General features: G+C 70.9%; 46 protein-coding genes and 1 pseudogene (1 of these 47 cut by a window edge). 23 read left to right on the plus strand and 24 right to left on the minus strand.

The annotated features are described in order from the left end of the window. Nucleotides 1–123 precede the first annotated feature (123 nt). The 4 genes from MFF13_RS06450 (at nt 124) to MFF13_RS06465 (ending at nt 4,441) form a co-directional block, all read left to right on the plus strand. On the plus strand, nt 124–2,022 hold the full coding sequence (locus tag MFF13_RS06450; protein ID WP_147829431.1) for an MHYT domain-containing protein: 1,899 nt from the start codon (nt 124–126) through the stop codon (nt 2,020–2,022). Between the two features lie 14 nt (nt 2,023–2,036). Further along, nucleotides 2,037–2,471, plus strand: a complete 435-nt coding sequence (locus tag MFF13_RS06455; RefSeq protein WP_147754180.1) for a response regulator — start codon at nt 2,037–2,039, stop codon at nt 2,469–2,471. Further along, nucleotides 2,468–3,532 (plus strand): sensor histidine kinase, encoded by a 1,065-nt coding sequence (locus MFF13_RS06460; protein WP_238271511.1) that lies wholly within the window; start codon nt 2,468–2,470, stop codon nt 3,530–3,532. The genes MFF13_RS06455 and MFF13_RS06460 overlap by 4 nt, the downstream gene beginning before the upstream one ends. A gap of 108 nt (nt 3,533–3,640) precedes the next feature. Then, nucleotides 3,641–4,441, plus strand: coding sequence for a fumarylacetoacetate hydrolase family protein (locus tag MFF13_RS06465; RefSeq protein WP_147829405.1), 801 nt, complete (start codon nt 3,641–3,643; stop codon nt 4,439–4,441). Nucleotides 4,442–4,523: 82 nt separating this feature from the next. Here the strand turns inward: MFF13_RS06465 and MFF13_RS06470 are convergent, their stop codons facing one another. The 6 genes from MFF13_RS06470 to MFF13_RS06495 all read right to left on the minus strand — a co-directional run bounded on the left by MFF13_RS06470 (nt 4,524) and on the right by MFF13_RS06495 (nt 9,467). Then, nucleotides 4,524–5,261, minus strand: coding sequence for a spermidine synthase (locus MFF13_RS06470; RefSeq protein ID WP_147829407.1), 738 nt, complete (start codon nt 5,259–5,261; stop codon nt 4,524–4,526). 108 nt (nt 5,262–5,369) lie between these two features. Continuing rightward, complete coding sequence (locus MFF13_RS06475; protein ID WP_238271513.1) at nt 5,370–7,244, minus strand: aq_1923 C-terminal domain; 1,875 nt, start codon at nt 7,242–7,244, stop codon at nt 5,370–5,372. 134 nt (nt 7,245–7,378) lie between these two features. After that, nucleotides 7,379–7,768: a phage holin family protein gene (locus MFF13_RS06480; RefSeq protein ID WP_187273657.1), complete on the minus strand. Its 390-nt coding sequence runs from the start codon at nt 7,766–7,768 to the stop codon at nt 7,379–7,381. A 124-nt stretch (nt 7,769–7,892) separates the two neighbouring features. Continuing rightward, complete coding sequence (locus MFF13_RS06485) at nt 7,893–8,129, minus strand: hypothetical protein (RefSeq protein WP_147829412.1); 237 nt, start codon at nt 8,127–8,129, stop codon at nt 7,893–7,895. 171 nt (nt 8,130–8,300) lie between these two features. Continuing rightward, nucleotides 8,301–9,149 carry a trypsin-like serine protease gene (locus tag MFF13_RS06490; protein ID WP_238271521.1) on the minus strand — a complete coding sequence of 283 codons (849 nt, stop codon included), beginning with the start codon at nt 9,147–9,149 and terminating at the stop codon, nt 8,301–8,303. Between the two features lie 66 nt (nt 9,150–9,215). Next, a complete protein-coding gene (locus MFF13_RS06495; RefSeq protein ID WP_147754770.1) occupies nt 9,216–9,467 on the minus strand; it encodes a hypothetical protein in 252 nt (83 codons plus the stop codon). A 174-nt stretch (nt 9,468–9,641) separates the two neighbouring features. Between MFF13_RS06495 and MFF13_RS06500 the strand changes: the two genes are divergently transcribed. The 5 genes from MFF13_RS06500 to MFF13_RS06520 all read left to right on the plus strand — a co-directional run bounded on the left by MFF13_RS06500 (nt 9,642) and on the right by MFF13_RS06520 (nt 12,656). After that, nucleotides 9,642–10,373 (plus strand): autoinducer binding domain-containing protein, encoded by a 732-nt coding sequence (locus MFF13_RS06500; protein WP_147754771.1) that lies wholly within the window; start codon nt 9,642–9,644, stop codon nt 10,371–10,373. 199 nt (nt 10,374–10,572) lie between these two features. Further along, the gene (locus MFF13_RS06505) at nt 10,573–11,205 is read left to right on the plus strand and encodes an acyl-homoserine-lactone synthase (protein ID WP_147754772.1); all 633 of its coding nucleotides are present in this window, start codon (nt 10,573–10,575) and stop codon (nt 11,203–11,205) included. 64 nt (nt 11,206–11,269) lie between these two features. Further along, the gene (locus tag MFF13_RS06510) at nt 11,270–11,464 is read left to right on the plus strand and encodes a hypothetical protein (protein WP_147816088.1); all 195 of its coding nucleotides are present in this window, start codon (nt 11,270–11,272) and stop codon (nt 11,462–11,464) included. Between the two features lie 297 nt (nt 11,465–11,761). Further along, nucleotides 11,762–11,974: a hypothetical protein gene (locus MFF13_RS06515; RefSeq protein WP_147754784.1), complete on the plus strand. Its 213-nt coding sequence runs from the start codon at nt 11,762–11,764 to the stop codon at nt 11,972–11,974. Nucleotides 11,975–12,134: 160 nt separating this feature from the next. Next, nucleotides 12,135–12,656 carry a DUF6894 family protein gene (locus MFF13_RS06520; protein WP_147754785.1) on the plus strand — a complete coding sequence of 174 codons (522 nt, stop codon included), beginning with the start codon at nt 12,135–12,137 and terminating at the stop codon, nt 12,654–12,656. A 13-nt stretch (nt 12,657–12,669) separates the two neighbouring features. On the opposite strand, the gene MFF13_RS06525 is transcribed toward MFF13_RS06520, so the two are convergent. From MFF13_RS06525 to MFF13_RS06535, 3 genes are read right to left on the minus strand one after another with little or no spacing between them, the layout of a single operon-like run. After that, nucleotides 12,670–13,569 (minus strand): transglutaminase family protein, encoded by a 900-nt coding sequence (locus MFF13_RS06525; RefSeq protein WP_147829416.1) that lies wholly within the window; start codon nt 13,567–13,569, stop codon nt 12,670–12,672. Further along, the gene (locus MFF13_RS06530) at nt 13,566–16,124 is read right to left on the minus strand and encodes a circularly permuted type 2 ATP-grasp protein (protein ID WP_147751514.1); all 2,559 of its coding nucleotides are present in this window, start codon (nt 16,122–16,124) and stop codon (nt 13,566–13,568) included. The genes MFF13_RS06525 and MFF13_RS06530 overlap by 4 nt, the downstream gene beginning before the upstream one ends. Further along, nucleotides 16,121–19,444, minus strand: a complete 3,324-nt coding sequence (locus MFF13_RS06535; RefSeq protein ID WP_238271524.1) for a transglutaminase family protein — start codon at nt 19,442–19,444, stop codon at nt 16,121–16,123. The genes MFF13_RS06530 and MFF13_RS06535 overlap by 4 nt, the downstream gene beginning before the upstream one ends. Before the next feature lie 315 nt (nt 19,445–19,759). Here MFF13_RS06535 and MFF13_RS06540 point away from each other — a divergent pair, with 315 nt between their 5' ends. Beyond that, a complete protein-coding gene (locus MFF13_RS06540) occupies nt 19,760–20,947 on the plus strand; it encodes a zinc-binding metallopeptidase family protein (protein ID WP_238271526.1) in 1,188 nt (395 codons plus the stop codon). Between the two features lie 46 nt (nt 20,948–20,993). Here MFF13_RS06540 and MFF13_RS06545 read toward each other — a convergent pair whose 3' ends face one another. Together MFF13_RS06545 and MFF13_RS06550 are read right to left on the minus strand one after the other, a co-directional pair. Beyond that, entirely contained in the window at nt 20,994–22,712 is a 1,719-nt protein-coding gene (locus MFF13_RS06545) for a lysine--tRNA ligase (RefSeq protein WP_147829419.1), read from the minus strand. 315 nt (nt 22,713–23,027) lie between these two features. Then, nucleotides 23,028–23,924, minus strand: a complete 897-nt coding sequence (locus MFF13_RS06550; RefSeq protein ID WP_373322490.1) for a transporter substrate-binding domain-containing protein — start codon at nt 23,922–23,924, stop codon at nt 23,028–23,030. A 120-nt stretch (nt 23,925–24,044) separates the two neighbouring features. On the opposite strand from MFF13_RS06550, the gene MFF13_RS06555 reads away from it, so the two are divergent. Beyond that, nucleotides 24,045–25,913, plus strand: a complete 1,869-nt coding sequence (locus tag MFF13_RS06555) for a glycosyltransferase (RefSeq protein ID WP_238271535.1) — start codon at nt 24,045–24,047, stop codon at nt 25,911–25,913. Nucleotides 25,914–25,937: 24 nt separating this feature from the next. Here the strand turns inward: MFF13_RS06555 and MFF13_RS06560 are convergent, their stop codons facing one another. The 9 genes from MFF13_RS06560 to MFF13_RS06600 all read right to left on the minus strand — a co-directional run bounded on the left by MFF13_RS06560 (nt 25,938) and on the right by MFF13_RS06600 (nt 38,033). Then, nucleotides 25,938–26,519: an SCO family protein gene (locus MFF13_RS06560; RefSeq protein ID WP_147763371.1), complete on the minus strand. Its 582-nt coding sequence runs from the start codon at nt 26,517–26,519 to the stop codon at nt 25,938–25,940. A 180-nt stretch (nt 26,520–26,699) separates the two neighbouring features. Beyond that, on the minus strand, nt 26,700–28,178 hold the full coding sequence (gene cysG, locus MFF13_RS06565) for a siroheme synthase CysG (protein WP_147763370.1): 1,479 nt from the start codon (nt 28,176–28,178) through the stop codon (nt 26,700–26,702). Nucleotides 28,179–28,222: 44 nt separating this feature from the next. Next, nucleotides 28,223–30,910 carry a nitrate reductase gene (locus tag MFF13_RS06570; protein ID WP_147763369.1) on the minus strand — a complete coding sequence of 896 codons (2,688 nt, stop codon included), beginning with the start codon at nt 30,908–30,910 and terminating at the stop codon, nt 28,223–28,225. Between the two features lie 134 nt (nt 30,911–31,044). Beyond that, nucleotides 31,045–32,649 carry a sulfite reductase subunit alpha gene (locus MFF13_RS06575; RefSeq protein WP_147763368.1) on the minus strand — a complete coding sequence of 535 codons (1,605 nt, stop codon included), beginning with the start codon at nt 32,647–32,649 and terminating at the stop codon, nt 31,045–31,047. Further along, nucleotides 32,646–34,430, minus strand: a complete 1,785-nt coding sequence (locus MFF13_RS06580) for a NirA family protein (protein ID WP_147763367.1) — start codon at nt 34,428–34,430, stop codon at nt 32,646–32,648. Before MFF13_RS06580 ends, MFF13_RS06575 begins: the two co-directional genes overlap by 4 nt. A 33-nt stretch (nt 34,431–34,463) precedes the next feature. Beyond that, nucleotides 34,464–35,738 carry an NAD(P)/FAD-dependent oxidoreductase gene (locus tag MFF13_RS06585; protein WP_147763366.1) on the minus strand — a complete coding sequence of 425 codons (1,275 nt, stop codon included), beginning with the start codon at nt 35,736–35,738 and terminating at the stop codon, nt 34,464–34,466. A 373-nt stretch (nt 35,739–36,111) separates the two neighbouring features. Beyond that, nucleotides 36,112–36,324 (minus strand): hypothetical protein, encoded by a 213-nt coding sequence (locus MFF13_RS06590; RefSeq protein WP_147815088.1) that lies wholly within the window; start codon nt 36,322–36,324, stop codon nt 36,112–36,114. Nucleotides 36,325–36,394: 70 nt separating this feature from the next. Continuing rightward, nucleotides 36,395–37,411 (minus strand): CmpA/NrtA family ABC transporter substrate-binding protein, encoded by a 1,017-nt coding sequence (locus MFF13_RS06595; RefSeq protein ID WP_147763365.1) that lies wholly within the window; start codon nt 37,409–37,411, stop codon nt 36,395–36,397. Between the two features lie 34 nt (nt 37,412–37,445). Beyond that, nucleotides 37,446–38,033: an ANTAR domain-containing response regulator gene (locus MFF13_RS06600; protein WP_147751501.1), complete on the minus strand. Its 588-nt coding sequence runs from the start codon at nt 38,031–38,033 to the stop codon at nt 37,446–37,448. 300 nt (nt 38,034–38,333) lie between these two features. On the opposite strand from MFF13_RS06600, the gene MFF13_RS06605 reads away from it, so the two are divergent. From MFF13_RS06605 to pgl, 6 genes are all read left to right on the plus strand, one after another. After that, nucleotides 38,334–38,900, plus strand: coding sequence for a hypothetical protein (locus MFF13_RS06605; protein WP_147763364.1), 567 nt, complete (start codon nt 38,334–38,336; stop codon nt 38,898–38,900). A gap of 177 nt (nt 38,901–39,077) precedes the next feature. Beyond that, nucleotides 39,078–40,955 carry a glycoside hydrolase family 15 protein gene (locus MFF13_RS06610; RefSeq protein ID WP_147829423.1) on the plus strand — a complete coding sequence of 626 codons (1,878 nt, stop codon included), beginning with the start codon at nt 39,078–39,080 and terminating at the stop codon, nt 40,953–40,955. A 22-nt stretch (nt 40,956–40,977) separates the two neighbouring features. Then, entirely contained in the window at nt 40,978–43,071 is a 2,094-nt protein-coding gene (gene tkt, locus MFF13_RS06615; protein WP_147763362.1) for a transketolase, read from the plus strand. Between the two features lie 174 nt (nt 43,072–43,245). Next, nucleotides 43,246–46,095 carry a bifunctional transaldolase/phosoglucose isomerase gene (locus MFF13_RS06620; protein ID WP_147829425.1) on the plus strand — a complete coding sequence of 950 codons (2,850 nt, stop codon included), beginning with the start codon at nt 43,246–43,248 and terminating at the stop codon, nt 46,093–46,095. A gap of 102 nt (nt 46,096–46,197) precedes the next feature. Continuing rightward, entirely contained in the window at nt 46,198–47,178 is a 981-nt protein-coding gene (gene gnd, locus MFF13_RS06625) for a phosphogluconate dehydrogenase (NAD(+)-dependent, decarboxylating) (protein ID WP_147763360.1), read from the plus strand. Beyond that, nucleotides 47,178–47,906, plus strand: coding sequence for a 6-phosphogluconolactonase (gene pgl, locus MFF13_RS06630; RefSeq protein WP_147763386.1), 729 nt, complete (start codon nt 47,178–47,180; stop codon nt 47,904–47,906). Before gnd ends, pgl begins: the two co-directional genes overlap by 1 nt. Nucleotides 47,907–48,068: 162 nt before the next feature. Here pgl and MFF13_RS06635 read toward each other — a convergent pair whose 3' ends face one another. Continuing rightward, complete coding sequence (locus MFF13_RS06635; RefSeq protein ID WP_147751495.1) at nt 48,069–48,284, minus strand: hypothetical protein; 216 nt, start codon at nt 48,282–48,284, stop codon at nt 48,069–48,071. Between the two features lie 398 nt (nt 48,285–48,682). Here MFF13_RS06635 and MFF13_RS06640 point away from each other — a divergent pair, with 398 nt between their 5' ends. The 6 genes from MFF13_RS06640 to MFF13_RS06665 all read left to right on the plus strand — a co-directional run bounded on the left by MFF13_RS06640 (nt 48,683) and on the right by MFF13_RS06665 (nt 55,294). Further along, nucleotides 48,683–49,564, plus strand: a complete 882-nt coding sequence (locus tag MFF13_RS06640) for a putative selenate ABC transporter substrate-binding protein (RefSeq protein ID WP_147763359.1) — start codon at nt 48,683–48,685, stop codon at nt 49,562–49,564. Between the two features lie 8 nt (nt 49,565–49,572). Further along, nucleotides 49,573–50,241 (plus strand): ATP-binding cassette domain-containing protein, encoded by a 669-nt coding sequence (locus tag MFF13_RS06645; RefSeq protein ID WP_147751493.1) that lies wholly within the window; start codon nt 49,573–49,575, stop codon nt 50,239–50,241. Next, on the plus strand, nt 50,238–51,782 hold the full coding sequence (locus MFF13_RS06650; protein WP_238271536.1) for a PhnE/PtxC family ABC transporter permease: 1,545 nt from the start codon (nt 50,238–50,240) through the stop codon (nt 51,780–51,782). Before MFF13_RS06645 ends, MFF13_RS06650 begins: the two co-directional genes overlap by 4 nt. Nucleotides 51,783–51,798: 16 nt before the next feature. Further along, the gene (locus MFF13_RS06655; protein WP_147765329.1) at nt 51,799–52,767 is read left to right on the plus strand and encodes a D-2-hydroxyacid dehydrogenase family protein; all 969 of its coding nucleotides are present in this window, start codon (nt 51,799–51,801) and stop codon (nt 52,765–52,767) included. Between the two features lie 188 nt (nt 52,768–52,955). After that, a complete protein-coding gene (locus MFF13_RS06660; RefSeq protein WP_238271538.1) occupies nt 52,956–53,165 on the plus strand; it encodes a hypothetical protein in 210 nt (69 codons plus the stop codon). A gap of 515 nt (nt 53,166–53,680) precedes the next feature. Next, nucleotides 53,681–55,294, plus strand: a complete 1,614-nt coding sequence (locus tag MFF13_RS06665; protein WP_238271548.1) for an anti-phage dCTP deaminase — start codon at nt 53,681–53,683, stop codon at nt 55,292–55,294. Here MFF13_RS06665 and MFF13_RS06670 read toward each other — a convergent pair. The 3 genes and pseudogenes from MFF13_RS06670 to MFF13_RS06680 all read right to left on the minus strand — a co-directional run. Further along, nucleotides 55,248–55,553: pseudogene (locus tag MFF13_RS06670) on the minus strand (transposase); the annotation flags it as partial. The gene MFF13_RS06665 and the pseudogene MFF13_RS06670 overlap by 47 nt on opposite strands. 265 nt (nt 55,554–55,818) lie before the next feature. Then, nucleotides 55,819–57,057 (minus strand): ABC transporter substrate-binding protein, encoded by a 1,239-nt coding sequence (locus MFF13_RS06675; protein ID WP_238271550.1) that lies wholly within the window; start codon nt 57,055–57,057, stop codon nt 55,819–55,821. A 137-nt stretch (nt 57,058–57,194) separates the two neighbouring features. Beyond that, nucleotides 57,195–57,457, minus strand: partial view of an Nramp family divalent metal transporter gene (locus tag MFF13_RS06680; protein WP_147765211.1) — the 3' portion only. 1,081 nt of this gene lie beyond the right edge of the window; only the last 263 of its 1,344 coding nucleotides appear in the window; its start codon lies beyond the right edge, outside the window — the gene reads right to left on this strand; the stop codon is at nt 57,195–57,197.

The raw sequence follows: 57,457 nt of genomic DNA on the forward strand, positions 1-57,457 counted from the left end.
AACACCAGACTTCTGCAGCAGTCTGCTAAGGTCGCGCCGACCGCGAGCGCCCTCGCCGGCCCGAGCCGTGCGGCGACGGCCGCGGCCGGCCTCGCGCGAGTGTCCCCGTCCACCGGTCGCGCCATGGTCCACACCGGCTACAACCCAGCCCTCGTCGCCCTCTCCCTCGCGATCGCCGTGTTCGCCTCCTACACCGCGCTCGACCTCGCCGGGCGCATGCGCGGTTCCGCGCGCGGGCCGCGCTGGGCCTGGGTCGCCGGGGCCGCGCTGGCGATGGGCGGAGGCATCTGGTCGATGCACTTCGTCGGCATGCTCGCCTTCGAGATGGGGATGCCGGCCGCCTACGACCTCGGCCTCACGCTGGCCTCCCTGCTGATCGCGGTGGGCGCCACCGGTGCGGCCTTCGTGCTGATCAGCCGGCCGGGCGCGGGGTTGCGCGACATCCTCGTCGGCGGCCCGCTGATGGGCGTGGGCGTCGCCGGGATGCACTACACCGGCATGGCGGCGATGCGGGTGCCCGGCAACCTCGCCTACAGCCTGCCCGTCGTCGCGCTGTCGGTGGCGATCGCCGTCACCGCCGCCACGACCGCGCTCTGGCTGACCTTCCGGCAGCACGGCGTCGGGCAGAAGCTGGCGGCCGCGTTCGTGATGGGCCTCGCGGTCGCCGGCATGCACTATACCGGGATGGCGGCGGCGACCTTCACGGCGGAGGCGGCCGGCGCCCACGCGGCCCATGCCGGCGAGGTCCATGCCGGCGGCGGCGGCGCCGGGCAGCAGAACCTCGCGCTGGCCGTCGGCGGCGCGACCTTCCTGATCCTGTTCCTCGCCATGCTGGCCTCCTCCATCGACCAGCAGCGGGTCCAGCGCGAGCTGCAGGCCAGCGAAGCGCGGTTCCGCGCGGCGGTGCAGGCGGTGCGCGGCGTGCTCTGGACCAACGACGCCGAGGGCCGGATGGTGGGCGAGCAGCCCGGCTGGGCGGCGCTGACGGGGCAGACGCCCGAGGCCTATGCCGGGTTCGGATGGGCGAGCGCCGTGCATCCCGACGACGTGGCGCCGAGCGTGGCGGCCTGGAACGCGACGGTGGCGGCGCGCCGGCCCTTCGTGCACGAGCACCGGGTCCGCGCGCAGGACGGCGCCTGGCGCCATTTCGCGATCCGCGCCGTGCCGGTGCTCGACGACCGGGGCGGGATCACCGAGTGGGTCGGGGTGCACACCGACATCACCGAGCAGCGCGAGGCCGAAGGCGAGCTGCTGGAATCCAACGAAGAGCTGCAGCGCTACGCCTACATCGTCAGCCACGACCTGCGCTCGCCGCTCGTCAACGTCATGGGCTTCACCTCCGAGCTGGAGGAGGCCCGTCCCGAGATCCGCCGCGCCCTGGGGGACCACCCGGACGCCGAGCGGATCGACCGGGACCTCGGCGAGGCGCTCGGCTTCATCCGGGCCGCCGTCACCCGGATGGAGGGCCTGATCGCCGCCATCTTGAAGCTGTCGCGCGAAGGGCGACGGCGCTTCGCCCCCGAACCCCTCGCGCTGACGAGCGTCCTGCAGTCGCTCGCCGACGCGCAGCGCCACCAGATCGAGACCGCCGGGGCGACGGTCTCCGTCGCCGCCGACCTGCCCACCATCGTCGCGGACCGGCTGGCGGTCGAGCAGGTGGTCGGCAACCTGATCGACAACGCCGTGAAGTACCTCGACGCAGGCCGGCCCGGCCGGATCGCCATCACCGCCCGGCCGGCGGGCGGCGACCGCGTGCGCATCGCCGTCACGGATAACGGGCGCGGCATCGCCCCGCGCGACCACGCCCGCGTGTTCGAGCTGTTCCGCCGCTCCGGGGTCCAGGACCGGCCGGGCGAGGGGATCGGCCTGGCGCACGTCAAGGCGCTGGTGCGGTCGCTCGGCGGGCGCATCGACCTGACCTCGACGTTGGGCGAGGGCACCACCTTCGAGGTGACGCTGCCGCGCGAGGCGGCTACAGGTCGTGAGGCACACGGCGCCCCGACGACCCTGGCCGCGGAATGACCCTGGAGGCCGCCATGAACGCCGTCAGCATCGTGATGATCGAGGACGACGACGGGCACGCCCGGCTGATCGAGCGCAACATCCGCCGCGCGGGCGTGAACAACGAGATCATCCCCTTCCGCGACGGCACCTCGGCCCTGGACTTCCTCCTCGGGCCGGACGGCTCGGGCGAGGTCAGCGCGCGGCGCCACCTGCTGATCCTGCTCGACCTCAACCTGCCCGACATGACCGGGATCGACATCCTCGAGAAGGTGAAGGCCAACCCGCACACCAAGCGCTCGCCGGTCGTCGTCCTGACCACCACGGACGACAGCCGCGAGGTCCAGCGCTGCTACGATCTCGGCGCCAACGTCTACATCACCAAGCCGGTGAACTACGAAGGCTTCGCCAACGCCATCCGGCAGCTCGGGCTGTTCTTCTCGGTGATCCAGGTGCCCGAGAACCCATGACCGGCCCTCCCCCCGCCGCGGCCGGACTGGCCGGCACGGCCCGCATCCTCTACATCGACGACGACCCCGGTCTCGCGCGCCTGGTCCAGCGCGCGCTCGGCGCGCGCGGCTACGTGGTCGAGCTCGCCGCCGACGGCGATGCGGGGCTGGAGCGGCTGGCGCAGGGCGGCATCGACGTCGTCGCCCTCGACCACCACATGCCGGGGCAGACCGGCCTCGACGTGCTCCCGGCGATCCGCGCGCTGCCCGACGCGCCGCCGGTGGTCTACGTCACCGGCTCCGAGGACAGCCGGGTCGCCGTCGCCGCGCTGAAGGCCGGGGCGGTCGACTACGTCTGGAAGGACGTGCAGGGGCAGTTCCGCGAACTGCTCGGCGGCGCCATCGACACCGCGCTGCGCCAGGAGGCGCTGCGCCGGGACAAGGAACGCGCCGAGGCGGAGGTGCGCGCGGCGCGCGACCACGCCGTGATGCTGCTGCGCGAGGTCAACCACCGGGTCGCCAACTCGCTCGCCCTGGTGGCGGCGCTGACGCACATGCAGACCAGCGCCGTCTCGGACCCGGCCGCCAAGGCGGCGCTCGAGGAGATGCAGGCGCGGATCTCGGCCATCGCCGGCATCCACCGCCGGCTCTACACCTCCGACGACGTCGAGGCGGTCGAGCTCGACGCCTACCTCGCCAGCCTCGTCGAGGAGCTGCAGGCGGCGATGCGGGCCTCGGGGCGCGACCACGCCATCCGGCTGAGCGCCGACCCGGTGCGGCTCGCCACCGACAAGGCGGTCTCCGTCGGCGTGGTCGTGACCGAGCTCGTCACCAACGCCTACAAGTACGCCTACCCCGTGGACGCGGCCGGCGAGATCCGGGTCGAGCTCCGGCGCCGGGCCGAGGACACCCTCGAGCTCGCCGTCGAGGACGACGGGATCGGCTGGACCGGCGAAGGCCGGCCGCGCGGCACCGGCCTTGGCTCGCGCATCGTCCGGGCGATGGCGACGAACCTGCGCTCGGGCCTGTGCTACGTCCCCGACCGCGTCGGCACGCGGGCCGTGCTGTCGTTCCGGGCCTGACGGGCCCTCGCGGGTCTCGGCGCGCCGGCCCGACGACCGCGACCGTCGCCCCGCCGCGCCCGATATGCGACGATGCCGCCTCGCCGCGCTCCCATCGGACCCGCCCTCATGAGCCGCATCACCACCCGCCTCGATCGCCGCACGGCCCTCGGAGCCGCCGGGGCCGCCCTCGTCGGCCTTGCCGCCGACCCCGCGGCGGCGGAGCCGGACCGAGGCGCCACGCTGTTTCCCCTGGCGCAGACGACGATCCCCGTCACGGGGCTGGCGCAGGCCTTCCCGGTGCGGCGCATCTACTGCATCGGGCGCAACTACGCGGCGCATGCCCGCGAGATGGGATCGGACCCGGCCCGCGAGCCGCCGTTCTTCTTCCAGAAGCCGGCGGACGCGATCCAGGTGGTGGAGCCCGGCACGGTGGCCGACCACCCCTATCCGTCGCTGACGAAGAACTACCACCACGAACTCGAACTCGTCGCGGTGCTGAAGTCCGGCGGACGCGACATCCCGAAGGACCGCGCCCTCGACCACGTCTACGGTTACGCGACCGGCCTCGACATGACCCGACGCGACCTTCAGCGCGGCATGGGCGACCAGAAGAAGCCCTGGGAGGTCGGCAAGAGCTTCGACCGGTCCGCGCCGATCACGCCGATCCTGCCGGCGTCGACCCTCGGCCATCCCGCGCGCGGCCGGATCCGGCTCGCGGTGAACGGCACCGTGCGGCAGGATGCGGACCTGTCCGACATGATCTGGTCGGTCGCCGAACAGATCGCCAACCTCTCCGAGGCGTTCGAACTCAAGGCGGGCGACGTGATCTATTCCGGCACGCCGGAGAACGTCGGGCCGGTCGTGCGCGGCGACGTCCTGCTCGGCACCATCGACGGCCTGCCGCCGCTGTCGATCCGCATCGTCTAGGGCATCGCCTCGGAAAAGGAGCAACGCCCCAAAAAGTGGTTGCCTGATTTCGGAAAAGACGACTCGCGACGGCTGTCCTGAATCAGGGACCTGGGACGGTGCTCTCGACGTCCGATGCGGGACGGGCGGGCGGCGAGACCGGCGGCCCCGTCCGGGTGGCGATCCACAGGACGTTCCGCGGGCCGTCTCCGCTGGCGCGCGACCGCACCCGCACCTCCTCGACGGAGAAGCCCGAGCGGGCGAGCCGCGCCTTGAACTTGCGGTCCGGGCGGCCGGACCAGACGCCGAGGACGCCGCCCGGCCGCAGGGCGTAATGCGCGCGCTTCAGGCCCCAGGCGTCGTACAGGCGGTTGTTCTCGCCCCGGACCATGCCCTCCGGGCCGTTGTCGACGTCGAGCAGGATGGCGTCGAACATGGCCGGGCCGGATTGGATCAACCGGTTCACGTCCGCCTCGTGCAGGGCGAGGCGGGGGTCGTCGAGGCTGCCGGCGAACAGGTGCGCCAGGGGGCCGCGCGCCCACGCCACCACCGCGGGCACGAGCTCGGCGACGACGATCTCCGCATCCGGCCCGAAGGCGTCGAGCGCCGCCCGCAGGGTGAAGCCCATGCCGAGGCCGCCGATCAGCACGCGCGCCTTCGGCCGGTCCCGCAGCCGCGCCGCGACGAGGGTCGCGAGCGCGCGCTCGGACTCGCAGTGCCGGTCGCGCATCAGGTCCTGGTTGCCGACGGTGATCGCGAAGGCGTCGCCCTGCCGCATCAGGCGCAAGGTGGTCTTCTCGCCGGGGACGAGACCGGTGTCGACGTGGACCCAAGGCGTCACGGATATCCTCCCGCCGCCCGGCGGCGTGGTTGCAGCGCGCTCCCTGTACCAGCGGTTCGGAGGCGCCGCGAGAGGCGCCGCGAAGGGCGCCGTCGGTGCTCGCGACGCCTACTCGGTCGTCGCCGTCACCGCGATGCGGCCGAGCAGCGTCGCCGGGTCCTCGGCCGCCGCCACCTCGGCCGCGCTGAGGCCGGCCGGCTGCAGCGGCTTCACGCCGAGCCGGAGCTGGCCGGGCCGCGTGATGAAGCGGGCCACCGCCTGGCCCAGCTCGGTGGCGCCCGGCATGGAACCCAGCATTTGCGGGATGCCGAGGCGGGCGTAGGCGGCGTACTCGATGCGGACGTCCTCCGCCGCGACGCCCCTCTGCCGGGCCTGCATCGCCAGGACGCGGTCGAGCAGGCCGCGATCCTGGATGTCGAGGTCGAGGGATTGTGCGGTGGCGCCGAGCGCCGCCCGCGTCGCCGCCTCCGGATCGCGGCCGAACAGGTCCCGCGACACGTTCCCGACGACGGCGCGCAGCTTCGCCGTGCCCATTCCGCCGCCCTCGACGGCGATCTCGTGCACGGCGAGCTGCCGGCTCGCCTCGCTCCAGGCGAGGTCGGCCCTCACGCTGGTGGCGACGGCGGTGTAGCCGAGGGCGGCGAGCTGGCCGGACGAATCCTGCCCGGACACGAAGGCCGCCGGCACGGACAGGTCACGCATCGCGAAGCGAAGCCGCGTCGGCACGCCCTCGACGAGGTCGGAGGTCACGAGTTCGAGGCCGTCGAGGGCGAAGGCTGCCGCGCCGGCGCCTTCACCGCCTGTCGTGCCGTCCTTGGAGCCATCCTTGGAGCCGTCCTTGGCTCCAGACTTCGCGACCTCGATGCGGCCGAGCCGGATCGCGCCGACCTGGGGCACGAAGCGCCGGGCCTCCGCCGGGCCGACCCGGGAACCGGTCGCGGCCGCCGCCGCCATCCCGTCGATCAGGCTGCGCAGCGAGACGTCCTCGACCGCGACGGAGGCGACGCGCGCCGTGAGGTCCGGGCCGGCGGTCTCGAATCCGTCGAGCCGCACACTTCCCGGCGCACCGGCCGCGGCGGCGAGCCCGATCCGCGCGATCCGTCCGGTCGTCCCGTGCGGGTCCGCGTAGTCGAGGCCGACCGCCTCCAGGCTGCCGACCTGGAACGCGCCGAGGAGGTCGGCCGCGGCCGCCAGCCCGCGGGCGCTCGCGCCGGCGTCGGCCTCCTTGTCGAGGCTTGCCGCGATCCGGTCGAAGGTCGCGCCGAGGCCGGCGGCGGTGCGGCGGCTGCGGGCGTCGCGCCCGACGACCCGTGCGATCCGGACGACGTCGCCGTCCGGGCTCGTCAGCGCGATGCCGTCGAGCGCCGCGCCGACGAACGCCGCCTTCAGGGCGCTGGCGTCGTCCGCCGGGTGCGGCAGGAACGGGGCGAGCAGGTGGTCGGCGTCGACCCCGGCCGTCTCGAACCGCGCGAACGCGGCGCGGGCGGGCGTTGCGCCCTCCCCGAGGGCGACCGATCCCGGCCCGACCACGACCGCACCGATCCGGCCGTCGCCGACATCCGACAGGCGAAGGTCCTTCAGGCTGGCGACGGCCGAGCCGAGCGTGATCGCGAGGTCCGGCACCACGATTTCGCGGGCCTTCATCGCCGCGAGGCGCTCGCGCAGGTCGCCGGGCGCGGCGGGGTCGAGGAGCCGGGCGACGTCCTCGCGCGTCAGGGACGTGCCGCGCACCTCGATGCGGGGCGCGGTGAGCGTCATCGCGCCGGAGACGTAGCGGACGCCCTCGGCGACGAGGCCGTCGGCACCGAGGGCGGAGATGGCGGGCGCGTCGCCGCGGGAGAAGAACTCCGACGCCCTCGGCTTGGCGGGCCGCTCCTCGGCGTCGCGCGCGAAGAAGTCGGAACTCCGCGGCTTCGGCGCCTGCGCCGACGCGACGGCGATGCAGCCGAGGATCAGGACGGCTGATGGCAGGATCGGTTTCATGGCGGAGGGGCGTCCGGGCGTCGCGGTGCATCCACGAAGCGCAGCGCGCCGGATTTGTCGAGGCCGGCGGCCGCCGCATCCCCCGACGACGCGCCGAATCCCGGCGGCCCGAGGGGCTTGCCCGCCGCGTCCCGTCAGGAACCGGTCGCGAGCGCCGCCTGCCCGCGGGCTTTTAGGGGCACGATCCGGGTGGCGCGGGCGATCCGGCGCAGGCCGAGGGCCGCCAGCAGCCCCGCGGCGGCCAGGAACGGGCTCGCGACGACGAGCGCCGCCACCACCTCGGAGCCGATCAGCACCGCGAGCGCCTTCACCATCGCATCGAGGAAGACGAAGAACGCCGCGACGAGCAGCACGACGATCGTTCCCAGAAGCGCGAGCAGGCCGATCAGTGCGCGGATGTTGCCGTCGATCTCGGTCCGCGCGAGGTCGAGCGTGCGCCCGACGAGGCGGCTCGACTCGCGCAGCATCCCGAGGGTCAGCGCCAAGGTGCTCGCGGGTGTGCTCTCGGAGGTGCGATCCTGCATCGAGGGGAGCCGTCGTCCAGTCAGAGGGGCCGGCAAGGGAGCCAGGCAAACGCGCACCACCGCGGCGCGGCTACCAACCCCGGATGCGACCGGGCGTTCCCGGTGCGACCGCCTGCGTCCGGCTTCAGCGCGGCGAGACGGCTTCGAACCCGTCCCGGAGGCGCAGGCCCGCGACCCGTCCCGCATCCCAGATCGCGGCGAAGACCGCGTGGACCGCGCCGGCGACGAGGACGAAGGCGGCGACCGCGCAGAGGGGAAGGCCGAGGAGAAGCCCGATCACAAGCCGGGCGGCGACGCGCTCGGCGAGGCGGCGTTCGAGCCGCGTACCAGGGGCGAGGTCGAGCAGGCGTTCGTAGAGCATGGGGCACCCGCGCGATCGAGGACGGCGGAATTCGGCAGGGCCGCCAGACCCGAGGTGGCGGCACGACGGCGACGCAGGAACGCGCGGGCGACGCAAGACGACGTAATGCCGGGTCAACGACGCTGCCGGGCCGCCGTTGCATGGGCGGCCCGAAAAACCGCGACGGCCGCGTCAGCGCATCCCGGGGCTGGTGAAGACCTGCGCCGCCGGGGCGATCACGACGAGGTTCCCGCACGGCGCCTGGCGCGAGAGCACCGCGCTGGCCACGCCCCAGACGAACAGGCCGCGCCGGTCCTGCCCGACCACGGGCCCGCCGGAATCGCCGAAGCAGACGCGGCCGCCGTTCACGCGGGCGACCGTCAGCCCGGTGCTCGACGCCGCGACGGGCGTCAGGCCGACCGTGCGCAGCCGGCCGACCGTGCGGCCGGACACGCCGGTCCCGGCGACGCGCAGGCTGCGGGGCACCCGGCTCGGATCGGTGGCGAGCGGGACCGGCACGCGGTCGCGCACCGGCTCGGCGAGGCGCAGGACGGCGAGGTCGAGCGACAGGGTGTTCAGGTCGACGTCGACCACGTTCGAGGTCATCTGCCCGGGGTCGGGGCTGTAGCGCGCGGTCACGCGGGCGGTGCGGACCGGCTTCACCGGCTCACTGCCGCGGAAGAACACGACGAGCGAGCCGAGCGGATCGCCGTTGACGCAATGGGCCGCCGTGAGGATCAGGTCCGGGGCGATCAGGACGCCGGTGCAGCGCGAGAGGTGCAGGCCGTCCCCGGGGTCGGTCACGGTGCCGAGCCCGACGGTGGCCTGCGCGAGCGCGTCGCCCGCCCGCCCCGCGGCGCCGCCCTCGATCGCCGCCGCCGGCGCGGCCCCGAGCGCGAGCGCGAGCAGGGGCAAGGCGAGGTAGGCGATGGCGAGGTGGGGGGTGGCGAAGCCGGGAACGGAGAGGCGCGCATGCGGGCGAGCGGCCGCTCGGGACGGGATCGAAATTCTGAGCACGCAGGCCTCGAAGATGTGGGACACGTCGTCCAGACATCGTCCGCGCCCGTCCGGGGGCAAGCGGGCGCGAGGACGCGGGGCGTCGCGCCCTCAGGAATCGCGGCGGGTGTCGTCCTTCGCCTCGAGGTCCTTCAGCATGGCGATCACCGAGCGGCGGAGCTCCGCGTCGCCGATGGATTGGAACAGCCGCAGCAATTCGGCAGGGTCCGGATCGGAGGCCTGGACGCCGGTGCGCGGGCCGAGGAAGAACGCCGTGTCGACGCGAAGCAGTTCCGCGATCTTGCCCAGCAGGATCTGCGCCCGTTCGGATCGATCCGATCCGTCGTTCCGGCCGTCCTCCACGGTGGGCTCCTTACGCCACGGTCTCGTTATGCAACCTAGAATAAACTTACAAGACTCTATAAACAGGGCAGGATGGTGTCTGTCCAGCCGCCGGACGCGATATCCGTCGCGTCCGCGACCGGCGGGCGACGGCCGGCTCCGTCGTACGGCTCCTGCGAAAGGGCTGCGCAACGCATGATCACGAAGGCCCTCGACGTCACCTACGGCCTGTTCCAGGCCTTCGACCGGGCCGGCTCGGTCGACGCGTTGGACCGCACGCTGCTCGACGCGGTGTCCAAGCTCGGCGTCGAGAGCACGTTCGCCGGCATCATCCCGATCCCCGGCACCAGCCGTCGCGACCAGGCGGCCCACGTCCTGCTCGACAGCACGCCGCCCGGGTGGACCGAGCGCTACTTCAAGGCCGGCCACCTCTTCCGCGATCCGACCATCCGCCGCCTGACCGCCGACCTGACCCCGTTCCGCTGGTCCGACATCGAGCCGGCCTACCGCGCCGACGCCGCCGCCCGGCGGGTGATGGACGAGGCCGGCGACTTCCGCCTGCGCCAGGGCTTCACCGTGCCGCTGATCACCCTCGACGGGCGCGTCGCAGGGTTCAGCTTCGGTGCCGAGCGGTTCGACCCGTCGCCGGAGCTGCGCGGCATGCTGCAGCTCGTGGCGAGCTACGCCTTCGGCCGGTCGATCGCGCTCGGCGAAGGACCGCCGCGGCCGGAGGTCCGGCTGACCCCGCGCGAGCGCGAGGCCCTGCAATGGGCCGCCGACGGCAAGACCGAGTGGGAGATCGGCGAGCTGATGTCGATCTCCGAGCACGGCGCCGAGAAGCACCTGCGCTCGATCCGGACCAAGCTCGGCACCGCAAGCCGGACGCACGCGGTCGCGGAAGGGTTTCGTCGCGGGTTGCTGAAGTAGGCGCAGCAAGCCCTCGTATCGGATACCGGTTCGTCGAAAACGGCTGCCGGCGAGGTGGCGGCGCGGCCGACCGCAAACGCGGACGGATTGATCAAATCCAGTCAAGCTGCGCCAATTTTAAGTGCAGAATAGTACGCGAACGCGTACTTTCGGAGAAATACTTAGGAACGATACTGACGGCCAATCAATGGAGGCCGTCTTGATCCATATCGTCACCCCTGAGAACGTCGATCGTTACCGCGATGCCATGGAGCAGGCCTATCGCCTGCGGCACCAAGTCTTCGTCGAAGAGAAGGGCTGGCACGACCTCGCCAAGCCCGACGGACGCGAGATCGACCAGTTCGACGACGGCCACGCCGTCCACATGCTGGCGATGCAGGAGGACCGCGTCGTCGGCTACCAGCGCATGCTGCCGACCACCCGCCCCTACCTGCTCACCGAGGTGCTGCCGGAGCTCTGCGAGGTCGAGGCGCCGCGCAGCGCCCGGGTCTGGGAGTGGACCCGCTACGCCGTGCAGCGGGACGTGCGCGACCGCGGCCGCATCCTGAGCCCGGTCGGCAGCGCGCTGCTCGCCGGCATCGTCGAGTGGGGCCTGGAGAGCGGCATCGAGTCGATCGTCATCGAGATGAACCCGCTCTGGCTGCTGCGCCTCGTGCAGCTGCATTTCCGGGTGACGCCCCTCGGCCTGCCCTGCCGGATCGCCGGCGAGGACACCCTCGCCGTGGTCGCGGCCTTCGACGTGCGCACGCTCCGGCGCCTGCGCGAGACCCGGGGCGACGCCGCCTCCGTGCTCACCGCCCGGCCCGCCCTGCCCCAGCGCCTGGCCAGCTGAGACCCGTCCGCTCCGGCGGCGCCGCCGCCGGACCCCCGACAGACGCCAACACGCGAACGCACCGATGACCCGCCAGACCCTTCCCGCCCCCACCGAGCCCGACAACCCGATGGAGCGCCTCGCCGAGATCTGCATCGAGGCGCACGGCCTGATCGAGGAAGCCGGCACGCCGGAGATGAAGGCGACCCTCGAGGCCCTCCTCGTCCGGGTCGGCTTCGGCCTCGCCGAGCGCCTCGCGACGCAGCACCCCACGGCCTGACAAGGCCTTTCGCTTGATCGAAGCGGAGGCCGTGTCAGGCAAGCCCGCGCGGCGCTTGAGCGAAGCCCGAATCCGCCATCCCGAAGGGATCGACCGGATTTGGTCTGATCCCGCGCGCCCGGCCGGTGCCGCGTCCGCCGCCGGTCCGAAGGGGCCGGCGGCGCGTCCCGTCCGGCCGCCGGATTCGTTCCTGACGGACTTGTCCACCGCTCTTCCGGCGACCTCGGAGGATGGGAAACCGACTGGTAACGGACGCCGCGCCACGGTGTCCCCCGACCAGCACCGGAACCCGGACCGATGATGACCAAGGACCAGCTCGCGACCGAGCTGAAGCGCATCGCGACGACGCAGATCAGCGACATCACGCGCGCCGTGAAGGAAGGCCAGAAGTCCATCGCCCTCAACGAGGTGCGGGACATGGCCCACCGCCTCGAACGCCTGGCCGACGCCTTCCATCCGCGGCTCATCCCGGCGGCAGACGCCGCCGACCCCGGCGCCCAGGCCGCCTGACACCAGCCCTCGATGAGCCCGCCTCATCGAGGGCTGGCCCCCGCGATTGCGGGGCGGCGGCAATCCGCCGGACCTCATGGGTCCCGACCCATGGGACTTGCCATCGACCGTCGTCGGAGGTCCGCCGGCCCACGCAACCTGAGGAACGGGGCGTTCGATCATGATCCACGCATACTTCAACATCCGCCTCGACGACGCCTTCCTGCCGGAACGCACCGGGCAGCTCGTCCAGGACGCCGAGGAGGCGCGCGCGGTGGCGCGCACCATCATCCGCCGCCTCGTCGTCCAGCACGGCGGCGAGCCGCGCCTGCTGAACGCCGTGATGGCGGTCACCGACGCGGACGGCGCCAGCATCCTCGACCTGTCGTTCTTCGAGGCGCTCTACGTCCCCGTCGCGGCGCCGGAGCGCGCGGGCGCCGGGCGTCCGCGCTCGGGCCTGCGCGGCCAAATGGCTGATGGTGTGGCGGGTCGGATGGCGGGTCGAGTGGCGGCCACGTTCGGCGGCCGGGCGGCCGCGGCGTTCGCGGGCCTGGCTGCACGGATGCGCATGCTGCCCGCGCATCCGCGTCTCGCCGACGCGCTGCCGAGGCTGCGCGCGCATCTCGCGGCGGCGTCCGACCTGCTGTCGTTCCGGCGCGACCCGCGCCAGCGCTTCACGCTCCAGATCGAACCGGGCCGCTGACGGCGGGCGGCGCTCAGCCGACGAGGGCCAGCGCCTCCGCCTCGTCCTGAGGGATCACGTCGACCTCGACCTTGAGCTTCTGCTTGCCCGAGCCGCTGACGATGCCGTCGATCGGGGCGACGTCGCCGTAGTCGCGCCCGCGGGCCACGACGATGTGGTCGTCGCGCACGCCGATGCCGTTGGTCGGATCGAGGCCGAGCCAGCCGTCGCCGCACCAGACCGCGACCCAGGCGTGGCTCGCGTCGGCGCCGCGCAGGCGCGGCCGGCCGGCCGGCGGGATCGTCCGGAGATACCCGCTGACATAGGCCGCCGGCAGCCCCATCCCGCGCAGGCCCGCGATCATCACGTGGGCGAAGTCCTGGCAGACCCCGGCGCGCAGGGCGAAGGCCTCCGAGAGCGGCGTGTGCACGTCCGTGGCCTTCGCGTCGAAGCGGAAGTCGGCGCGGATGCGCGTCATCAGGTCGAAGGCGGCGCCGTAGGCGCTGCGCCCGGGCGAGAAGCTCTTTCGCGCATAGTCGGTCACGTCGGGCAGCAGCGGCACCCGGGCGCTGGGGAACAGGAAGTGGACCGGCGCGTCCGCCCCGAGGTCGCGGGACGCGATCGCGGCCGCCCGCGCCGCCTCCCAGCCGCGGCCGGATTCGGGGGCGGGCGGCGGCGCGCGCTCGACCCGCACCTTCGACAGCGCCTCGACCCGGAACCGGGTGTGCGGCGCGTCCAGGGTGATGCCCACGGTCTCGATGCCGAACGTGTCGCGCCGGATCACCGCGGTGGCCGGGCTCGGGTCGATCGTCACCACGCTCTCGATCACCGACTGGCCCTCGCCCTCGGCGGGCTTCAGGCGCAGCGAGCAGCGCGCGAAGCTCACGGGCTTCGCGTAGGTGTAGGTGGTGACGTGGCGCAGCGTGTAGATCACGCCAGCCCCGCCAGCTTCTCGGGCCGCAGGGCGTGGGGGCCGTTGGGGAAGTAGCGGCCGGCGATGGTGTCGGCGAGCCGCTCCAGGTCGTCCTCGATCCGCGTCAGCCCGACGACGTCGAAGTCGGCGGCCTCGCCGCTGCGGAGCGCCGCCACGATCCGTGCGGCCAGGCGGCAATGCGGCTCGGGGATGCCGTCGGCCGAAAGCGCCGGCAGCTCGGCCAGGTGCCGGCCGATCGCCTCCGCCTGGAAGGCGACCGAGCGCGGGTTGTAGGGGTCGAGGAGCACCATGTCGCGCACGGGGTCGAGGGCCACGCCCTGCATGTAGCGCGCGCCGTAGGTGACCTGCGAATCGGTGAGCGACAGCAGCACGCCGAGGCAGTCGGCCCCGGCCTCGTCGTGGGCGAAGGCCAGGGTGAAGGCGCTGGTGTTGATCGCCCGCTCGATCCGCCGCCCGAGGTCGACGAAGTGCCATCCGGCGGCGCGGTTCATGTTCTCGTGCGTCAGCCCGGAGAGCGCCGCGATGTGGCTCAGCGCCCGCTCGGCCCGCCCGAGCAGCTGCGATTCGGTGAACGCGCGGGCGGCGTCGAGGGAGAGCAGGTCGATCAGGTCGGCGAGCACCCGCCACGCCTCGCCCGAGAGCCGGGCGCGCAGGGTCGCCGCGTTGGTGCGCGCCGAGATCACGTGGGCGCGGGCCGAGCCGTGCACCTCGCGCCCGACCAGGGCCTCCTGCGCCAGCGCCGCGGTCGGCATGTCAGCGGACCGGGTCGCGCCCCATTCCTCCAGCAGCGCGCGGATGCGCAAGGCGGTGGGGGCCTCGGTGTCGCCCGAGATGTCGGTGACGACGGCGTCGCCCACGCTGCGCAGATGCGCCAGCGTCAGGCGGATCACCGCCTCCGCGCGCTCGACGTAGCGGCCGAACCAGAACAGGCTGTCGGCCGCCCGCGAGGGCAGGTGACCGGAGATGCGCCGCACCCGCGGCGTGGCCTGCTGCCCGAGATGCCGGACGTCGACCGGGTTCTCGGAGAGGATCCAGACGTCGGCCGAGCGGATGCCGAGGCGCATCTCGATCGGGTCGACGTTCTCGCGCTCGGAGACCCGGCAGAAGCCGCCCGGCATCACCCGCCAGCCGTCGGGGGTGCGGGCCGCGAAGACGCGGAGCGCGAAGGGGCGGGGGACGAGGTGCAGGCCCCGGTCGGTCCGCTCCCAGGCCGGCATGGTCGAGAGCGGGCCGAGGTCCTGGCCCACGAAGTCGAACGGCCGGTCCCGGAAGGCCGCGAGCACCCGCTCGCGTTCGGCCGCGAGCGCCTGCGGCCCGAGGATCGCGTCGCGCCCCGCCCCGCGCTGCGGCGTGGCGGCCGGGCGCAGCGTCATCGCGTCGAGGTTGTCCCGGACGTGGGCGAGCCCGGCGGGATCGCCGCACCACCAGGCCGGCGGGCTCTTCAGCTTCAGGCCCTCGCCGAGGAGGCGCTGGGCGATGCCGTCGAGATAGGGGCTGAGGGCCGCCGACTCGACCACGCCGGAGCCCGGCATGTTGGCCATCACCAGGCTGCCGTTGCGCAAGGCCTCGATCACCCCGGGGATGCCGAGCCGCGAGGCCGGGTTGAGCTCCAGCGGATCGAGGAAGTCGCCGTCGATCCGGCGCCAGACCGCGTCGGCCCGCTTCAGGCCGGAGACGGTGCGCACGTGCAGGCACCCGTCCTGCATGACGAGGTCGTCGCCTTCCACGAGCATCAGGCCGAGATAGCGCGCGAGCGCGGCCTGCTCGACGTAGGTGCTGCTGTAGGGGCCCGACGTCAGCAGGCAGATGCGCGGGTCCGAGCGCGCGGCGCCGGACGCCAGGCCCTCGCGGAACGCCTGGAAGAAGGCGGGGAAGCGCTCGACCTGCAGGCTTTCGAGCACGTCCGGGAAGGTGCGGCCGAGCACCATCCGGTTCTCCAGGGCGTAGCCGAGGCCGGAGGGCGCCTGCGTCCGGTCGGCCAGCACCCGCCACGCCCCGTCCGGCCCGCGGCCGATGTCGGCGGCGTAGAGCTTGAGCCAGCGCCCGCCGGGGGGCGAGACCCCCTGCAGCGGGCGCAGGAACTCGGGGCTGCCGGCGACCACGGCCGCGGGCAGCAGGCCGTCGGCGACGAGGCGGCCCGGCCCGTAGACGTCGGCGAGGACCGCCTCCATCAGCTCGGCCCGCTGGATCAGCCCGGCGCTCAAGCTCCGCCACTCGGCCGCCTCGATCACCAGCGGCAGCGAGCCCAGCGGCCAGGCATGCTCGCGCTGGTCGCCGTAGATGCGGAACGAGATGCCGGTGTCGCGGATGTGGCGCTCGGCCGAGACGAAGCGGGCCATGATCTCGGGCTCGGAGAGCCGCGCGAGCCGTTCCAGCAGCCGGGGCCACGCGCCGCGCGGGCGACCGTCGGCGTCGCGGTACTCGTCCGGGCGTCCGGGCTCGGGCCGATAGCCGTCGGTCCAGCGGGCGAGCCGGTCGGGCTCGTCCGCCGCGTCCGGCCCGGTCGCCGCCTGATACCCCGCCGTGACCTGTGCCGCCCCCAGCGTCGAGCTCATGTCGGTTTCGGCGTTCTCAGGTCGAGGGTGTGGGGGAATTCGGGGTTGGTCTCGGGCGCCGGCATCGCGACCTTGCCCGGCGTGTGGCCGTGGGCCTGGAAGCGGGCCAGCCGCCGCCCCTCCGCCTCGTAGGTGTTGACCGGATGGGTCTCGTAGTTGCGCCCGCCCGGATGGGCGACGTGATAGCGGCAGCCGCCGAGCGAGCGCCCGCTCCAGCTGTCGAGGATGTCGAAGGTCAGCGGCGAGTGGGCGGGGATCGTCGGGTGCAGCGACGAGGCCGGCTGCCAGGCCTTGAACCGCAGGGCCGCCACCGCTTCGCCGTTCGTGCCGGTGCCGGTCATCGGCAGGCGCCGGCCGTTGCAGGCGATGACGTGGCGGCCGGGCACGAAGCCCTCGACCTTGACCTGCAGGCGCTCCACCGAGCTGTCGACGAAGCGGACGGTGCCGGCACTGGTCCCCTCCTCGCCCATCACGTGCCACGGTTCCAGCGCCTGACGGAGCTCGAGCTTCACGCCGCCATGCTCGACCCGGCCGAAGACGGGGAAGCGGAACGCGGCCTGCGCCTCGAAGGCCGTGGGGTCGAAGTCGTAGCCCGCGGCCCGCAGATCCTCCAGCACGTCGAGGAAGTCGGCCCAGAGGAAATGCGGGAGCATGAAGCGATCGTGCAGGCCCGTGCCCCAGCGGACACAGCCGCCGACCTGCGGCTCGCGCCACAGCCACGCCACCAGCGCCCGCAGCAGCAATTGCTGCGCGAGGCTCATGCGCGGGTCCGGCGGCATCTCGAAGGCGCGGAACTCGAGCAGGCCGAGCCGCCCGGTCGGCCCGTCGGGCGAGTACAGCTTGTCGATGCAGATCTCGGAGCGGTGGGTGTTGCCGGTGACGTCCACGAGGATGTTGCGGAACACCCGGTCGACGAGCCAGCGCGGGATGTTGGGCTCGTCCGGGCCCGGCACCTGCGCCAGCGCGATCTCCAGCTCGTAGAGGCCGTCGTGGCGGGCCTCGTCCATGCGCGGGGCCTGGCTCGTCGGGCCGATGTAGAGGCCCGAGAACAGGTACGAGAGCGCCGGGTGGCGCTGCCAGTACAGCACCAGGCTCTTCAGGAGGTCGGGCCGGCGCAGGAACGGCGAGTCGTCGGGCGTCGCGCCGCCCATCACCACGTGGTTGCCGCCGCCCGTCCCGGTGTGGCGCCCGTCCACCATGAACTTTTCCGCGCCGAGCCGCGTCTGCCGCGCGTCGGCGTAGAGGTCGGTGGTGATCGCCACCGCCTCGCGCCAGGAGGTCGCCGGGTGGACGTTGATCTCGATCACGCCCGGGTCGGGGGTGACCTTGATGACGTTGAGGCGCGGGTCGAAGGGCGGCTCGTAGCCCTCGACGTGGATCGCCAGCCCGAGCTTGTCCGCCGCCGCCTCGAGCACGCCGATCAGCTCGAGGTACTCGTCGGCGCGCTGGGTCGGGGGCATGAACACCCGCAGCGTCCCGTCGCGGGGCTCGACGGCGAGCGCGGTGCGCACCGCGACGCCGGTGATGCCGCCGCCGTTGACGGTCGCCTTCCCTGCCTCCTTGCCCGGCCCCTCGCCCGGATGTCCCTCGCCCGGATGTCCCTCGCCCGGATGTCCCTCGGGCAGGGGATCGCGCGGCTCCAGCGGGTCCTGCGGCTGGTAATAGGGGTAGTGCTCCGGCGGCACGTGCGGGAGCGAGCCGAGCGGCAGGCGGAAGCCGAGCGGCGAGTCGCCGGGCACCAGGAAGGCCTGGCCTCGCCGGAAGGCCCAGGCCTCCGAGATCCAGACCCGGTCGGAATCGCCGTCCTTGCCGGTGGGCAGGCTCGCGAGCGGCAGGACGAAGCCGGCCGGATTGCCGAGCCCCCGCTCGTAGACGCGGCTGATGCGCGAATCGAACTCCACCGAGCCGCTCTTGGCCTCCTGCGTCGTCACGTTGACGGGAAGCTCGGCGGTCTTCTCCTCCCAGTGCGCCGGGTCCTCGTAGGCCGGCATCACGTAGTCGCCCAGGCCGAAATGCCCGGCGACCGCGTCGATCAGCTTGCGCGCGGCGTCGGCGTCGGCCGACTTCGGGGCGTCCTCCCGCGCGATCAGGTCGGCGTCGCGCCAGATCGGGCGGCCGTCGCGGCGCCAGTAGAGCGCGAAGGCCCAGCGCGGCAGGCTCTCGCCCGGATACCACTTGCCCTGGCCGTAATGCAGCATGCCGCCCGGCGCGAAGCGGTCGCGCAGGCGCCGGATCAGCTGGTCGGCCAGCCCCCGCTTCGACGGGCCGACGGCGGCGATGTTCCACTCGGGCGCCTCGAAGTCGTCGATCGAGACGAAGGTCGGCTCGCCGCCCATGGTCAGGCGCACGTCCTGGGCGACGAGGTCGGCGTCGACCCGGTCGCCGAGCACGTCCATGGCGGCCCAGACCGCGTCCGAGAACGGCTTGGTGATCCGCGGGCTCTCCTCGACCCGGGTCACGGTCATCTCGAAGCCGAACTCGACCTTGGCCGGCTCGGCCAGCCCCGAGATCGGCGCAGCCGAATGGTAGTGCGGGGTGGCGGCGAGCGGGATGTGCCCTTCCCCGCAGAGCAGGCCGGAGGTGGCGTCGAGGCCGATCCAGCCCGCTCCCGGCAGGTAGACCTCGGCCCAGGCGTGCAGGTCGGTGAAGTCGGTCTTGGTGCCCTCGGGGCCGTCGACCGCGGTGGTGTCGGGCACGAGCTGGATCAGGTAGCCCGAGACGAAGCGGGCGGCGAAGCCGATGCGGCGCAGCACCTGGACGAGGAGCCAGCCGGAATCGCGGCACGAGCCGCTCTTCAGGGTCAGGGTCTCGGCCGGCGTCTGGACGCCCGGCTCCATGCGGACGCCGTAGGCGACCTCGCGGCTGATCTGCGCGTTCAGCGCCACGAGGAACAGCACGGTGTTCGGCTCGGCCGGCAGGCGCGTCAGGAAGTCGTCGATCTCGGGCCCCTGCGCGTCGTCGAGGACGCGGTAGGGCGCGAGCTCGGCGACGAGGTCCGGGGCGTAGGCGAAGGGGCGGGTCTGCGCGTAGTCCTCGACGAAGAAGTCGAACGGGTTGATCACCGACATGTCGGCGGTGAGGTCGACCTCGATCTTCAGCTCGCTGGTCTTCTCCGGGAAGACCAGCCGGGCGAGCCAGTTCCCGTTCGGGTCCTGCTGCCAGTTCACGAAGTGGTTCTCCGGGGTCACCTTGAGGGTGTAGGAGGGGATCTTCGTGCGGGCATGCGGCGCCGGCCGCAGGCGGATCACCTGGGGACCGAGCGCGATCGGCCGGTCGTAGGTGTAGTGGGTGACGTGGTGCAGGGCGGCTTTGATCGACACGGGCACTCTCGTCTGGGCGAAGCAGGTGGCGGCCGGACCGAATCCGGCGGTGCCCTCGTCTTCGCCTTATGCGGCAAAGGGGGGGAGGCAAGCAATTTCCATGCGGCCTCCGGCTCCCTGCGGCGCGCCGCGTGAATTCCGCTCCGCCCGCCTCTTCGCACGCCCCTTCGCCTGCCCCTTCGCCCGCCCGGGGAACTTTGCCGGGCAAGCCCGTTTGATGCGGCGAGGGCGGGCCGCCTGCCTGCGCTCGCCGACATCTGCCGACGACGCCTTCGACGACAGGGTGCTTGCCCGCCTCGGGCGCCGGGACCCGCCATGAAGATCTTCCAGTGCCAAGCCTGCGACCAGCCGCTCACGTTCGAGAGCACGGCCTGCGACAGCTGCCAGCGGCGCCTCGGCTACGTCTGCGAGGTGCACGAGATCTCGGCGCTGGAGCCGTCCGGGCAATCGGCCCATCCCGGCTCGGGCGCGGCGCAGACCTTCCACGCCTACGCGCGCCCCGGGCCGCGCTACCGGTTCTGCGCCAACGCCCGGCACGCGGCCTGCAACTGGCTCGTCCCGGACGACGCGCTCGAGACGTTCTGCGTCACCTGTCGCCACAACCGCGTGGTGCCCGACCTGACGCTCGCCTGGAACCTGACCCGCTGGCGCCAGGTGGAGGCGGCCAAGCACCGGCTGTTCTACTCGCTGCTGCGCCTCGACCTGCCGCTGGCGACGCGGGCCGCCTACACCGACGGGCTCGCCTTCGACTTCCTCGTCGACCCGTCCGAGAGCTTCCTGATCGGGCCGCCGGTGCTGACGGGCCACCTCAACGGCCTGATCAGCATGAACATCGCCGAGGCCGACGACGTCGAGCGCGAGCGGCGCCGGATCCGCTTCGGCGAGCATTACCGCACCCTGCTCGGGCACTTCCGTCACGAGATCGGGCATTACTTCTGGTACCTGCTCGTCCAGAACAGCCCGCACCTGTGGACGTTCCGCAACTTGTTCGGCGACGAGAGCCTGAACTACGTCGGCGCCCTGCAGACCCACTACGCCCACGGCGCCCCGAGCGATTGGGAGGAATCCTACGTCTCGGCCTACGCCACCAGCCACCCGTGGGAGGACTTCGCCGAGACCTGGGCGCACTACCTGCACATCGTCGACACGGTGGAGACCGCATCCACCTTCGCGCTGCAGCTGCGGCCGCAGCTGCGCCGGGGGCCGAGCGAGCCGGTGGTGATCGACTTCGACCCCTATCGCACCCCCGACCTCGACAAGCTGATCGCGGCGTGGCTGCCCCTCACCTACGCGGTGAACTCGCTCTCGCGCAGCATGGGCCAGCCGGACCTCTACCCGTTCCGCCTGACGCCCGCGGTGATCGCCAAGCTCGCCTTCGTCCACGAGCGCATCTACGCGGTGCGCGGCGACATGGGTCCCCAGGCCGGCGCCGAGGCGGGCGCCGACATCCTGCGCGCGGTGATCGCGGGGTTGCGCCAGAAGGTGGCGGTGCCGAACGCGTGAGCGCTGCGGGCACCCTGCGTCCGGCCGCGGCGAAGGGCCGTCTTCCTCAGGCGGATTTCGCCGCCCGGTCCGCCTTGAACGCCGCGTGCTCGGCGAGCAGGTCGCCCGACAGCGCCTTGGCGATCAGCGCGCGGGTCTCGGCCACGCCGTAGAGCGCCACGAACGAGCCGAAGCGCGGGCCGCGGGCCTCGCCGAACAGCACGTTGTAGATCGTGGTGAACCACGCCTGCGACACGCCGGGCCGCCCGTCCGGGCTCTTGCCCTTGCCCGACAGGTCCGGGAAATGCCGCCGGCCGACCTCGTAGACCACCGCCTGGAGGCCTTCCGGATCGGTCGAGCCGTCGTGCTCGGCGAGCGACGCGGAGAGGTCCTCGAGGGCTGCGCGCTCCTCCGGGCTCGGCGCGCGGTAGCTCTTGGCCGGGCGCACGAAATCGCGAAAGTACGCCAGCGCGTGGCCGACGAGCCGGTCGAGGCCGGGATGGGTGTCGGGTCCGACGTCGGCGGCATAGCGGCGGATGAAGCCCCAGAGCACCCCCGGCTCCTCGGCGTTGGCCACCGCCACGAGGTTGAGCAGCATCGCGAAGCTCACGCCGCCCTTGGCCCCGCCTTCCGCGCCCTCCCCGATCCGCTCCGGCGCGGGCGGGTTTCCGGCATGGATGTGCCAGACCGGGTTGCCCAGGCGCAGCTTGGCGTCCTGCCCGGCGTAGCGCTCGGAGAAGTTCAGGACCTCGTCGACGTGCCGCGGGATCACGTCGAAGAACAGCCGCTTGGCCTCGCGCGGCTTGTTGTACATGAACAGGCTCAGGCTCTCGGGCGTGCCGTAGGCGAGCCAGTCGTCGATCGTGAGCCCGTTGCCCTTCGACTTCGAGATCTTCTGGCCCTTCTCGTCGAGGAACAGCTCGTAGTTGAAGCCTTCCGGCGGCTCGCCGCCGAGCGCCCGGGCGATCTGCCCGGAGAGCTTCACCGAGTCGATCAGGTCCTTGCCCGCCATCTCGTAGTCGATGCCGAGCGCCACCCAGCGCATCGCCCAGTCGGGCTTCCATTGCAGCTTGGCGTGGCCGCCGGTGATCGGGGTCTCGTAGGCCTCGCCCGTCTTCGGGTCGCGCCAGGCGAGCGTCCCCTTGTCGGCATGCACCGCGTCGATCACCACCTGCATCACTTCCCCCGTCACCGGGTGAAGCGGCAGGAACGGCGAGTACGAGGCCGAGCGCTCGGCGCGCAGCGACGGCAGCATGATCGCCATCACCGCGTCGTAGCGCTCCGCGACCCGCATCAGGGCCTCGTCGAACGCACCGGAGCGGTAGCACGCGGTGGCCGAGCGGAACTCGTAGTCGAAGCCGAAGGCGTCGAGGAAGCGGCGCAGCTCCGCGTTGTTGTGCGCGCCGAAGCTGTCATGCGTCCCGAACGGATCGGGCACCCGGGTCAGCGGCTGGTTGAGGTGGCCGGCCAGCATCGCGCGGTTCGGGACGTTCTCGGGCACCTTGCGCAGGCCGTCCATGTCGTCGGAGAACGCGATCAGCCGGGTCGGCACGGCGTCCTTCGTCAGGACCCGGAAGGCGTGGCGGACCATCGAGGTCCGCGCCACCTCGCCGAAGGTGCCGATATGCGGCAGGCCCGACGGGCCGTAGCCGGTCTCGAACAGCACCTCGTGCTTGGGCCGGCGCTCCAGCCGCGCCACGAGCTTGCGCGCCTCCTCGAACGGCCAGGCGGCGGCGTGGGCTGCGGCCTCGATCAGGTCGGGGTCGAGGTGGAGAGGCGCGGACATGGGCTTCGAGACGCTTCGCGTGTGACATGGGGTTTTTGCGGGTGCGGCACCCTAGAGCATTTTCGAGCGAGGGGGATGCCGGCTCGCGTGAAGAAAATGCAATCCCGCAACAAGTGAGAATATTTTCGGTGATGCAAAGATCACTGAAAATGCTCTCGTGCGGTTTACCGCGATGCGAAATCCGAAAAGGACCAGAACGCAGGGCGCGAAGAGCGCACCGCGGAGCGAAAGCCCAAACCCAAGCCCGCGGAGGCGGGCGCCGGCGATCGAGGCGTCAGGAACGCAGGGCCGGCGCTTTCGAGCGATGGCCCTGAATCAGAACGGGCTCACGGGGAAGAACCGCAGGTACAGCTCGGTGTACTTCCCGTCGTCCCACACCCGCTGGAGCGCGTCGTCCAGCGCCCGCGACAGGGCCGCGTCCTCCTGTCGGGTGATCAGCCCGATGCCTTCGCCGAAGTAGCGGTTCTCCAGGTAGTCGCCGCCGGTCAGGGCGCAGCAATTGCCCGCCTCCAGGCCGCCGACCCAGAGGGCGAGGCCGAGCCCGTCGGCGAAGACGTAGTCGGCCTCGCCGCGCTTCACCGCGCCCTCGGCGGAGGCGAGGTCGGAAAACGGCTTCGCCTCGGCCTTGGGAAAGAACGCCTGGAGGTAGGCGGCGTGGGCGCTGCCGCCGACCACCGCCACCGACTTGCCCGCCACCGACTTGCCCGCCACCGACTTGCCCGCCAGCGCGCCCGCCGAGGGAACCGGCAGGCCGCGGTCGACGCGGGCGGCGAAGCGCGCCGGCCACCGGAAATAGGGCCGCGTCGCGGCGAACGTCGCCCGCAGCGTCGGCGTCAGCGGGATCGCGGCGGCGACGACGTCGCCCTGCTTCTCGGTCAGGCCGTCGAGAAGGGTGTCGAAGCGCCGGGCCTGCACGGTGCAGGTGATCGCCAGCTTCTCGCAGACCGCGCGGGCCAGCTCCACCGCGAAGCCGGTCGGGTTCCCGTCGGGGCCGGCGAAGTGCAGCGGCGGGAACTCGTCGTCGGTCAGGAAGCGCACGGCCCGGCCGGTCTGCGGCGCCTCGACCCGCTCGCCGCGGCTGCGCGGGTTCCAGAAGTTGGGCACCGTCACCGCCGCGGGCGCTTGCGGGGCGGCAACGGGCTGGGCGCCGGCCCGCGGCATCGCGGCGGCGCAGGCGAAGAGCGCTAAGAGAATAGTCTTTGAAAAGGACATCGTCCTTGCACCCTGAGCGCGCGCGCCTATGATCGCGGAGCGCCGACGGCGCGATGGGGAGGGGGTCCGGCTCACGTCCTCGCCTTAGCACGTCCTGGAGCCGACGGCAGCCGGCGCCCCGTGTCGTTCCTCCGCTTCCTCGGCCCCTCCCCCGGCCCACCGGCTTTGCCGCCGGAGATCGCGTTCCTGGCGGACGCGGGCGTCGATCCAGAGCTGCTGCGTCGCGCCGCGGATTTGGCCGAGGCGAGCGGGACCGACGCGGCGACCGCCCTTCTGCGCGCCGGGCTGATGGACGAGGAACCGTATTACCGGGCCCTCGCCCAAGCCCTCGAGGCCGAGTACCTCGACGGGCCGATCCCGCTCGGCATGGGCGCGCGCTTCCCCGACAGCCTGTCGCTCGGCATGGCGCCGCTGGTGCTGGGGGCGGGCGCCCCGGCGGTGCTGGCGCCGCGCGGGCGGCAGATCGCCGAACTGCTCGCCGGGCGCAGTCCGCGCGGGCGGATGCCTGCGGTGACGAGCCCGACGCGCCTGCGCGCGGCCCTGTTCGCGGCGATGCCGAAAGCCATCGCCGAGTACGCCGCCGACGACCTGGAAGCGAAGGCGCCGGGTTGGGCCTTCGGCACCCGGCCGCTCGGGCCGGGTCTGGCGCTCGCCGCCCTGATCGCCTGCGCCGGCACTCTCGCCTTCGAGGCCCTGCCGCCGATCCTTGCCTTGATCCTCGTCGTGGCGGCGCAGACGCTGTTCCTGGCGATGGCGATGTTCCGCGTCGGAGCCCTGTTCATCCCCTCCCCGACCGTGCCGCCACCAGTCGTCGCGCCCTTGAACGACCGCGACCTGCCGACGTACACCGTCCTCGTGGCGCTCTATCGCGAGGCCCGCGTGGTGCCGCGCCTCGTCTCGGCGCTGGCCCGGTTCGACTACCCGTTGGCCAAGCTCGACCTGAAGTTCGTCGTCGAGGCGGACGATGCCGGCACTATCGCCGCCCTCGCGCGGATCCCGCTGCCCGCCCGCTTCGAGGTGATCGCGGTTCCCGACGGCCGGCCGCGGACGAAGCCGCGGGCGCTCAACGTCGCCCTGCCTCTCGCCCGCGGCGAGCTGCTCGTGGTCTACGACGCCGAGGACGTGCCCAACCCGGGCCAGCTGCGCCTCGCCGCCGAGATCTTTGCGCGGGCGCCCGCCAGCACCGCCTGCCTGCAGGGCCGCCTGGTGATCGACAACCCGGAGGATTCCTGGATCGCCCGGTGCTTCGCCCTGGAATATGCCGGCCTGTTCGACGTGCTGAACCCGGCGCTGGCGCACTGGCACCTGCCGATGCCGCTCGGGGGAACCTCGATGCACGTCCGCACCGCGGTGCTGCGCGAGCTGCACGGCTGGGACGCGCGCAACGTCACCGAGGACGCCGACCTCGGGATGCGGCTGGCCTGCGCCGGCTACCACGTCGGCGACCTGCCGAGCGCGACGATCGAGGAGGCACCGATCGTGCTGCGGGCCTGGCTGCACCAGCGCGTCCGCTGGATGAAGGGGTTCCTGCAGACCACCGTCACCCACGGCCGCAACCCCATCGAAACCTATCGGCGCCTCGGGCGCCTCGACACGCTCTGCGCCGCGACGCTGATTCCCGGCGCGGTCGCCTCCGCGCTGGTCTACCCGGTCTTCCTCGTCTGGGCGTGCGCCGACTTCCTGCTCTTCGAGATTCCGGTCGCACCCGAGTTTTGGCGCAACCTCCCCATCGGCGTCGCGATCACCCTGTTCCTGTCAGGCATCACGGCCCTGATCCTGCCGCCGGCGCTCGGATGCATCCGCCGGGGCTGGTGGGACCTCCTGTGGTTCGTGCCGGTGATGCCGTTCTACTTCGCCCTGGTGAGCGTCGCCGCGTGGCTCGCGGTGATCGAGTTCGTCCGCGCGCCCTCGCAGTGGAACAAGACGGAGCACGGGCTGTCACGCACCTCGCGCAGCGGCGTGCTGCGTCCGCGACGCCCGGCGGCGTGAGGCCGGGCCGCCTGGGGCGGCCGATCAGATCCGCTTGGCCAGTTCCGCCGCCGTCTCGTCGGCCGGGCGCATCAGGTTGAGCGCGCCGAGGAAGCGGTTCTTGCCGTCCATCACGTAGACCAGGGCGGTGTGCTCCATCGTGTAGTCGCCGTCCCTGCCCGGCACCTTGCGGCTGTAGGCGCGATAAGCCTTCACGGACGCCGCCACCTGGGCCGGGCTGCCGGTGAGCCCGGTGATCCGCGGATCGAAGCTCGACAGGTAGGCCTTGAGGCTCGCCGGCGTGTCCCGATCCGGGTCGACGGTGATGAAGGCGACCTTCATTGCCTTGGCCTTCGGCCCGAGCGCCGCCAGCACGTCCGAGATCTGCTGCAGGGTCGTCGGGCAGATGTCGGGGCAGTGGGTGAAGCCGAAGAACACGAGGTGCGTCGCGCCGGCGAAGTCGGCCTCGGTGACCGCCTTCCCGTCCTGATCCACTAGCGTGAACGGCCCGCCGACGCTCGAAGCCGCCACCTCCGTCCGTTCCGGCATCAGCGTGAACACGGCCGCGGCCGTGAGCCCGACGAAGCCGAGCACGAAGGCGATGATGGGCAGGAGGGAGCGGCGCATGGAGGTGACCTTCTCGCGAAGGCCGCTGGAACAGCATGGGCGGCCGCGGGTGGCAAGGTCGGGGCACTTCTAAGGACCCTGGCGCTTTGCCTCAGGCCTCGGTATCCACCGCCACGGCCATCCGCCTGGACGCCGGCGCGCCGATCAAGCGCCGACCGCGTGAGGCCTCGACCAACGCGGTCAGGACGCGACGGAGCCCGCTGCTTCGAACGGCGTCGGCAAGGCCACGTCGTCGAGGGCGGACGAAGCCTTCGTGTGGCGCAGGGCTTCGCCGATCATCAGGATCGCCGGACCGTCCAGGCCTGCCGCGTCCGCGCGGTCGGCAAGGTCGAAGGCCGTGCCCGTCACAACCTGCTGATCGGGGCGGGTGGCGTTGAAGGTCAGGAGCGCCGGCGTCGCGGGCGCGAGGCCTTCGGCGACCGCGCGCTCCAGCAGCACCCGCAGGGTGCGCTTGGGCATGTAGACCACGGTGGTGACCGAGGGATCGGCAAGCGCCCCCCAGTTCAGGTCGTCTGGCAGCGCGCCGCGGCGGTCGTGCCCGGTGACGTATTGCAGGCGGCGCGCCGCGTCGCGGTGGGTGAGCGAGACGCCGAGGGAGGCCGCCGCACCCTGCGCCGCGCTGATCCCCGGCACCACGGCGACGGGGATGCCGGCCTGCCGGCAGGCCTCGATCTCCTCGCCGGCGCGGCCGAAGATCAGCGGGTCGCCGGACTTGAGGCGCACCACCTGCTTGCCGGACTTGGCGAGCGAGACCATCAGCGCGTTGATGTCGTCCTGGCGGCAGGACGGCCCATGGCCGGTCTTGCCCACCAGCATCGTGCGCGCCTCGCGGCGGGCGTAATCCAGGATCTCGGGGGCGACGAGGTCGTCGTAGAGGATCACGTCGGCGTTGCGTAAGGAACGCAGCGCCTTCAACGTCAGCAGCTCGGCGTCGCCCGGCCCGGCGCCGACGAGCGTCACCGCCCCGCCCTTGGGCGCGGATTCGGTCTGCGCGAGCAGCCGTTCGAGGTCCGCGTCCGTCGGCGCCCGGTCCGGCTCGGCGAAGGCCAGATCCGAAAACCGTTCCCAGAAGCCGCGGCGCTCGGCAAAGCCGTGGAAGCGCGCGGTGACACCCTCGCGCCAGTCCCGCGCCGCCGCGACCCAGCGCGAAAACCCGCGCGGCAGCATCGCTTCGATGCGCGCCCGCACGGTCTGCCCGAAGACCGGCACCGCGCCTTCCGTCGAGATGCCGACCACCAAGGGCGAGCGGTTGACGATGGCGCCGAACTTCACGTCGCAGAGATGCGGCCGGTCGACGGCGTTGACGATGGCGCCGGTGCCGCGCGCGGCGGCGACGAAGGCAACGCACTCGGCCTCGTCATCCATCGCGCCGATGCAGAAGGCCGAGCCCCACAAGTCGTCCGGCGCCCAGGCGCGCTCGTGTAGGGTCACGCTGCCGGCGACGACCTCGCCCGGCACGCTTCGCATCTCTTCGCTCGGCTCCGCCGCGTAGACGTCGACGTGGGCGCCGGCGGCGGCGAGCAGCTTCACCTTCCAGGGCGCGCCGCCGTTCGAGCCGGCCAGCACCGCGCGCTTGCCCTGCAGCGGCACGAAGACCGGGAGGACGGCGAGGGGTTCGAGGCCGGCGCGGGTCTCGCGCGGCTGGCGGGGCGTGCTCATGAGGGTCGGCTTGGATCTCGTCTGGGTCACGGACGAACCTGATGCTACGCGGCGTCGCGCGCAAGCGCCTCGGGCAGCAGCTTGCGGATCTCAGGGATGCACGAGCCGCAATTCGTGCCGGCCTTGCAGGCTGCGCCCACCGCCTCGACGGAGCCCGCGCCGCCCGTGATGGCCGCCGTGATGACGTCGAGCCCGACCCCGTGGCAGGCGCAGACCACCGGTCCAGCGCCGGCGGTGGCGGCGCGGCCCGAGAGCAGGGCGCGGCGCTCGGCCGCGCCGGGCACCGCCCCCGCGAACAGGGCCTTGGCCGCCTCCCAGTCGGGCCGGCCCGCCTCGGGACCGAGCGCGAGGCAGGCGACGAGGCGCTCGCCGTCGTAGACCGCGCAGCGGTAGCGGCCGCGGGCGTGGTCGGCGTATTCGGCGAGCTCCAGCCCCTGGAACAGGCCGCGCATCAGCAGCATGGCCTCCCGCGATCCCTCCCGCGTGGCGAATTGCAGGCCCGAGCCGCCGCCGATCGCCGCCCGCGCCCACCACCACCCGGCCGGCGTCGTCACCGGGTCGCGGCTGAGCAGGAAGCCCCGCGAACGGTAAGAGGCCGCCGCGATCGCCGCCGGCGTCGCCTTCAGCTCAGGCTGGCCCGAAAGCGGATCGGGCACGCCCCGGACCAGCGCCCCGACGCGGGCCATCGAGGCGTTCGAATCGTTCCAGTGCATCGGCATGAACAGGGTGCCGGGCGCCACCGCCTCGGTGACTATCACCTCCAGCTCGGCCGCGCCGTGCGCGGTCGAGACCCGAGCGAGGCCGCCCTCGGCGAGATTCGCGGCGGTGGCGTCGCGGGGGTGGACCTGGACGAAGGGCACCGGGCGGTGGGCCGAGAGCCGCTGGCTCTTCCCCGTCCGCGTCATCGTGTGCCAGTGGTCGCGCACGCGCCCGGTGTTCAGCACGAACGGCATCGTTTCGCTCGTGGCCTGGGCCAGCGCCGGCGCCTGCACCGCGACAAAGCGGGCGCGCTTGTCGAAGGTGAAGAAGCGTCCGTCCGAAAACAGCCGCGCCTTCGTGCCGCCGCGCTTCGTCAGGGGCCACTGCACCGGCAGGTTCGTCTCGTAGGCGGCGTCGCCGATGTCGGCGAGTGCGCCGATGTCGAAGTCGCGGGTGCCGTTGTTCTCGAAGGCCGAGAGCGCAGCATGCTGGCGGAACACCGCCGCCGCCGAGGTGAAGCCGAAGGCGGCGCCGTGGCCGAGGCGGCGCCCGACGTCGGCGAGCACCGCCCAGTCCGGCCGCGCTTCGCCCGGCGCCTTGAGGAAGCGGCGCTGGCGCGTGATCCGGCGCTCGGAATTCGTGACGGTGCCGTCCTTCTCGCCCCAGGCGAGGGCCGGCAACAGCACGGTCTTCTTGGCCGTCGCGCTGGCGGTGTCGGAATCGGCCATCACCTCTGAGACGACGAGCAAGTCGAGGCCCTTCAGGGCGTCCTTGATCACGTCGGCCTGCGGCATCGAGACCAGCGGGTTGGTCCCCATCACCCAGAGCGCCTTGATCTTGCCGCGTGCGATCGCGTCGAACAAAGCCACCGCCTTCATCCCCTCGCCGGTGATGAGGTTCGGCGCGTTCCAGAAGCGGCGGACCTTGTCGACCTCCTCGGGTGCGAAGTGCATGTGGGCGGCCAGCATGTTGGCCAAGCCCCCGACCTCGCGCCCGCCCATGGCGTTGGGCTGGCCGGTGAGCGAGAACGGCCCCGCCCCCGGCTGCCCGATGCGGCCGGTGGCGAGGTGGCAGTTGATGATGGCGTTGCCCTTGTCGGTGCCCTGTGCCGACTGGTTGGCCCCTTGCGAGAAGGCGGTGACGACGCGCTTCGTGCCGGCGAACAGGTCGAAGAAGGCGGACACGTCCGCCTCCGACAGGCCGGTCGCCGCGGCGGTGGCGGCCGGCGTCGGCGCGATGGCGCGCGCCCGCTCGAGCGCGCCGTCGTAGCCGGAGGTGTGGTCGGCCACGAAGCGGGCGTCGCAGGCGCCGACCCGGTCGAGATGCACCAGCAGCCCCGAGAACAGGGCGCTGTCGGTGCCGGGCCGGAGGCCGAGGAACAGGTCGGCCTCCTCGGCGGTCTCGGTCCGGCGCGGGTCGACCACGATCAGCCTGGTGCCGCGCGCCGTGCGCGCGTCCACCATCCGGCGGAATAGGATCGGATGGCACCAGGCGGTGTTGGAGCCGACCAGCACGATCACGTCGGCCTCGTCGAGGTCCTCGTAGCAGCCGGGCACGGTGTCGGAGCCGAAGGCGCGGCGGTGCGCGGCGACCGCGCTCGACATGCACAGGCGCGAGTTGGTGTCGACGTGCGGCGTGCCGATGAAGCCCTTCGCGAGCTTGTTGGCGACGTAGTAATCCTCGGTGAGCAATTGCCCGGAGAGGTAGAAGGCGATCGCGTCCGGCCCGTGCTTCTCGGCCGTGCGGCGGAAGGCGCCGGCGACCGTGCCCAGCGCCGATTCCCAAGACGCCCGCACGCCGTCGACGTGCGGATGCAGCAGGCGGTTCTCCAGGCCCAGCGTCTCGCCGAGCGCCGAGCCCTTGGAGCACAGGCGGCCGAAATTGGCCGGATGCGCGGTGTCCCCGGCGATCCCGGCGCCGCCCGTCCCGTCCGGCGTCGCGATCACGCCGCAGCCGACCCCGCAATAGGGGCAGGTGGTCCGAACCGCTGCAGCCTGGCTCGAGACCTTGGGCTCCGGCACGTGCACGGTCATGGCAAGGTCCTCGTGGTTTCGACGTCTTGGTGGTTTCGACGTCGGCCGGCGCGGCGGAGGGCAGCAAGAGTCGGGCCGGGCATTTGCGGAGTCTTCCTCCCCCGCAGAGGGGGGAAGGGAAGAACCGTCGCCGCTCAGTACACGTCGGCCTGGTAGCGACCGGCCTTCTTCAGGGTGCCGAGATAGGCCACCGCCTCGTCGGGCGACTTGCCGCCGTGCTGGGCGGCCACGTCGATGATCGCGCGCTCCACGTCCTTGGCCATGCGCTTGGCGTCGCCGCAGACGTAGAAGTGGGCGCCGCCCTCCAGCCACTTCCACAGGTCGGCGCCGGTCTCGCGCATGCGGTCCTGGACGTAGGTCTTCTCGGTGCCGTCGCGCGACCAGGCCAGCGACAGGCGGGTGAGCACCTTGTCGTCGCGCATCTGCGTGAGCTCGTCCTTGTAGAAGAAGTCGCTCGCTTGGCGCTGGTGGCCGTAGAACAGCCAGTTGCGCCCCGGCGCCTGCGTCGCCGCGCGCTCGCGCAGGAAGGCCCGGAACGGGGCGATGCCGGTGCCGGGGCCGCACATGATCACGTCGGTGGAAAGGTCCGCGGGGAGCGCGAAGCCGTGCGCCTTCTGCAGGTAGATTTTGGCCCGGGTCTGCTCGGGCATGCGCTCGCCGAGATGCGTCGAGGCGACGCCGAGCCGGAGGCGCGAGCGGTGGTTGTAGCGCACCGCGTCCACCGTTAGCGAGACTTTGCCCGCATCCATCTTCGGCGAGGACGAGATCGAGTAGAGCCGCGGCTGCAGCTCGTCGAGGGATTCGAGGAACACCTCGGCGTCGGGACGCGCGCCGGGGAACTTGTGGAGCGCGCCGAGTACGTCGAGGTAGGCGGCGTCGCCGTCCGGGTCCTCGCCGGCCGAGAGCGCCTTGGCCTTGCGGCGGGCCTCGCCCGAGGTCAGCAGCGAGAGCAGCTGGTAGAGACCGTCGGGGGCGGCGCCGAGCGAGTAGTCGGCGATCAGCCGGTCGCGGAGCGTCTTGCCGCCGATCACCCGCTCGGGGCGGGCGCCGAGCTCGGCGATCACCGCGTCGGCGAGCGCCGGCGCGTTGGCCGGGAAGAGGCCGAGCGAGTCGCCGGCCTCGTAGGTGATCGGCGTGTCCCTAAGGTCGAACTCGACGTGCCACGTCTCCTTCTCGCCGCCTGGCTCGTTGAGCCGGCGCCGGCCGAGGAAGATCGCCTCGACCGGGTTCTCGCGGCAATAGCCCAGCGGGCCGAGGTCGATGGGCTTGTCCGCCGCCGCCGCCTCGCCTGCGGCCGCAGCCGGGGCGGCCGCGTCGCCCGTGCCGAACTCCTCGTCGAGCTTCTTCAGCATCCGGAGCGTCTCCTTGCCGCCGGGCTGGCAGAGGTTCAGACGCGCTTCGCTCTTGAGGAAGATGGCGTTGGCGTAGTCGGCGCAGTTGTAGCCGCACTGGCCGCAATCCTGCTGGGCCATCGCCGCCATGAGCTTCTGCGGCTCGGGCCGGGCCTTGGCCATCTCCATGCGCTCAGTGATCGGCATCGACGGGTCGTGCCAGGGCGCGTCGTCGTTGTCGGCGAGCTTCGGGCCGCCGGGCATCTCGGCCGTGCCGATCGCGGTGGCGCCCTCGACCGCCGGGCCGAGGAGGGCGGCGAAGTAGCCCGAAAGCCACGAGCGCTGGTCGGCGGAGAACGGGGCGTTCTCGGGAACGAGGACGAGGGGGGGGGAGACGTGCTCGCTCATGCGGCTGCCTTGAGGGCTGGCTGTTCTTCGGCAAGGTCGCGCAGGGCTTCCGGCCCCGTTCGCGCCGTGAAGGTCTGGAAGCTCTCCTCTGGCCCGGTGCGGCGGGCGAGGTAGGTGCGCAGCAGCGCCTCGACGCGTGACGGCGCGTCCTCGGCCTTAATCGCCGTCCAGATCCCGGTGCCGATCTTCGGGTTCTCGGCGAACCCGCCGCCGACCACGACGTCGTAGCCAGGAACGGTGTCGCCCTCCTCCGAGACCACCACCTTGGCGCCGATCAGGCCGATGTCGCCGATGTAGTGCTGGGCGCAGGAATGGTGGCAGCCGGTGATGTGGACGTTCACCGGCACGTCGAGCTCAGGGAGCGTCGCCTCGACGTGGCCGGCGATGATCATCGCGTCGCCCTTAGTGTCCGCGGCGGCGAACTTGCAGCCGTTCGAGCCGGTGCAGGCGACGAGGCCCGAGCGGATGCCCGCCGCCTTGGTGGTGAGGCCGAGCGCCGCCACCCGCGCCTCGACCTCGGCGACCTTGACGTCGGGCACGCCGGAGAACAGGAAGTTCTGCCAGACCGTCATGCGGATCTGCCCGTCGCCGCATTCCTGCGCGATCCGCGCGAGCTCGCGGACCTGATCGCTCATGATCTTGCCCACCGGCAGGATCACGCCGATCCAGTTGAGGCCGGGCTGCACCTGGGCGTGGACGCCGACATGGGCGAACCGGTCGGTGGCTTTCCGCGGCACGACGTGGGCCGGATCGACCCGGTCGAGCTTGTATCCGAGCTTCTCTTCGACCGCGGCGAGGTACTTGTCGAAGCCCCAGGCGTCGAGGACGTACTTCATCCGGCTCTTGTTGCGGTTCGTCCGGTCGCCGTTCTCGATGAACACGCGGATGATCGCGTCTGAGACCTTGTTGCAATCCTCGGGCTTCAACACGATGCCGGTGTCGCGGGCCAGATCCCGGTGGCCGGAGATGCCGCCGAGCACGAGGCGCATCCACACGCCCGGCGTGACGCTCGCGCCCTCCAGCACCTCGATCGCCTGGAAGCCGATGTCGTTGGTCTCCTCCAGCACCGCGACGATGCCGCCGCCGTCGAAGGCGACGTTGAACTTGCGCGGCAGGCCGTAGAGCGACTGGTCGTTGATGATCCAGTTGTTCCAGGACTTGGCGAGCGGGCGGGTGTCCAGAAGCTCCTGATGATCGATGCCGGCGGTGGGCGAGCCGGTGACGTTGCGGATGTTATCCGCACCCGAGCCGCGCGCGGTCAGCCCGATGTCGACCAGCCCGTCGAGGAAGGGCTGGGCGTGCTCGGGCGCGATGTGGCGCACCTGGAGGTTGGCCCGCGTGGTCACGTGGACGAAGCCGCCGCCATGCGCGTCGGCGAGGTCGGCGACACCTGAAAACTGCCAGTGGTGCAGGATGCCGTTGGGGATGCGCAGGCGGGCCATGAACGAGGTCTGGTTCGGGGCGACCCAGAACAGGCCGTGATAGCGCCAGCGGAAGTTGTCCTCGGGCTTCGGCGCCTTGCCCGTCGCCGCCTCGACCTTCAGCCGGTTGTGGCCCTCGAACGGGTTCTCGGCGCGCTTCCATTTCTCCTGCTCGCAGAGCTTGCCGCCAGCCTTCACCGTGGCGTCCTGCGCCTTGATGTGGATCGCGTCCGGCCCGGTCGGCTCGGGCGGCGGACCGCCCTGCCCGATGGCCAGGCCGCCCGTCAGCCGGGCGGCGGCCACGCCCGAGGCGAAGCCTTCGAGGTAGCGCTTCTGCTCGGCGTTGAAGTCTTCAGCCATGGTCCGCCTCCTTCACGCGGCCAAGATCCTTGCTCACGCGGCCAAGGTCTCGGCGAGGGGGTCGGCCGCCGTCGCGGGGCGCCCGAACATCAGGTCGTCGATCTGGTCTCCCACCGGTTCGCCGGTGCGGATCAGTGTCTTGCATCGGGCCTGCTCGCCGATGTCGCCGACGAAGACCGCGCCGATCAGGCGGTCGCGCTCGATCAGGAGCTTGCGGTAGAGGCCGGCGCCCGGATCGCTCATCACGATCGCCTCGGCGGTCTCGGGCGTGTCGACGACGCCTGCGGAGAACACCGGCAGCCCCGAGACCTTGAGGCTCGTGGACAGCGCCGTGCCGGAATACCGCGCCTCCTGCCCGGAAAGGTGGCGGCTCAGGGTCTCGGCGTGCTCGTAGGCGGGCTCGACGAGGCCGTAGACCATGCCGCGGTGCTCGGCGCATTCGCCGAGCGCGAAGATCCGCGGGTCCGAGGTGGTCATCCGGTCGTCGACCTTGATGCCGCGGCCGGTCTCGAGCCCTGCGCCCTGCGCCAGGGCGAGGTTCGGGCGCACGCCGACCGACATGACGACGAGGTCGGCCGGCAGCACCGTGCCGTCGGCGAGGATCAGGCGCTCGACCCGGCCGTCGCCCTCGACGCGGTCGGTGTCGGCCTTGAGCAGCACCTTGACGCCCCGCGCCTCCATCGCCCGACGGACGAGGGTGGCGGCGGAATGATCGAGCTGACGCTCCATCAGCCGGTCCATGACGTGGAGCAGGGTGGTGTTGACGCCGAGCCGCGCCAGCCCGACCGCGGCCTCCAATCCGAGCAGGCCGCCGCCGATGACGATGGCCTTGGCGTGCTCGACCGCCGCCTTCCGGATCGCCGACACGTCCGCGAGGTCGCGGAAGGTGATGATGCCGGGCAGGTCCATCCCGGGCTTGGGCAGGCGGATCGGCACGGAGCCCACCGCCAGCACCAGCTTGTCGAAGGGCAGCACGTGGGTCTCGCCGACGACGACCAGCGCGTTCTCGCGGTCGACTTGCGTCGCGGGGGCGCCGGTGATCAGGCGGATGCCGTGGCTCTCGTACCAGTCGAGCCCGCGGAAGGCGCAAGCCGCCTCGTCCACTTCGCCGCCGAGCAGGGAGGACAGCAGCACACGGTTGTAGGCGGCCACCGGCTCGGCGCCGACGACGGTGACGTCGTAGCGGCCGGGCGACCCTTCGGTCAGCCGTTCGAGGAAGCGCAACGAGGCCATGCCGTTGCCGACCACGACGAGCCTCTCGCGCGGAATCTCCGCCGCTGGAACCTGATCCGTCTGCGCTGTGAGCATCAGTGGAAGGGTCTCGTCCTCGAAAAACTGCGCGGGCACGTCCGCCACGAAAAAAGCCGCCGCCGATCGACCTCGGGCGAGCGTATCCGCCCGCGAGGAGACATCGGTTCAGCGGCCTCGCTGACGGTGTTGCCCGTCGTCGTTGACGGGGCAGGCGATCTCAGCAGGTTCCGTGCCAATTCGTGAGGATACGGTTCGCCCGCTGTCGCCGGGAACGCGAACGGCACCTTCGCGGGCCTTTCGATCACACGCGTGCGCTGCACAAAGATCAGGCTATTGAGCGCTGATCAGGCAGGCATGTGCGAACGCGACGGCTCCGGCTTAGGGGGGCGGTCGCGATGCGCTTCGGCGGGGTCGAGGCCCGCTGCGGAGGCTAGATGAGGGTCGAGAGAGCGGCCATCAGGCCGACGACGGGAACCGCGCCGATCAGCAGGACCCAGCGCCACGGATGCGCGGCCTTCGCGCGCCGGTTGTCGTTCATCGCCCGCGGCGCGCGTCCACGGTGCCGAACGTAGGCCGAAAGATCGACGCGTCCGCGCGAGGCGGGACTGGACGAGGCGGTGTCGAGCTTGCGGCAACCTGGCATGGCAGAACCATAACTGCGTCGCGGCGCCCGCGTTCCGTTGCGATCGTCGTGCCGGTGCGGTCCGGAGGGCTCAGGCCGGGGACAGCCCGGCCGCTGCGTAGAGGTCCGGCCGGTAGACGGCTTCCGCGGCCGGCAGGAGGTCCTCGGCCGGCATCTGCCCGGCGGCTCGCATCTGCGACAGGATCCAGCCGACATGGGCGGCGCGCGGCTCCTGCGCCGCCGCGTCGAGGCGCAGGTAATCGGGCGCTTCGCGCTCCCGGCCCGGCCCGTCGAGGACGATCGTCCCCTCGAAGGTGCGGGCGATCAGATGGGGGTCGAGGTTCAGGTAGGGCCGCCGCGCGAGGCGGTGGGCGAGCTCGGTGCGATTGGCCGGGTCGGCGCACCAGCGCCCGGCGTGGGCGACGGCCCGCACCAGGGGCGGGATCGCGCCCTCGAGCCGCGGCGCGACGGCGAGCACCTTCTCGGGCGCGTCCGGGGCCACCTCGCAGCCCAGCGCGGCGATGCGCCCGAGTCCGGCCGCGACCGCCACCGCGTTCCAGGGCGCGCCGGCGCAGAAGCCGTCGACGATCCCGCGCGATAGGGCTTCGACGCTGTGCTGGGGCGGCACCGCCACCAGGCGGACGGCGGCCGGGTCTAGTCCGCCGGCCTCGCAGAACAGCCGGAGCTGGTAGGTGTGCGAGGAGAACGGATGGACCGTGCCCAGCGTCAGCGGCCGGCCGGCTTCCCTGCGCGCGCCCGCCATCCGGGCGAAGGCGCCGGCGACGTCGGCGAGGCGCTCGCTCTCCGGCGCCATCGTGGCCCAGAGGGGGTTGGATAGGGTGATCGCGTTGCCGTTCAGGCTGAGCGACAGCGGCACGATCAGGTCGGAGGGCGGCCCCGACAGGGCGAGCGCGCTCGCCAACGCCAGCGGCGCCAGGATGTGCGCGGCGTCGAGGTATCCGAGCGCCAGCCGGTCGCGCAGCGTCGCCCAGGACGGCTCGGCGGTCAGCTCCAGGTCGAGCCCCTCGGCGCGGGCGAAGCCCATCTCGTGGGCGGCGATCACGGGGGCTGCGTCGCAGAGGGGCACGTAGCCCAGATGAAGTCTCATCTGCGAAGCCTCCTCGGCGAAGTCACTGGCGCCCTCATCCGAGCAGGTCGGCCGCGGTGACGATCGCCCGCGCGATGTCGGCGATCTTCCGCTTCTCGTTCATCGCCTTCTTGCGCAGCTGCTTGTAGGCCTCGTCCTCGGACAGGCCCTTCATGCTCATGAGGATGCCCTTGGCGCGCTCGATCAGCTTGCGGTCGGCGAGTTCGCCGCGCGCCTCCGAGAGCTCCCGCTGCAGGCGCGAGAACGCGTTGAAGCGCAGGATCGCAATGTCGAGGATCGGCTTGATCCGCTCGGGGCGCAGGCCGTCCACGACGTAGGCCGAGATTCCTGCGTCGACCGCCGCCTGCATCATCGTGGCGTCCGAGCGGTCCACGAACATCGCCACCGGCCGCTCGACGTGGCGCGCGACGCCGGACATCTGCTCCAGGATGTCCCGGCTCGGGCTTTCCAGGTGGATCACCACCACGTCGGGGGCGAGCGCGGCGACGCGCTCCATCAGGTCGGCGGTGTCGGCCATCACCACGACGCGACCGATCCCGGCGGCGCGCAGGCCCTCCTCCAGGATCGCGGCACGCGCCCGGCTCGGATCGATCACGGCGACGGTGAGGCTGGTGTCTGACATCTAGGCCCGGTGCTGGGCGACAAATCGGATCGCGGCGACGCATGCCGCCGGCTGCCCCGCAAGGCAAGCGTCGTGCCCCGGATCGCCAGGGCGATCGCTTGAAAGCGCCGGCTCTTTTTTCTTCGGTCTCGATCAACGGCGCCTGCCTCCACGGGTTTGGGCTTTCGCTCCGCGGGGCGCCCTTCGCGCCCTGCCGGATCGCTCCGGGCAACGGAGCGGAAAGGAAACGGTCTAGCTTCCGCCGCAAATCGGGATCACCCAGGCGGTCGTCGCGACGGTCGAGGAGGTTCGAAGCATCGGATGTCGAAGCCAGACCCCTTCGCGACCCTGGACGGCGGCGGTTCCGGCCGGCTTTCCCTCCCCTTCCTGCCGACCCTGGCTACGGCGCTCGTGATCGGGGCAGCCTCGCTCCTGTGCCGCGAGCCGGCCCAGGCACCGGCCGTCCCGGCGCCCTCCGCCTCCGTCGCGCCCCACGCCTTCCATGCGGCGGCCCCGGCCGAGGCCGCCCTGCCCCGGCCGCCGGCCGCGATCGCCTTCGCGCAGTTCCCGCCGAGCCTCGTCCTGCCGGAGATCCGCACCGCGTCGCATCCGGTCGCGCGGGTCGCGACGACGGCCGTGACGCCGCGCCGCGCCTGCTCCGGACCGCGCTGCGCCGAGGGGCCGCCGCGCCGGCCCGACCCGTTCTCCGAAATCGTCCGGCCCTCACCCGTCGAGGCCGAGGCGCAGGTGCGCGACGGCCTGCTGCCGGACCTCGCCCTGCCCTTCGCCCCGGCCGTGCGCGCGGTCGGGGACGCCGCCGCCTACCTGCGCACCGGCGCCTCCGCACTCGGCAGCCCGGTTTCGGTCCTGGTCGACCGTTTGGACTGAGGGCTTTCCGCCATGCTGCGCTGCGGCCGTCCGGCCGCGTGCGCACCGTGACGGGCGCCGTGATTAGCGTCTTGGGCGGCGTCCGTTTTCCCCGTCGCGCCCTGGACCGCATCGCTTTGCCGAACTAGGTGCAGTGCATCGGACGGCGCCCGTCGCCGGCCGCGACGGATCCGCTTCATGGCCGCACGCATCGAGGACTACGCGCTGATCGGCGACGGCCGCACCGCCGCGCTGATTAGCCGGCAGGGCAGCGTCGACTGGCTGTGCTGGCCGCGCTTCGACGCCTCCGCCCTGTTCGCCGCCCTCCTCGGCACCGAGGAGCACGGGTTCTGGCGCCTCGCGCCGCAGGCCGCCCACGTCGAGACCCGCTGGGCCTACCGCGAGGGCAGCCTCGTGCTGGAGACCCACCACAAGACCCGCGAGGGCGAGGTGCGTGTCGTCGACTACATGCCCGTCGGCGACGGGTCGCACCTGATCCGCCTGGTCGAGGGCCTGCACGGCCGCGTGGCGATGCGCATGGATCTCGCGATGCGCTTCGATTACGGCTCGGCGGTCCCCTGGGTCTCGCACAACGAGCTTGGCGACCTCCGCGCGATCTCGGGGCCGCACAAGGCGGTCCTGCGTACCAAGGCGCCTCTGCGTGGGCATGGGCAGACCACGGTCTCCGAGTTCACGGTGCATGCCGGCGAGGCGGTCGCCTTCACCTTGAGCTACGGCGCGAGCCACGAGGAAGACCCGGCGCCGATCGAGCCGCGCAAGGTGCTCGCCGCCACCGACCGGTTCTGGCGGGACTGGTCCGACCGCTGCGCCAGCGGCACGCCCTGGGACGCGATGCTGAAGCGCTCGCTGCTGACGCTGAAGGCGCTGATCTACATGCCGACGGGCGGGATCGTGGCCGCGCCGACGACGTCGCTGCCGGAGGACCTTGGCGGCGTGCGCAACTGGGACTACCGCTTCTGCTGGCTGCGCGACTCGACCTTCACTCTCCTCGCGCTGATGGATGGCGGCTTCCTCGACGAGGCCCGCGCCTGGCGCGACTGGCTGCAGCGCGCGGTGGCCGGCAACCCGGAGCAGGCGCACATCCTCTACGGCATCGCCGGCGAGCGGCTGCTGCCCGAGATCGAGCTCGACTGGCTGCCCGGCTACGAGGGCTCGAAGCCGGTCCGGGTCGGCAACGCCGCGGTCTCGCAGTTCCAGCTCGACGTCTACGGCGAATTGTTCGACGCGCTCTACCAGGCGCGGATGCGCGGCATGCCGACCGACAAGGACGGCTGGCGCGTGGGCCTCGCCATCATCGCCCACCTGGAGAAGGTCTGGAGCGAGCCGGACGAGGGCATCTGGGAGGTGCGCGGCGGGCGCAAGCACTTCGTCCACTCGAAGGTCATGGCCTGGGTCGCCTTCGATCGCGCGATCCGCAGCCATACGGGACAGGCCGACGCCCCCGACGCGCCGGTCGCGCGCTGGAAGGCGATCCGCGACCAGATCCACGCGGAGGTCTGCGAGAAGGGCTTCGATCCGGAGCTGAACAGCTTCGTGCAGTATTACGGCTCGAAGAAGCTCGACGCGAGCCTGCTGCTGATCGCCCATATGGGCTTTCTGCCCCAGGACGACCCGCGCGTGGTCGGCACCGTCGAGGCGATCGGCCGGGACCTGATGCGCGATGGCTTCATCCTGCGCTACGACACGCGGGGCCAGACCACGGACGGGCTGCCCGGCAACGAGGGCGCATTCCTGCCCTGCACCTTCTGGTACGCGGACAACCTGATCGGCCTCGGCCGCCGCGCGGAGGCCCGCGCCCTGATCGAGCGCCTGATCGGCATCTGCAACGACCTCGGCCTCGTCTCCGAGGAGTATGACGGGAAGGCCCGGCGGCTGGTCGGCAACTTCCCGCAGGCGTTCACGCATGTTGCGCTCGTGAACACCATCCTCAATTACAGCCGGGCCGAAGGGCCTGCGAAGGAGCGGGGCGGCGCGGACGATTCGGACGCGCCCGCCGGCCGCGATTTGCGCGTGCACCAACCGCACGCGGTCGCGAGCGGTCTCGCGCCGCAGTGACGACAACGGGAAAGACGACACCATGAGCGGAGCTGACACCGTGCCCAAGACGGCGCTTTCCGAGATCGACAAGCTCTCGATCGACACCATCCGCACGTTGGCGATCGATGCGGTGCAGAAGGCCAATTCGGGACACGCCGGCGCGCCGATGGCGCTGGCTCCGGTGGCCTACACCCTGTGGAACCGATACCTCCGCTACGACCCGGCGCATCCCCACTGGCCCAACCGCGACCGCTTCGTTCTGTCCTGCGGCCACGCCTCGATGCTGCTCTACGCGCTGCTGCACCTTGCAGGCGTGGCGGAAAAGGACGGCGGCAACGCGCCGGCCGTGACGCTCGAGGACATCAAGAAGTTTCGGCAGCTCGACAGCCGCACGCCGGGCCACCCGGAATACCACTTCACCACCGGCGTCGAGACCACCACAGGGCCCCTCGGCCAGGGCGTGGCGAACTCCGTCGGCATGGCGATGGGCGGCCGCTACCTCGGTGAGCACCTGAACCGGCCCGAGCTGCCGCTGTTCGACTACAACGTCTACGCGATCTGCTCGGACGGCGACCTGATGGAGGGCGTCGCCTCCGAGGCCGCCTCGATCGCCGGGCACCTGCGCCTGTCGAACCTGTGCTGGATCTACGACAACAACACCATCACCATCGAGGGCCACACCGAACTGGCCTTCGGCGAAGAGGTCGCGACCCGGTTCCTCGCCTACGGCTGGCAGGTGCTGCGCGTCGCCGACGCCAACGACGTGCATTCGATCTCGGGTGCGATCGAGACCTTCCTGCAGTCGAGCGACCGGCCGACGATCATCATCGTCAACTCGATCATCGGCTTCGGCGCGCCGAAGAAGCAGAACACGTCGAAGGCCCACTCGGACGCGCTCGGCGAGGACGAGGCCAAGGGCGCCAAGCGCGCCTACGGCTGGCCGGAGGACGCGCAGTTCCTGGTGCCCGACGGCGTGCAGCAGAACTTTTCCGACAACATCGGCAAGCGCGGCGCCGAGCTCTACGACCAGTGGCAGGGCTTCCTGACGGCCGCCAAGGACGCCGACCCCGAGCACGCCGAGACCCTCGACGCCTTCTTCGAGGGCCGCCTGCCCGAGGGCTGGGACCGGGACATCCCGGTGTTCGAGCCCGACGCCAAGGGGCTCGCGACCCGCGAATCCTCTGGAAAGGTGTTGAACGCCATCGCCCAGCACGTGCCGTTCATGCTCGGCGGCTCGGCGGATCTGGCGCCCTCGAACAAGTCGAACCTCACCTTCGAGGGGGCGGGCTCGCTCACCCCGTTCGAGCCGGGCGGCCGCAACATCCACTTCGGCGTGCGCGAGCACGCCATGGGCTCGATCGTGAACGGGCTCGGGCTCTCGGGCCTCAGGGCCTACGGCGCGACCTTCCTGGTCTTCGTCGACTACATGCGCCCGGCGGTGCGGCTGGCTTCTTTGATGGAGTTGCCGGTCTTCCACATCTTCACGCACGACTCCATCGGCGTCGGCGAAGACGGGCCGACCCACCAGCCGGTGGAGCAGCTCCTGAGCCTGCGCTGCATCCCCGGCCTCGTGACCCTGCGCCCCGCCGACGCCAACGAGGTCGCGGAAGCCTACCGCGTGATCTTCTCGCTGAAAGACCAGCCGGCGGTGCTCGCCCTCTCGCGCCAGCCGCTGCCGACCATCGACCGCACGACCTTCGCCAGCGCGTCGGGCGTCGCCAAGGGCGGCTACGTGCTCGCGGGCGGCGACGCGACGCCGGAGGTGATCCTGATCGGCTCCGGCTCCGAAGTGCAGCTCTGCCTCCAGGCCTACGAGAGCCTGAAGGCCGAGGGCGTGGCGGCGCGCGTCGTCTCGATGCCGTCCTGGGACCTGTTCGAGCGCCAGGACGAGGCCTATCGCGAGAGCGTGCTGCCGCCGGCCGTGCTGGCCCGCGTCGCCGTCGAGCAGGGCTCGGTGATCGGCTGGGACCGCTATGCGGGCTCGGCCGGCACGATCATCGGGATGCACACCTTCGGCTCCTCGGCGCCGATCAAGGACCTGCAGGCCAAGTTCGGGTTCACGCCGGAGAAGGTGCTGCTGGCGGCGCGAGACCAGATCGCCAAGCACAAGAACGATCACAACGCCAAGCACTGAGACAAGCACTGAGACAGGCACGCGTACAAGCACGCGTACAAGCACGAGTCCTGGGCATCGCGACCCAGGCCTGCGCTCCACGCCGGAGCCAAGGCCTGGGTCCGCGGGTTGATCTCCCGAGCGGGGGGTCGACGACACGACGAACCGAGACCGACGACTTTGCGAGGCATCGACATGAACGCGCTCAAGGCCCTGCACGCCGAACAGGATCAGGCGGTCTGGCTCGACTTCGTCGCCCGCGGCTTCGTCGCCAAGGGCGAGCTCAAGGCGCTGGTCGAGAACGACGGCCTGCGCGGCGTGACCTCCAACCCCTCGATCTTCGAGAAGGCCATCGGCCATTCCGACGAGTACGATGCCAGCCTCAAGAGCGTGATGGAGCAGGGCGACAGCCGCGTCATCGACCTCTACGAGGGCTTGGCCATCGCCGACATCCAGGCGGCGGCCGACGTGCTGCGCCCGGTCTACGAGGCGTCCGACGGCGCAGACGGCTACGTCAGCCTCGAGGTCTCGCCCTACCTCGCCCTGCAGACCGAGGACACGCTGGAGGAGGCTCGCAGGCTCCACAAGGCCGTGGCGCGCGACAACCTGATGGTGAAGGTGCCCGCGACCCCGGAGGGCATCCCGGCGATCCGCCAGCTCACGGCGGAAGGCATCTCGATCAACGTCACCCTGCTGTTCTCGCAGGGCGAGTACGAGAAGGTCGCCCGCGCCTTCGTCGACGGCCTCGCGGAGCGCGCGAGGAACGGCGGCGACGTCTCGCGGATCGCGAGCGTGGCGAGCTTCTTCATCAGCCGCATCGACGTGCTGGCCGACAAGCTGCTCGACGAGAAGGCCGCGGCGGAAGCCGACCCCGAGCGGAAGGCCGCCCTCGAAGCCCTCAAGGGCAAGGTCGCGATCGCCAACGCCAAGCTCGCCTACCAGCGCTACAAGGCGGTGTTCGCGGACAGCAAGTGGACGGCGCTGGCCGAGAAGGGCGCCAAGGCGCAGCGGCTGCTCTGGGCCTCCACGGGCACCAAGAACAAGGCCTACCGCGACGTGCTCTACGTCGAGGAGCTGATCGGCCCGAACACCGTCAACACCATGCCGCCGGCCACGATGGACGCGTTCCGCGACCATGGCGCGGTGCGCAACGCGATCGAGGAGGACGTGGCCGGGGCGGAAGCCGTGATGGCGCGCCTGGCTGAGGCCGGCATCGACATCGACGCGATGGCCAAGCAGCTGGTCGAGGAGGGCGTGCAGCTCTTCGTCGACGCCGCCGACAAGCTGCTCGGCGCGGTCGCCGGCAAGCGCGTGGCGCTGCTCGGCCATCGCCTGAACGTCCAGAGCCTGAAGCTCGGCGACGCGCTGGCCGCCGAGACCGGCAAGGCGGTCGAAGCCTGGCGCGCGAGCGGTGCGATCCGCCGCCTGTGGGCGCACGACACCACGGTCTGGTCGGGCGCCGACGAGGATCGGTGGCTCGGCTGGCTCCGCATCGTCGAGGACGAGCTGGAGAAGGCGCAGGATTACGCCGCGCTCTCGGCCTGGGTTCAGGGGCAGGGCTTCGCCGACGTCGTCGTGCTCGGCATGGGCGGGTCGAGCCTCGGCCCCGAAGTGCTCGGCCTGACCTACGGCAACCGCGACGGCTTCCCGAAGCTCTCGATCCTCGATTCCACCAATCCCGACGAGGTCCGCGCGCTCGAGGCCACCCTCGACCTGCCGCGCACGCTGTTCGTCGTCGCCTCGAAGTCCGGCTCGACCTTGGAGCCGAACGTGTTTCGCGACTACTTCCTGGCGCGGATGAAGGCGGTCGTCGGCGAGCGGGCGGGCGAGCACTTCCTCGCCGTCACCGATCCCGGCTCGGCGATGGAGAAGGCGGCCAAGGCCGACGGCTTCCGGCGGATCTTCTACGGCGTGCCGCAGATCGGCGGGCGCTACTCCGTGCTCTCGGCCTTCGGCCTGGTGCCGGCGGCCTGCGTCGGCATCGACGTGACGGACTTCCTGGAGCGGGCGCGGATCATGGTCCGCTCCTGCGGCCCGGCGGTGCCGCCGACCGAGAACCCCGGCGTGCTGCTGGGCGCCGCGATGGGCACCGCTGGTCTGGCGGGTCGCGACAAGGTGACGATCGTCGCCTCCCCGGGGATCGCCAGCTTCGGCGGTTGGGCCGAGCAGCTGATCGCGGAGTCGACCGGCAAGCAGGGCAAGGGCCTGATCCCGATCGACGGCGAGCCGGTCGACGTGCCGGCCGCCTACGGCCACGACCGCCTCTTCGTCTACCTGCGCCTCGACGGCCATGCCGACGAGCGCCAGGACGAGACCCTGCGCGGCCTGGAGCGCGAGGGCCATCCGGTGGTGCGCATCACCCTCGACACGGTGGAGCAGCTTCCGCAGGAGTTCTTCCGCTTCGAGATGGCGACCGCGGTGGCCGGCGCGCTGCTCGGCATCAACCCGTTCGACCAGCCCGACGTCGAGGCGAGCAAGATCGAGACGAAGAAGCTGTTCGAGGCCGCCGAGGCGAGCGGAGCGCTGCCGCCCGAGACGCCGGTGTTCGAGGACGAGACCATCGCCCTCTACGCCGACACGGCCAATTCCGGCGCGCTGCCGGAGGCGGCCGACGGGCTGGAGGCCGGGCTGAAGGCGCAGGTCGCCCGGCTCAAGGCCGGCGACTACCTGGCGCTCCTCGCCTACGTGCCGCGGAACGAGGCGAACCACGCCGTCCTGCAGCAGGCCCGCTTGGCGATCCGCGACGCGCGGCACGTGGCGACCTGCCTGGAATTCGGGCCGCGCTTCCTCCACTCGACGGGCCAGGCCTACAAGGGCGGCCCCGACACCGGCGTGTTCGTGCAGATCACCGCCGACCCCGCCGAGGACCTCGCGATCCCGGGGCGCAAGCTCGGCTTCGGCACCGTGGTCGCGGCGCAGGCGCGCGGCGACCTGTCGGTCCTCGCCGAGCGCGGACGCCGGGCGCTGCGGGTCCACATCAAGGGCGGCGACGTCCCGGCCGGCCTGAAGCGGATCGCCGCGGCCCTGACCGCCGCGGCGGGCTAAGCCTCACGACGGATCGCCGCGCCCGGGGCCCCTCGCGGGCGCAGCCGGGTGCGGCGGGCCGCCACCGACAGAGCCTCACAGAGCCTCAGAGGAGTGCCAAACATGCAGCTCGGGATGATCGGCCTCGGCCGGATGGGCGGCAACATCGTCCGGCGCCTCCTGCGCGACGGGCACACGGCGGTGGTCTTCGACCAGAACCCGGAGGCGGTGAAGGCGCTGGTCGAGGCCGGCGCGGTCGGCGCCGACAGCCTGGAGGACTTCGTCTCCAAGCTCGACGTCCCGCGGGCCGCCTGGGTGATGCTGCCGGCGGGCGCGATCACGGAAGCCACGGTGAAGGCGCTGTCCGGCCTGATGCAGGCCGACGACGTGATCATCGACGGCGGCAACTCGTTCTACGGCGACGACGTGCGCCGCGCGGGCGAGCTCAAGGACCGGAGCATCCACTACGTCGACGTCGGCACCTCCGGCGGCGTCTGGGGGCTGGAGCGCGGCTACTGCATGATGATCGGCGGCGACAAGGCGGCCGTCGATCGCCTCGACCCGGTCTTCGCGACGCTCGCGCCGGGGATCGGCGACATCCCGAAGACGCCGGGGCGCGACGGCCGCGACCCCCGCGCCGAGCAGGGCTACATCCATGCCGGCCCGAGCGGGGCAGGCCACTTCGTCAAGATGATCCACAACGGCATCGAATACGGCCTGATGCAGGCCTATGCCGAGGGCTTCGACATCCTCAAGCACGCCGACAGCGAGGCGCTGCCCCCCGAGCGCCGGTTCGACCTCAACCTCGGCGACATCGCCGAGGTCTGGCGCCGCGGCAGCGTGGTCTCGTCCTGGCTCCTCGACCTGACGGCGAGCGCGTTGGCCACCGACGAGAAGCTCGAGGACTATTCCGGCTACGTCGAGGATTCCGGCGAGGGCCGCTGGACGATCAACGCGGCGATCGAGGAATCCGTGCCGGCCACGGTGCTGTCGAACGCGCTCTACCGCCGCTTCCGCTCGCGCGAGGACGCGTCCTACGCCGACAAGATGCTGTCGGCGATGCGCAAGGGGTTCGGCGGCCACCAGGAGCCCAAAAAGTCATGATGGGCGCGCTGCCGCCCGACGCCGTGGTCCTTCCCGATGCCGACGCGGTGGCCCGCGAGGCTGCCGAGCGCCTGATCGCGGTCTGCGAGGCCTCGCGATCCGAGCGGATCGCGATCGCGCTGTCCGGCGGATCGACGCCCAAGCGCCTCTACGCCCTGCTCGCCGGGCCGGACCATGTCGGCCGCGTGCCCTGGGACCGGGTCCACTGGTTCTTCGGCGACGACCGTGCCGTGCCGTGGGACCATGCCGACAGCAACGTCCGCATGGTGCGCGAGGCCTTCGGCCACGGCACGGCTTTGTCGGCCGCGCACCTGCACTTCATCCCGACCGACCTCGGGCCGGAGGTGGCGGCCGAGGCCTACTCCCGCACGCTCCTCGCGTTCTATGGCGCCGACCGGCTCGACCCCGCCCGTCCGCTGTTCGACTGCGTCCTGCTCGGCCTCGGCGAGGACGGCCACACCGCCTCGCTGTTTCCCGGCAAGCCCGCCCTGTCCGTGACGGACGCCCTCGTGGCGCCCGTGCCGGAGGCCGGCCTGACGCCGTTCGTGCCGCGGGTGACGCTGACCTTCAAGGCGATCGCCTCCTCCGCCCTGATCCTGTTCCTGGTGGGCGGCGCGGGCAAGCGCGAGGCGCTCCGGCGGCTCGCCGCCGGCGAGGACCTGCCGGCGGGCCGGGTGACGAGCCGGGGGCGGATCGAATGGTTGCTCGATGAGGCGGCCGCCGCCTGATACGGCCTCCGCTCGATCGAAGCGGAGGCCGTATCAGGCAAGCCCGCGCGGCGCATCCCGCGCGGCGCATGAGCGAAGCCCACATCCGCCATCCCGAAGGGATCGACCGGATTTGGTATGACGCCGCCGGAGCCGTCATCGAATCCGGCGGCGGCGATCTGGTCAGCGATGGCGGCGGTGATGACGGTGACGGCGCATCATGTGCGGGCGCGCCATCATGCTGCCGCGGCGGGCCATCCGATGCTGGCCGGCGAAGGTGCTGTTGCCGGTCGCCGCGGCGTTGCGGGAGAGGCCGTCGCCGGGGGCCGCCTGGCTCGGCATGTTCGTGCCGGCGAGTAGGCCGATGGCCAGGGTCGCGCCGAGGAGGATCTTCTTCATGGTGGTTTTCCGTCCGTGATCGTTCGTTCGCCCTGCTCGAACGGCGTTCGGAGGGCCGGGTTCCCGTTGATCGTACCATCCTGCCGCCCGTGCCTGCCGCCCGTGTCTCCCGCCGCGGTCGAAGGCGTGGCCTTCGACCCTGCGGGGCCAGGCGTCGGGCCGGGCGGGTCGGCACGGCGGAGGACGACCGGTGCGGCGCCGCCACCGCATCCACGGCGTGACCGGCCCATGCTCTAACCGCCTGCGTGGCCGCTTTTTCTGCACGCGAGCCGGTATCCACCGCGCTCGAAAATGCTCTAGGGCAGGATACCGATGAGGGCAGGACACCGATGCGGGCCGGTCACCGATGCGGATGGCGGCCCAGGGCCGAGGCGGTCGACGGGGAGCGGGGACGAAGCATGCGCGACGGATTTCGGACGCTGATCCTGGCGGTGCTCGCCGCCCTGCCCGCGGCGGGGCCGGCCTCGGCGCAAGCCGCCAAGCCCGCCTTCGTGTTCACCGGCATCCCGGATCAGGACGAGAGCCGCCTGGTCGAGCGCTTCGGCAAGGTCGCGCGCTACCTCGAAGCCAAGCTCGGCGTGCCGGTGACGTACATCCCGGTGAAGAACTATCCGGCCGCCGTCACCGCCTTCACCAACGGGCAGGTGCAGCTCGCCTGGTTCGGCGGCTTCACCGGCGTGCAGGCGCGCAAGGCGGTGCCGGGCTCCCAGGCGATCGCGCAAGGCGCGGAGGACGCCGCCTTCAAGACCTACCTGATCGCCAACGTGAAGACCGGCCTCCAGCCGTCCAAGGACTTCCCGAAGGACATCGCCGGCAAGAGCTTCACCTTCGGCTCGCGCGCCTCGACCTCGGGCCGCCTGATGCCGGAATACTTCATCCGGCAGGCCTTTCCGGGCAAGACCCCCGAGCAGGTCTTCCCGACGGTGGGCTTCTCGGGCGACCACAGCCGGACGATCCAGCTCGTGCAGTCGGGCGCCTTCGCCGTCGGCGCGGTCGACTATTCGGTCTGGGACCTCGACGCCAAGGCCGGCAAGGTCGACCCCAAGGCCGTCACGGTGATCTGGGAGAGCCCGACCTTCCCCGACTACCAGTGGACGGTGCGCGGCGACGTGGACGCGATCTACGGCGACGGCTTCACCGCGAAGCTGAAGGCGGCGCTCGTCGGCATCGCCGATCCGGCGATCCTGGAGCCGTTCGGCCGCTCGAAATTCATCCCCGTCGACAACGCCGCCTACGCGCCGCTGATCGCGGTGGGGCAGTCCACCGGCCTGCTCGACTGACCGACACGATGGCAGACCCTGCGATCCGGCTCGTGGATGCGGGCGCCGCCTACGACGGGCGCCCGGTGCTCGCCGGCATCGACCTGACGATTTATCCGGGCGAGCGGGTCGCGCTGCTGGGGCGCTCGGGGGCGGGCAAGTCGACGCTGATCGGCCTGATCCAGGCGCAGAGCCCGGAGCGGGTCGCGCTGGTGCCGCAGGCGGCGGCCCTCGTGCGGACCCTGTCGGTGTTCCACAACGTCTACATGGGCCGCCTCGACCGCCGCTCGACCCTGCACAACCTGCGCACCCTGGTTCGCCCGGCCGCCGCCGACCTCGCCGAAGTCCGCGCGGTGCTGGCCCGGGTCGGCCTGGCCGAGAAGATCCGCGAGAAGGCGGGCGCGCTGTCGGGCGGGCAGCAGCAGCGGGTCTCGGTCGCCCGCGCGCTCTACAACGGCCGGCCGATCCTGGTCGGCGACGAGCCGGTCTCGGCGCTGGACCGGATGCAGGGCGCAGCCGTGCTCGCCGAGATGGCCCGCGGCCACGAGACCCTGGTGGTGGCCCTCCACGACGTGGCGCTCGCGCTCGCCCACACCGACCGGATCGTGGTGCTGGAGGCCGGCCGCATCGTCCTCGACGCGCCCGCCCGCAGCCTCGACGCGGCGGCGCTGAGCCCGTTCTACCAGGCGGCGGCGTGATCGGGCTTCAACGCCCTGGCTACGCCGCGACCAGCCTGTGGTTCGCGGGGGCCGCGCTCGCCGCCTTGTCCCTGGCCGACCTCCACGTCACCAGCCTGAACCCCTGGGCCGACCTCCAGCGGCTGCTCGCCGGCCTGTTGCGGCCCGACCTGCTCTCGGTGGAGGGCTGGAGCGTCGTCTACACGGTCGCCTTCGCGGTGCTCGGCGTGACGTTGGGCGCCGGCGCCGGCTTCCTGCTGGCGATTCCCTTTGCGCGGTTCCGCGCGGTCCGCCTCCTCTGCGCCGGCCTGCGCGCGGTGCACGAGCTGTTCTGGGCCCTGCTGCTGATGCAGGTGTTCGGGCTTTCGGCCACCACCGGGATCCTGGCCATCGCCCTGCCCTATGCCGGCATCTGCGCGAAGGTCTACTCGGAGATCATCGAGGAGGCCGACCTGTCGGCGCTCCGGGTGCTGCCCGCGGGCACCGGCGCCGTCTCGGCCTTCCTCTACGCCCGCCTGCCGGAGGTCGCGGGCGCGTTCCGGCACTACACCCTCTACCGCTTCGAATGCGCCATGCGCTCGACCCTGGTGCTCGGCTTCATCGGCCTGCCGACCATGGGGTTCTACCTCGAATCCGCCTTCCGCCAGGGGCGCTACGCCGAGGCCGGGGCGCTGCTGCTGGTGTTCTACGCGCTGATCGGCTCGCGCCGGCTCTGGGTGCGGGCGAACACGGTGCCGGTGCTGATCGCGGCGAGCGCGCTGGCGCTGCCGGCCACCGTCGGCACCACCAACGTCGGCGCCAGCCTCGTCCGCTTCCTCACCCACGACGTCGTCCCCGCGCCCTTGCGCAACGCGAGCCTCCTCGACCCCGCCACCCTGCCCCGGCTCTGGGCCTGGTTCTCGCCGATCCTGACCGGCCAGATCCTCCCCGGCGCGGTGCAGACGCTGGTGCTGGCGCAGATCGCGCTGGTCGCGACCGCGCTCGGCGCCCTCGTCCTGTTCCCGCTGGTGTCGCGGCGCTTTTCCGGCCGGTTCGGCGCGCCCGCGGGGCGGGTGCTCCTCGTGGTTTTGCGCTCGACGCCGGAATACATGCTCGCCTACGTCCTGCTGCAGACCCTCGGCCCCTCGATGCTGCCGGCGATCCTGGCGCTGACGATCCACAATGCCGGCATCGTCGGCTACCTGATGGGGCGCCACGCCGACGCCCTACCCTACCGCGCCGACGCGCCGACGGGCCTCAACCTCTACGCCTACGAGACCGTGCCGCGGCTCTACGGGCAGTTCCTCGCCTACCTGCTCTACCGCTGGGAGCTGATCCTTCGCGAGAGCGCGATCTTCGGCATCCTGGGCGTCGCGACGCTGGGCTTCCACGTCGACGCCGCGATCTCGGAATTGCGCCTCGACGTCGCCACGGTGCTGATCGCGGCCACCGCCGCGCTGACGATCGCCGTCGATGCCGGCTCGCGCGCCCTGCGCAAGGCCCTGCGCCTCGACACCCTGCCGACGCGCCTCGCCGACCCGGTGAAGGCGCCCGCCCCCGTCTTGCCCCCCGCCTTGCCCTAAAAATCGGACGCGACCCATGCTTGAGGCGACCCCGCTCACCTGCGCGATCCTCGACGACTACCAGGGCGTCGCCACCACCCTCGCGGACTGGTCCCCGCTCCGGGACCGCGTCGCGCTGCGCCCCTTCCGCGAGGGCTTCACGACCGAGGACGCGCTGGTCGCGGCCATCGCCGACTGCGAAATCGTGGTGATCATGCGCGAGCGCACGCCGTTCCCGGCCGCCCTGTTCGCGCGCCTGCCGAAGCTCAAGCTCCTGGTCACCTCCGGCATGCGCAACGCGAGCATCGACCTCGCCGCGGCCAAGGCCCACGGGGTCGTCGTCTGCGGCACGGCGAGCGGCTCCGCGCCGCCGGTGGAGCTGACCTGGGCGCTGATCCTCGCGCTTGCCCGCCGCGTCGTGCCGGAGGCGAACGCCCTGCGGGCCGGCGGCTGGCAGACGAGCGTGGGCGCCGACCTCGCCGGCCGCCGCCTCGGATTGCTGGGCTTGGGCAAGATCGGGACCCGCGTCGCCCGGATCGGCCAGGCCTTCGGCATGCTGGTCTCGGCCTGGAGCCCGAACCTCACGGAGGCGCGGGCGGCCGACGCCGGCGTGGCGCTCTCAGTCTCCAAGGCGGCGCTGATGGCCGAGAGCGACGTGGTCTCGCTCCACCTCGTGCTCGGCGACAGCACCCGCGGGCTGGTCGACGCCGCGGCGCTCGCGCTGATGCGGCCGCACGCCCTGCTGATCAACACCGCGCGGGCGGGCCTCGTCGACGGCCTGGCGCTGCAGGCCGCCCTCGCGGAAGGCCGGATCGGCGGGGCCGGCCTCGACGTGTTCGAGATCGAGCCCCTGCCGGCGGACTCGCCCTGGCGCAGCCTGCCGAACCTGCTGGCCCTGCCCCATCTCGGCTACGTGAGCGAAGCCAACTACCGCACCTACTTCACCGAGGCGGTGGCCGACATCCAAGGGTTCCTCGACGGCGCGCCGGTGCGGGTGATCGGCTAGGCCTCCGCGTCCTGCCCGGGATCGATGAAACGCACCACCCTCCAGCCAGGGCCCGTCATTCCGGGGCTGCGAAGCAGAGCCCGGACCCGGAGGGCCGCGCCGAATGCGTGCAATCCAGAACCACAGGTTGTGATCTAGCGCGTGCGGTCGGCGGCTGTGGATCCCGGGCTCGCCTGCGGCGCCCCGGGATGACCGATCCCGAACGCCGCCACCGCTTCCGTACTGAGTCCTATGACAAGACGATAACGGCGCTTCTCACGAAGCGGTCCAACCTGTTCGGGGAGGCGTCCAAGCTGCAAGACCGGATCGCTGAGATCAAGAACGACGTGTCGGCCTTGGACCAGGTTCTCGGCTCACTCGGCTACGAGGGCGATCTAGACGCCGCCATGCCCTGTTAGAAGCGCGAAGTTCTATTCGGGCGGGGCCGAACTCACCAAGGGCATCCTAGACACAATCAGAGAGGCCACAGGGTCGATGACGAGCCGGGAGGTCCGCAGTCCGTCCCATCACTTACCAGCCACGACGCCCGCAACAGCAAGCTCATAACAGAGCACACCCGCCTGGCGTCGAAGGCACTGCGCCATCTATCAAAAAACGGCGCAGTAAGATGCTCAAAGGATCAAAATGGGAATCTAGTCTGGGTGACTAAATCTGATCGTCCTGATCAGAAGCCTCTTCGAGCCTCTTAGCGGTGTCCGAATCACCGTAAAGTGATTCGAACGACTCACGTATTCCTACGCTCCACCGTTCAATATCAGCATCGACCTTCGCTAAGTCGGCCGACAGCCAGTTTTCGTCTAGCGCATTCACGGCGTTTCCCCTCGCTGCCCGCAATCGAGCTGGCGCCTGGACACTACCACTGATTAATGTACCTTTCACCAAGTTTGTTCCCATTGCGTTCGGTATCCTGCTCATGCTGCCTACTGCCCAAGCGCCCGAACTTGTCTTTGGCCTCTGTTCACCAATCGGAACAAAGAACAAGAAGTTCGTTGAGATACTGAAGGCAAATCTACTTAAATTTCATTACCAGTCACAGGACTTTAAAGTCACTGAGCTGATGAAGTCTGTTAAGATCAAAGACATGGTGTTAAAAGACACCCCGATCGAAGATCGTTATACAACTCACATAGAATGCGCAAATAAGTTTCGCGAAATCACAGGCCAAAACGGCGCTCTTGCGATGCTGTGTTGTTCGGCGATTAGCGCATATAGGCAGAAGAAAGGTAAAAATTACCTCGAAGGTCAAGCTTATATATTTGACCAGTTTAAAAGAGGTGAAGAGATAAAGATCCTACGACAAACTTACCAGAAAGCGTTTGTGCTGATTTCGTTGTATTCCGGAAAAGAAAATAGAATAAAATATCTTAGTCATTGTATTTCAGCAGACCATATCGAATCACGGCCCAGCGTAGATCATGAAGGCGATGCTAAAAAACTAGTTCGACGTGATGAGGACGAGCAAGGGCAGTCTCACGGACAGCGGTTAGCAGACGCGTTTGCCCTGGCGGACTTATTTATCAACCTCGACAATGAGCGTGAAGCTGAAGAAACTTTAAATCGATTTCTTCTTGCTTTTTTTGGATCAAATAAAATCAGTCCAAGCAAGGATGAATACGGAATATATATTGCTAAAAGTGCAGCCTTGCGATCTCTTGATTTATCCAGGCAAGTAGGGGCGGCCATTTTTTCAGCCAATGGGGAGGTGCAGACCCTAGGCTGCAATGAGGTTCCGAAAGCAAACGGCGGAACCTATTGGAGTTCTGACGCCGACGACGCTCGAGACTACACGCTTGAAGGCGATGAAAATGAGCGTATCAAGCGGGCTATACTTGCCGATACTGTCAGACGCCTTGCGTTGTCCGGTTTTATATCAGATCAATCTCAGGTGGACGAACTGGTTTCGAAAGTAATAGCGGAATCTAGCAAGAAAGATAGCCCACTAAAGGGTTCACAATTAATGGATCTATTGGAATTTGGTCGAATAATCCATGCTGAAATGTCTGCTATATCAGACGCCGCAAGGCTTGGAATACCAATTAAGGGGTCAATATTATATTGCACTACTTTTCCATGCCATATGTGCTCAAAACATATCGTAGCTGCGGGCATTGGTAGAGTGCTTTACATTGAGCCATACCCGAAAAGCTATGCGGAGCAACTGCAACAAGATTCGCTATATGTAGGAACGGGCGCTAACAAAACTCAAAAGGTTCAGTTTTCTCCTTTCATTGGTATCTCCCCTTTGCGCTTCCGAGACCTGTTTGAGAGGGGTAAGCGCAAAGACGACAAAGGATTTTTCAGCGACTGGATGGAAGGAAAGCCAAAGCCGCTTGTCGATTACACAATAGCAATTTACCTTAATAGTGAGGAAGAAAAAAGAAAACTTATAAAAGAAATATTGGCAGAATTGCTTAGGAAGGGAGAGATCCTGGAGTTTTCAGATCACGATGTAAGTCAGCAGGTTGAAGCCGCGCAGCAGCTTACCGTTGCCAGTAGCCCTTCCACTGACGCCACACCGGATGCGTGAGGGCGGCGATCGTCGCCTCAGGTACTGGACGCCGTTTCTGACGCGTCGGTGATCCTCGCGCCAAGCCATCTCACCAGCATAGGCACCGAGGTAAGCGCCGCTGACGCGGTGGTGAACGCCCATCTCGTCGCGGTCGAAGGCGGGCGAAGAACGACTCCGCCTGATTGGTGCAGGCGTCTCTCTCGGAATAGCTCTGGCTGCGATGGATGCGCTTCGTGAGGAAGCGGTCGTGAAGGCGATCCCAGCCGGCGGCCTCCTCATCGCGCATGGCATCTTGACGAAGCGCGCGGTCATCCAAGGCAAACCCGTCATTCCGGGGCACCGCAGGCGAGCCCAGAATCCAGACTCGCAGGTCGCACTTCAGCGAGCACGGTCGGCGGATCTGGATTGCACACCTTCGGCGCGGCCCTCCGGGTCCGGGCTCTGCTTCGCAGCCCCGGAATGACGGTGGAGAATTGTAAGGCGCCTTCGTGAGCCGTTCCGGCCTCATGCGAAGGAATCGTCAGTCCCGTTCGATCCGTCGCTCACCCCTTCACCAGCGGGCAGCCGCCCTCGTTCAGCGGGCGGAAGACGTCCTTGCCGGGGTTGACCGCCAGGATGTTGTAGAGGTCCCACTCGCCCTTGGATTGGGCGGGTGTCTTGACCTCGAACAGGTACATGTCGTGGATCTTGCGCCCGTCGGCGCGGATCGTGCCCTTGCCGAACAGCGGGTCGTCGGTCGGCATCTCCTTCATTTTTGCGACGACGGCCGCGCCGTCCTTCGCCGAATGGAGCGCGGCCACCGCCTTGAGGTAGTGCAGGAAGCCGCCGTAGACGCCGGCCTGGTAGGCGGTGGGCTTGCGGCCGCCGTCGCGCTTGGCGAAGCGCTCGGAGAAGGCGCGGGTCTGGTCGTCCAGGTCCCAGTAGAACGCCTCCGTCAGGGTCAGCCCCTGGGCGATCGTGGTCCCGAGCGCGTGGATGTCGGTCGAGGAGATCAGCAGGGCGGCCAGCGCCTGCCCGCTCTCGCGGATGCCGAACTCGTGCGCCTGCTTGATCGCGTTGGCGGCGTCGCCCCCGGCGTTGGCGAGCCCGATCACCTTGGCGCCCGACCCCTGCGCCTGGATCAGGAACGACGAGAAGTCGGCGGTCGGGAACGGCGTCTTCACGGTGCCGAGCACCGTGCCGCCGTTCTTGAGCACCACCGCGCGGGTGTCGCGCTCCAGCGCGAGGCCGAAGGCGTAGTCGGCGGCGAGGAAGAACCAGGTGTCGCCGCCGCGCTTCAGCATCGCCTTGCCGTTGCTGGTGGCGAGCGCCACCGTGTCGTAGGTCCAGTGCACGGTGTTGGGGGTGCATTGCGCACCGGTGAGGTCCGGCGTGCCGCCGCCGGAATTCACGAACACCTTGTTCTTCTCGCGGGTGATCGCGTTGACGGCGAGCGCCACCGAGGAGGTCGGCACGTCGAACACCGCGTCGACCTCGTCGCGGTCGTACCATTGCCGGGTCAGCGCCGCGCCGATGTCGGGCTTGTTCTGGTGGTCGGCGGAGACGATCTCGACCGAGAGCCCGTGCTCGGCCGGCTTGAAGTCCTCCAGGGCGAGAAGCGCGGCGATCACCGCGCCCTCGCCGGTGGAATCGGAATAGACGCCCGAGCGGTCGTTGAGCACGCCGATCTTGACGGGGGCGAGGTCGGCCTGGGCGAGATTCTGTGGGGCGGCCTTGTCCTGGGCGAGCGCGGCGTGCGCGCCGGTCAGGCACGCGGCCGCGATGACGAGGTGACGGATCATGGCGTCTCTCCCGGGGACGCCGTCGGCGGCGTTCATCGCCGCTCGACCCTCGCGTCCGGACGCCATTGAGCGCGAAAGCGGGCCCGGTGTCAGCCTCCCGGCATGCCGGATCGGGCCGGCTGTAACGGGAGCCCGGATCAGCCGGCCGCCAACCCCGGGATCGGCAGGCCGAAGGCCTGCGCCAGCAGGACCGCGTTGAGGCAGAGCACGAGGGCCGCGCCGGCCAAAGCGGCGACCTGCGTCGCCCGGCCGTTGGCGAAGGCGCCCATCAGGTCGCGGCGCCGGGTGAACAGCACGAGCGCGACCATCGGCACCGGCAGCGCCAGGGACAGCACCACCTGCGACAGCACCAGCGCGCGGGTCGGGTCGACGCCGATCCCGATCACCACGAAGGCCGGCA

The organism is Methylobacterium cerastii (assembly GCF_022179125.1).
In the GTDB taxonomy this organism is placed as follows: Bacteria; Pseudomonadota; Alphaproteobacteria; order Rhizobiales; family Beijerinckiaceae; genus Methylobacterium; species Methylobacterium cerastii.

Coding starts and splice junctions, on each gene's coding strand:
- MFF13_RS06480 (WP_187273657.1), bottom strand. CDS start 7,768: ATGCAGGATCGCACCTCCGAGAGCACACCCGCGAGCACCTTGGCGCTG.
- gnd (WP_147763360.1), top strand. CDS start 46,198: ATGCAGCTCGGGATGATCGGCCTCGGCCGGATGGGCGGCAACATCGTC.
- MFF13_RS06520 (WP_147754785.1), top strand. CDS start 12,135: ATGATCCACGCATACTTCAACATCCGCCTCGACGACGCCTTCCTGCCG.
- MFF13_RS06450 (WP_147829431.1), top strand. CDS start 124: ATGGTCCACACCGGCTACAACCCAGCCCTCGTCGCCCTCTCCCTCGCG.
- MFF13_RS06605 (WP_147763364.1), top strand. CDS start 38,334: ATGTCGAAGCCAGACCCCTTCGCGACCCTGGACGGCGGCGGTTCCGGC.
- MFF13_RS06515 (WP_147754784.1), top strand. CDS start 11,762: ATGATGACCAAGGACCAGCTCGCGACCGAGCTGAAGCGCATCGCGACG.
- MFF13_RS06560 (WP_147763371.1), bottom strand. CDS start 26,519: ATGCGCCGCTCCCTCCTGCCCATCATCGCCTTCGTGCTCGGCTTCGTC.
- MFF13_RS06575 (WP_147763368.1), bottom strand. CDS start 32,649: ATGAGCGAGCACGTCTCCCCCCCCCTCGTCCTCGTTCCCGAGAACGCC.
- MFF13_RS06595 (WP_147763365.1), bottom strand. CDS start 37,411: ATGAGACTTCATCTGGGCTACGTGCCCCTCTGCGACGCAGCCCCCGTG.
- MFF13_RS06545 (WP_147829419.1), bottom strand. CDS start 22,712: ATGTCCGCGCCTCTCCACCTCGACCCCGACCTGATCGAGGCCGCAGCC.
- MFF13_RS06465 (WP_147829405.1), top strand. CDS start 3,641: ATGAGCCGCATCACCACCCGCCTCGATCGCCGCACGGCCCTCGGAGCC.
- MFF13_RS06500 (WP_147754771.1), top strand. CDS start 9,642: ATGATCACGAAGGCCCTCGACGTCACCTACGGCCTGTTCCAGGCCTTC.
- MFF13_RS06475 (WP_238271513.1), bottom strand. CDS start 7,244: ATGAAACCGATCCTGCCATCAGCCGTCCTGATCCTCGGCTGCATCGCC.
- MFF13_RS06600 (WP_147751501.1), bottom strand. CDS start 38,033: ATGTCAGACACCAGCCTCACCGTCGCCGTGATCGATCCGAGCCGGGCG.
- cysG (WP_147763370.1), bottom strand. CDS start 28,178: ATGAGCACGCCCCGCCAGCCGCGCGAGACCCGCGCCGGCCTCGAACCC.
- MFF13_RS06570 (WP_147763369.1), bottom strand. CDS start 30,910: ATGACCGTGCACGTGCCGGAGCCCAAGGTCTCGAGCCAGGCTGCAGCG.
- MFF13_RS06660 (WP_238271538.1), top strand. CDS start 52,956: ATGACCGATCCCGAACGCCGCCACCGCTTCCGTACTGAGTCCTATGAC.
- MFF13_RS06635 (WP_147751495.1), bottom strand. CDS start 48,284: ATGAAGAAGATCCTCCTCGGCGCGACCCTGGCCATCGGCCTACTCGCC.
- MFF13_RS06580 (WP_147763367.1), bottom strand. CDS start 34,430: ATGGCTGAAGACTTCAACGCCGAGCAGAAGCGCTACCTCGAAGGCTTC.
- MFF13_RS06550 (WP_373322490.1), bottom strand. CDS start 23,924: ATGTCCTTTTCAAAGACTATTCTCTTAGCGCTCTTCGCCTGCGCCGCC.
- pgl (WP_147763386.1), top strand. CDS start 47,178: ATGGGCGCGCTGCCGCCCGACGCCGTGGTCCTTCCCGATGCCGACGCG.
- MFF13_RS06620 (WP_147829425.1), top strand. CDS start 43,246: ATGAACGCGCTCAAGGCCCTGCACGCCGAACAGGATCAGGCGGTCTGG.
- MFF13_RS06460 (WP_238271511.1), top strand. CDS start 2,468: ATGACCGGCCCTCCCCCCGCCGCGGCCGGACTGGCCGGCACGGCCCGC.
- MFF13_RS06655 (WP_147765329.1), top strand. CDS start 51,799: ATGCTTGAGGCGACCCCGCTCACCTGCGCGATCCTCGACGACTACCAG.
- MFF13_RS06455 (WP_147754180.1), top strand. CDS start 2,037: ATGAACGCCGTCAGCATCGTGATGATCGAGGACGACGACGGGCACGCC.
- MFF13_RS06510 (WP_147816088.1), top strand. CDS start 11,270: ATGACCCGCCAGACCCTTCCCGCCCCCACCGAGCCCGACAACCCGATG.
- MFF13_RS06675 (WP_238271550.1), bottom strand. CDS start 57,057: ATGATCCGTCACCTCGTCATCGCGGCCGCGTGCCTGACCGGCGCGCAC.
- MFF13_RS06645 (WP_147751493.1), top strand. CDS start 49,573: ATGGCAGACCCTGCGATCCGGCTCGTGGATGCGGGCGCCGCCTACGAC.
- MFF13_RS06540 (WP_238271526.1), top strand. CDS start 19,760: ATGAAGATCTTCCAGTGCCAAGCCTGCGACCAGCCGCTCACGTTCGAG.
- MFF13_RS06665 (WP_238271548.1), top strand. CDS start 53,681: ATGCTGCCTACTGCCCAAGCGCCCGAACTTGTCTTTGGCCTCTGTTCA.
- MFF13_RS06530 (WP_147751514.1), bottom strand. CDS start 16,124: ATGAGCTCGACGCTGGGGGCGGCACAGGTCACGGCGGGGTATCAGGCG.
- MFF13_RS06585 (WP_147763366.1), bottom strand. CDS start 35,738: ATGCTCACAGCGCAGACGGATCAGGTTCCAGCGGCGGAGATTCCGCGC.
- tkt (WP_147763362.1), top strand. CDS start 40,978: ATGAGCGGAGCTGACACCGTGCCCAAGACGGCGCTTTCCGAGATCGAC.
- MFF13_RS06590 (WP_147815088.1), bottom strand. CDS start 36,324: ATGCCAGGTTGCCGCAAGCTCGACACCGCCTCGTCCAGTCCCGCCTCG.
- MFF13_RS06640 (WP_147763359.1), top strand. CDS start 48,683: ATGCGCGACGGATTTCGGACGCTGATCCTGGCGGTGCTCGCCGCCCTG.
- MFF13_RS06610 (WP_147829423.1), top strand. CDS start 39,078: ATGGCCGCACGCATCGAGGACTACGCGCTGATCGGCGACGGCCGCACC.
- MFF13_RS06485 (WP_147829412.1), bottom strand. CDS start 8,129: ATGCTCTACGAACGCCTGCTCGACCTCGCCCCTGGTACGCGGCTCGAA.